General features: G+C 71.2%; 52 protein-coding genes and 1 riboswitch (2 of these 53 running past the window's edge). Of the genes, 20 read left to right on the top strand and 32 right to left on the bottom strand.

What is annotated here, in order from left to right; translation table 11 throughout:
* The 4 genes in view from ligA to DEJ47_RS27115 are tightly spaced (at most 31 nt apart) and all read right to left on the bottom strand, a layout consistent with a single transcriptional unit that may run on beyond the window.
* Positions 1 to 1608, bottom strand: partial view of an NAD-dependent DNA ligase LigA gene (gene ligA, locus DEJ47_RS27130; RefSeq protein ID WP_150172519.1) — the 5' portion only. 576 nt of this gene lie to the left of the window's left edge; the window shows 1608 of its 2184 coding nt (coding positions 1-1608); the start codon lies at positions 1606 to 1608; its stop codon lies beyond the left edge, outside the window.
* Between the two features lie 31 nt (positions 1609 to 1639).
* Positions 1640 to 2665 (bottom strand): methionine synthase, encoded by a 1026-nt coding sequence (locus DEJ47_RS27125; RefSeq protein ID WP_150172517.1) that lies wholly within the window; start codon positions 2663 to 2665, stop codon positions 1640 to 1642.
* A complete protein-coding gene (locus DEJ47_RS27120) occupies positions 2662 to 3360 on the bottom strand; it encodes an SDR family oxidoreductase (RefSeq protein WP_150172515.1) in 699 nt (232 codons plus the stop codon). The genes DEJ47_RS27125 and DEJ47_RS27120 overlap by 4 nt, the downstream gene beginning before the upstream one ends.
* Positions 3361 to 3367: 7 nt before the next feature.
* Positions 3368 to 3913: a TIGR00730 family Rossman fold protein gene (locus DEJ47_RS27115; RefSeq protein ID WP_150172513.1), complete on the bottom strand. Its 546-nt coding sequence runs from the start codon at positions 3911 to 3913 to the stop codon at positions 3368 to 3370.
* 58 nt (positions 3914 to 3971) lie between these two features.
* Here DEJ47_RS27115 and DEJ47_RS27110 point away from each other — a divergent pair, with 58 nt between their 5' ends.
* Positions 3972 to 4301, top strand: coding sequence for a DUF427 domain-containing protein (locus DEJ47_RS27110; RefSeq protein WP_150172511.1), 330 nt, complete (start codon positions 3972 to 3974; stop codon positions 4299 to 4301).
* Between the two features lie 6 nt (positions 4302 to 4307).
* Here the strand turns inward: DEJ47_RS27110 and DEJ47_RS27105 are convergent, their stop codons facing one another.
* The gene (locus DEJ47_RS27105; protein WP_150172509.1) at positions 4308 to 5306 is read right to left on the bottom strand and encodes a GlxA family transcriptional regulator; all 999 of its coding nucleotides are present in this window, start codon (positions 5304 to 5306) and stop codon (positions 4308 to 4310) included.
* A gap of 116 nt (positions 5307 to 5422) precedes the next feature.
* Between DEJ47_RS27105 and DEJ47_RS27100 the strand changes: the two genes are divergently transcribed.
* Positions 5423 to 6358 (top strand): NADP-dependent oxidoreductase, encoded by a 936-nt coding sequence (locus DEJ47_RS27100; RefSeq protein ID WP_150175894.1) that lies wholly within the window; start codon positions 5423 to 5425, stop codon positions 6356 to 6358.
* A gap of 5 nt (positions 6359 to 6363) precedes the next feature.
* On the opposite strand, the gene DEJ47_RS27095 is transcribed toward DEJ47_RS27100, so the two are convergent.
* A complete protein-coding gene (locus DEJ47_RS27095) occupies positions 6364 to 6864 on the bottom strand; it encodes an ATP-binding protein (RefSeq protein ID WP_150172507.1) in 501 nt (166 codons plus the stop codon).
* A 272-nt stretch (positions 6865 to 7136) separates the two neighbouring features.
* Here DEJ47_RS27095 and DEJ47_RS27090 point away from each other — a divergent pair, with 272 nt between their 5' ends.
* Positions 7137 to 7991 carry a helix-turn-helix domain-containing protein gene (locus tag DEJ47_RS27090; RefSeq protein ID WP_150172505.1) on the top strand — a complete coding sequence of 285 codons (855 nt, stop codon included), beginning with the start codon at positions 7137 to 7139 and terminating at the stop codon, positions 7989 to 7991.
* Positions 7992 to 8004: 13 nt separating this feature from the next.
* The gene (locus DEJ47_RS27085; RefSeq protein ID WP_150172503.1) at positions 8005 to 8190 is read left to right on the top strand and encodes a DUF397 domain-containing protein; all 186 of its coding nucleotides are present in this window, start codon (positions 8005 to 8007) and stop codon (positions 8188 to 8190) included.
* Here DEJ47_RS27085 and mnmA read toward each other — a convergent pair.
* Complete coding sequence (gene mnmA, locus DEJ47_RS27080; RefSeq protein WP_150175893.1) at positions 8187 to 9326, bottom strand: tRNA 2-thiouridine(34) synthase MnmA; 1140 nt, start codon at positions 9324 to 9326, stop codon at positions 8187 to 8189. The genes DEJ47_RS27085 and mnmA overlap by 4 nt on opposite strands.
* Positions 9327 to 9393: 67 nt before the next feature.
* On the opposite strand from mnmA, the gene DEJ47_RS27075 reads away from it, so the two are divergent.
* Positions 9394 to 10101 carry an N-acetylmuramoyl-L-alanine amidase gene (locus DEJ47_RS27075; RefSeq protein WP_150172501.1) on the top strand — a complete coding sequence of 236 codons (708 nt, stop codon included), beginning with the start codon at positions 9394 to 9396 and terminating at the stop codon, positions 10099 to 10101.
* Positions 10102 to 10129: 28 nt separating this feature from the next.
* Here the strand turns inward: DEJ47_RS27075 and DEJ47_RS27070 are convergent, their stop codons facing one another.
* From DEJ47_RS27070 to DEJ47_RS27060, 3 genes are all read right to left on the bottom strand, one after another.
* A complete protein-coding gene (locus tag DEJ47_RS27070) occupies positions 10130 to 11299 on the bottom strand; it encodes a cysteine desulfurase family protein (protein ID WP_150172499.1) in 1170 nt (389 codons plus the stop codon).
* A gap of 48 nt (positions 11300 to 11347) precedes the next feature.
* The gene (locus tag DEJ47_RS37080) at positions 11348 to 11686 is read right to left on the bottom strand and encodes a hypothetical protein (RefSeq protein WP_223828523.1); all 339 of its coding nucleotides are present in this window, start codon (positions 11684 to 11686) and stop codon (positions 11348 to 11350) included.
* 82 nt (positions 11687 to 11768) lie between these two features.
* On the bottom strand, positions 11769 to 11969 hold the full coding sequence (locus tag DEJ47_RS27060; RefSeq protein ID WP_150172497.1) for a hypothetical protein: 201 nt from the start codon (positions 11967 to 11969) through the stop codon (positions 11769 to 11771).
* A gap of 63 nt (positions 11970 to 12032) precedes the next feature.
* On the opposite strand from DEJ47_RS27060, the gene DEJ47_RS27055 reads away from it, so the two are divergent.
* Together DEJ47_RS27055 and DEJ47_RS27050 are read left to right on the top strand one after the other, a co-directional pair.
* On the top strand, positions 12033 to 12671 hold the full coding sequence (locus DEJ47_RS27055) for a TetR family transcriptional regulator (protein ID WP_150172495.1): 639 nt from the start codon (positions 12033 to 12035) through the stop codon (positions 12669 to 12671).
* A gap of 53 nt (positions 12672 to 12724) precedes the next feature.
* Positions 12725 to 13582: an alpha/beta fold hydrolase gene (locus DEJ47_RS27050; protein WP_150172493.1), complete on the top strand. Its 858-nt coding sequence runs from the start codon at positions 12725 to 12727 to the stop codon at positions 13580 to 13582.
* Here DEJ47_RS27050 and DEJ47_RS27045 read toward each other — a convergent pair whose 3' ends face one another.
* The 11 genes from DEJ47_RS27045 to DEJ47_RS26995 form a co-directional block, all read right to left on the bottom strand.
* Positions 13583 to 14470 carry a thioesterase family protein gene (locus DEJ47_RS27045; protein WP_150172491.1) on the bottom strand — a complete coding sequence of 296 codons (888 nt, stop codon included), beginning with the start codon at positions 14468 to 14470 and terminating at the stop codon, positions 13583 to 13585.
* A 66-nt stretch (positions 14471 to 14536) separates the two neighbouring features.
* Positions 14537 to 15211: a trimeric intracellular cation channel family protein gene (locus DEJ47_RS27040; protein WP_150172489.1), complete on the bottom strand. Its 675-nt coding sequence runs from the start codon at positions 15209 to 15211 to the stop codon at positions 14537 to 14539.
* Between the two features lie 9 nt (positions 15212 to 15220).
* Entirely contained in the window at positions 15221 to 16621 is a 1401-nt protein-coding gene (locus DEJ47_RS27035; RefSeq protein WP_150172487.1) for a M1 family metallopeptidase, read from the bottom strand.
* Positions 16622 to 16748: 127 nt separating this feature from the next.
* Positions 16749 to 17909 carry an ABC transporter ATP-binding protein gene (locus DEJ47_RS27030; protein ID WP_223828744.1) on the bottom strand — a complete coding sequence of 387 codons (1161 nt, stop codon included), beginning with the start codon at positions 17907 to 17909 and terminating at the stop codon, positions 16749 to 16751.
* 23 nt (positions 17910 to 17932) lie between these two features.
* Positions 17933 to 19030 carry an ABC transporter ATP-binding protein gene (locus DEJ47_RS27025; RefSeq protein ID WP_150172485.1) on the bottom strand — a complete coding sequence of 366 codons (1098 nt, stop codon included), beginning with the start codon at positions 19028 to 19030 and terminating at the stop codon, positions 17933 to 17935.
* Positions 19027 to 20028, bottom strand: coding sequence for an ABC transporter permease (locus DEJ47_RS27020; RefSeq protein ID WP_150172483.1), 1002 nt, complete (start codon positions 20026 to 20028; stop codon positions 19027 to 19029). The genes DEJ47_RS27025 and DEJ47_RS27020 overlap by 4 nt, the downstream gene beginning before the upstream one ends.
* Before the next feature lie 152 nt (positions 20029 to 20180).
* Positions 20181 to 21935, bottom strand: coding sequence for an ABC transporter substrate-binding protein (locus DEJ47_RS27015; RefSeq protein WP_150172481.1), 1755 nt, complete (start codon positions 21933 to 21935; stop codon positions 20181 to 20183).
* Positions 21936 to 22036: 101 nt separating this feature from the next.
* Positions 22037 to 23041, bottom strand: coding sequence for an ABC transporter permease (locus DEJ47_RS27010; protein WP_150172479.1), 1005 nt, complete (start codon positions 23039 to 23041; stop codon positions 22037 to 22039).
* Between the two features lie 319 nt (positions 23042 to 23360).
* The gene (locus DEJ47_RS27005) at positions 23361 to 24137 is read right to left on the bottom strand and encodes an enhanced serine sensitivity protein SseB C-terminal domain-containing protein (RefSeq protein ID WP_150175891.1); all 777 of its coding nucleotides are present in this window, start codon (positions 24135 to 24137) and stop codon (positions 23361 to 23363) included.
* Between the two features lie 272 nt (positions 24138 to 24409).
* On the bottom strand, positions 24410 to 25192 hold the full coding sequence (locus DEJ47_RS27000; protein WP_150172477.1) for an enhanced serine sensitivity protein SseB: 783 nt from the start codon (positions 25190 to 25192) through the stop codon (positions 24410 to 24412).
* Positions 25193 to 25252: 60 nt separating this feature from the next.
* Positions 25253 to 25966 (bottom strand): AAA family ATPase, encoded by a 714-nt coding sequence (locus tag DEJ47_RS26995; protein ID WP_190415842.1) that lies wholly within the window; start codon positions 25964 to 25966, stop codon positions 25253 to 25255.
* Positions 25967 to 26149: 183 nt separating this feature from the next.
* Positions 26150 to 26260: riboswitch (glycine riboswitch) on the top strand.
* Positions 26261 to 26407: 147 nt separating this feature from the next.
* Here DEJ47_RS26995 and gcvT point away from each other — a divergent pair.
* From gcvT to DEJ47_RS26965, 6 genes are all read left to right on the top strand, one after another.
* Complete coding sequence (gcvT, locus tag DEJ47_RS26990; protein WP_150172475.1) at positions 26408 to 27541, top strand: glycine cleavage system aminomethyltransferase GcvT; 1134 nt, start codon at positions 26408 to 26410, stop codon at positions 27539 to 27541.
* A gap of 58 nt (positions 27542 to 27599) precedes the next feature.
* Positions 27600 to 27977: a glycine cleavage system protein GcvH gene (gcvH, locus tag DEJ47_RS26985; RefSeq protein WP_150172473.1), complete on the top strand. Its 378-nt coding sequence runs from the start codon at positions 27600 to 27602 to the stop codon at positions 27975 to 27977.
* A 23-nt stretch (positions 27978 to 28000) separates the two neighbouring features.
* A complete protein-coding gene (gene glyA, locus DEJ47_RS26980; RefSeq protein ID WP_150172471.1) occupies positions 28001 to 29263 on the top strand; it encodes a serine hydroxymethyltransferase in 1263 nt (420 codons plus the stop codon).
* Positions 29264 to 29443: 180 nt separating this feature from the next.
* Entirely contained in the window at positions 29444 to 30814 is a 1371-nt protein-coding gene (locus tag DEJ47_RS26975) for an L-serine ammonia-lyase (RefSeq protein ID WP_150172469.1), read from the top strand.
* A gap of 14 nt (positions 30815 to 30828) precedes the next feature.
* Positions 30829 to 31449: an SUKH-4 family immunity protein gene (locus DEJ47_RS26970; protein WP_150172467.1), complete on the top strand. Its 621-nt coding sequence runs from the start codon at positions 30829 to 30831 to the stop codon at positions 31447 to 31449.
* A 140-nt stretch (positions 31450 to 31589) separates the two neighbouring features.
* Positions 31590 to 33824, top strand: a complete 2235-nt coding sequence (locus DEJ47_RS26965; RefSeq protein ID WP_150172465.1) for a tetratricopeptide repeat protein — start codon at positions 31590 to 31592, stop codon at positions 33822 to 33824.
* On the opposite strand, the gene DEJ47_RS26960 is transcribed toward DEJ47_RS26965, so the two are convergent.
* Positions 33786 to 36749, bottom strand: a complete 2964-nt coding sequence (locus tag DEJ47_RS26960; protein ID WP_150172463.1) for a helix-turn-helix transcriptional regulator — start codon at positions 36747 to 36749, stop codon at positions 33786 to 33788. The genes DEJ47_RS26965 and DEJ47_RS26960 overlap by 39 nt on opposite strands.
* A gap of 230 nt (positions 36750 to 36979) precedes the next feature.
* On the opposite strand from DEJ47_RS26960, the gene DEJ47_RS26955 reads away from it, so the two are divergent.
* Entirely contained in the window at positions 36980 to 37192 is a 213-nt protein-coding gene (locus tag DEJ47_RS26955) for an EF-hand domain-containing protein (RefSeq protein WP_150172461.1), read from the top strand.
* 520 nt (positions 37193 to 37712) lie between these two features.
* On the opposite strand, the gene bla is transcribed toward DEJ47_RS26955, so the two are convergent.
* Positions 37713 to 38645: a class A beta-lactamase gene (bla, locus tag DEJ47_RS26945; RefSeq protein WP_150172457.1), complete on the bottom strand. Its 933-nt coding sequence runs from the start codon at positions 38643 to 38645 to the stop codon at positions 37713 to 37715.
* Between the two features lie 29 nt (positions 38646 to 38674).
* Between bla and DEJ47_RS26940 the strand changes: the two genes are divergently transcribed.
* Positions 38675 to 39442 carry an NADPH-dependent F420 reductase gene (locus DEJ47_RS26940; RefSeq protein WP_263398924.1) on the top strand — a complete coding sequence of 256 codons (768 nt, stop codon included), beginning with the start codon at positions 38675 to 38677 and terminating at the stop codon, positions 39440 to 39442.
* A 21-nt stretch (positions 39443 to 39463) separates the two neighbouring features.
* Here DEJ47_RS26940 and DEJ47_RS26935 read toward each other — a convergent pair whose 3' ends face one another.
* From DEJ47_RS26935 to DEJ47_RS26905, 7 genes are all read right to left on the bottom strand, one after another.
* The gene (locus DEJ47_RS26935) at positions 39464 to 40018 is read right to left on the bottom strand and encodes a glycoside hydrolase family 25 protein (protein ID WP_150172453.1); all 555 of its coding nucleotides are present in this window, start codon (positions 40016 to 40018) and stop codon (positions 39464 to 39466) included.
* A gap of 89 nt (positions 40019 to 40107) precedes the next feature.
* On the bottom strand, positions 40108 to 41322 hold the full coding sequence (locus DEJ47_RS26930) for a YncE family protein (protein ID WP_150172451.1): 1215 nt from the start codon (positions 41320 to 41322) through the stop codon (positions 40108 to 40110).
* Positions 41322 to 42110 carry a polysaccharide deacetylase family protein gene (locus DEJ47_RS26925; RefSeq protein ID WP_150172449.1) on the bottom strand — a complete coding sequence of 263 codons (789 nt, stop codon included), beginning with the start codon at positions 42108 to 42110 and terminating at the stop codon, positions 41322 to 41324. Before DEJ47_RS26925 ends, DEJ47_RS26930 begins: the two co-directional genes overlap by 1 nt.
* A 382-nt stretch (positions 42111 to 42492) precedes the next feature.
* Positions 42493 to 42996 (bottom strand): ATP-binding protein, encoded by a 504-nt coding sequence (locus DEJ47_RS26920; RefSeq protein WP_150172447.1) that lies wholly within the window; start codon positions 42994 to 42996, stop codon positions 42493 to 42495.
* Positions 42997 to 43270: 274 nt separating this feature from the next.
* Positions 43271 to 44038 carry an enoyl-CoA hydratase/isomerase family protein gene (locus tag DEJ47_RS26915; protein WP_150172445.1) on the bottom strand — a complete coding sequence of 256 codons (768 nt, stop codon included), beginning with the start codon at positions 44036 to 44038 and terminating at the stop codon, positions 43271 to 43273.
* Positions 44039 to 44155: 117 nt separating this feature from the next.
* Positions 44156 to 45394 carry an Ig-like domain-containing protein gene (locus tag DEJ47_RS26910; RefSeq protein WP_190415583.1) on the bottom strand — a complete coding sequence of 413 codons (1239 nt, stop codon included), beginning with the start codon at positions 45392 to 45394 and terminating at the stop codon, positions 44156 to 44158.
* 211 nt (positions 45395 to 45605) lie between these two features.
* Entirely contained in the window at positions 45606 to 46808 is a 1203-nt protein-coding gene (locus DEJ47_RS26905; protein WP_223828522.1) for an Ig-like domain-containing protein, read from the bottom strand.
* A gap of 154 nt (positions 46809 to 46962) precedes the next feature.
* Between DEJ47_RS26905 and glgX the strand changes: the two genes are divergently transcribed.
* The 3 genes from glgX to DEJ47_RS26890 all read left to right on the top strand — a co-directional run bounded on the left by glgX (position 46963) and on the right by DEJ47_RS26890 (position 51811).
* Entirely contained in the window at positions 46963 to 49257 is a 2295-nt protein-coding gene (gene glgX / locus DEJ47_RS26900; protein ID WP_398338198.1) for a glycogen debranching protein GlgX, read from the top strand.
* A gap of 91 nt (positions 49258 to 49348) precedes the next feature.
* Entirely contained in the window at positions 49349 to 50302 is a 954-nt protein-coding gene (locus DEJ47_RS26895; RefSeq protein WP_150172441.1) for a LysR family transcriptional regulator, read from the top strand.
* Between the two features lie 126 nt (positions 50303 to 50428).
* A complete protein-coding gene (locus DEJ47_RS26890; RefSeq protein WP_150172439.1) occupies positions 50429 to 51811 on the top strand; it encodes a carbohydrate-binding protein in 1383 nt (460 codons plus the stop codon).
* Here the strand turns inward: DEJ47_RS26890 and DEJ47_RS37670 are convergent.
* Together DEJ47_RS37670 and DEJ47_RS26880 are read right to left on the bottom strand one after the other, a co-directional pair.
* The gene (locus tag DEJ47_RS37670) at positions 51718 to 51912 is read right to left on the bottom strand and encodes a LuxR C-terminal-related transcriptional regulator (RefSeq protein ID WP_164440713.1); all 195 of its coding nucleotides are present in this window, start codon (positions 51910 to 51912) and stop codon (positions 51718 to 51720) included. The genes DEJ47_RS26890 and DEJ47_RS37670 overlap by 94 nt on opposite strands.
* A complete protein-coding gene (locus DEJ47_RS26880; RefSeq protein WP_150172437.1) occupies positions 51866 to 53302 on the bottom strand; it encodes a glycosyltransferase family 39 protein in 1437 nt (478 codons plus the stop codon). The genes DEJ47_RS37670 and DEJ47_RS26880 overlap by 47 nt, the downstream gene beginning before the upstream one ends.
* Before the next feature lie 288 nt (positions 53303 to 53590).
* Between DEJ47_RS26880 and DEJ47_RS26875 the strand changes: the two genes are divergently transcribed.
* Together DEJ47_RS26875 and DEJ47_RS26870 are read left to right on the top strand one after the other, a co-directional pair.
* The gene (locus DEJ47_RS26875) at positions 53591 to 55504 is read left to right on the top strand and encodes an ABC transporter ATP-binding protein (protein ID WP_150172435.1); all 1914 of its coding nucleotides are present in this window, start codon (positions 53591 to 53593) and stop codon (positions 55502 to 55504) included.
* Positions 55501 to 56393 carry the beginning of an ABC transporter ATP-binding protein gene (locus DEJ47_RS26870; protein ID WP_150172433.1) on the top strand. The gene runs 997 nt beyond the window's last position, so the window shows 893 of its 1890 coding nt (coding positions 1-893); the start codon lies at positions 55501 to 55503; its stop codon lies beyond the right edge, outside the window. The genes DEJ47_RS26875 and DEJ47_RS26870 overlap by 4 nt, the downstream gene beginning before the upstream one ends.

Genomic DNA, 56393 nt, shown 5'->3' with positions numbered 1-56393 from the left:
GGTGTTCTTCTTCGCCTCGCCCTTCTGGTTGGCGAAGAAGGTGACGACCTTCTCCTCGCCGGTCTTGGGGTCGCGCTTGGGCAGGCCGGAGTCCTGGTCCAGTACGTACGACTTGATGGGCAGGAGCTCCTCGACCTTCAGGTCGAAGATGTCGCCCTCGTCGAGGATCGGCGGCTGGGCGGGCTCGAGGGGCCTGGTGAGGGCGGCCGCGGCGACGTACCCGAAGTTCTCGATGTCCAGGGACTTGCGGCCCGCGAGGTAGAAGAGACGTTCACGCAACTGGGCGGGGCACGACTGGGCGTTGGGGCAGCGGAGGTCGATGTCGCCCTCCTTCATGGGACGCAGCGCCGTGCCGCACTCGGGGCACTCGGCGGGCATGACGAACTCCCGTTCGGTGCCGTCCCGCAGGTCGACGACGGGTCCGAGGATCTCCGGGATGACGTCTCCGGCCTTGCGGATGACGACGGTGTCCCCGATGAAGACGCCCTTCTTCTTCACCACGTCCTGGTTGTGCAGGGTGGCGAACTCGACCTCGGATCCCGCGACGGTGACGGGTTCCACCTGCGCGTACGGCGTGACGCGGCCGGTGCGGCCGACGCCGACGCGGATGTTGATGAGTTTGGTGTTGACCTCCTCGGGCGCGTACTTCCAGGCGATGGCCCAGCGCGGGGCGCGCGAGGTGGAGCCGAGGCGGCCCTGGAGCGGGATCTCGTCGAGCTTGACGACGACTCCGTCGATCTCGTGCTCCACGGAGTGGCGGTTCTCCCCGAAGTACGCGATGAAGTCCCGGACGCCTTCGAGGCCCTCGACGACCTTGTTGTGCTTGGCGGTGGGCAGGCCCCACTCGTGCAGCAGCTCGTAGGCGTGGCTGAGGCAGTCGATGTCGAGGCCCTCGCGGGCGCCGATGCCGTGCACCACCATGTGGAGCGGCCGTGTCGCGGTGACGCGCGGGTCCTTCTGGCGCAGTGAACCCGCCGCCGCGTTGCGCGGGTTGGCGAAGGGCTTGTCGCCCGCCTCGACGAGGCGGGCGTTGAGCTCCTCGAACTTCTCCATGGGGAAGAAGACCTCGCCGCGGATCTCCACGAGGGCGGGGACGCGGTCGCCCGCGAGGCGCTGCGGGATGTCCGCGATCGTGCGGACGTTCGGCGTGATGTCCTCGCCGGTGCGGCCGTCGCCCCTGGTCGCGGCGCGGGTCAGCTTCCCGTCCTCGTACGTGAGGTTGACGGCGAGGCCGTCGACCTTCAGCTCGCACAGGAGGTGGAAGTCCGGGGTGCCCGCCTCCTTGGCGACGCGGTCGGCCCAGGCGGCGAGCTCCGCGTCGTCGAACGCGTTGTCCAGGGACAGCATGCGTTCGCGGTGCTCGACGGCGGTGAACTCCGTCTCGTACGAACCCGAGACCTTCTGGGTCGGCGAGTCGGGGGTCCGCAGCTCGGGGTGCTCGTCCTCCAGTGCTTCGAGGGAGCGCAGGAGCTTGTCGAACTCGGCATCGCTGACGACCGGTTGGTCCTTCACGTAATACCGGAAGCGGTGCTCCTCGATCTGCTCGGCCAGCTGGGCATGCTGATCCCGTGCCTCGGCGGGCACAGAGCCTTGCTGTTCGACAGCCACCGTTTCGTCCTCCCGTTTACGTCATACCCAATTACTCAGGGTTGTCCGCGAGCGATCTCGCCGCCCTGACGCAGTGGGCGAGCGCCGCACGCGCATACGCGGGTGATGCGCCCGCGAGCCCGCACGACGGAGTGACCACGACCGTCTCCGCGAGGGTTCCCGGATTCAGCCCCAGCCTGCGCCACAGCGTCCTGACACCCATGACGCTACCGGCAGGGTCTGACAATCGGCCGTCCACGCCCGGCACGACACCGGCGAAGAGCCGCGTACCGCCCTCGACCGCCTCACCGATCGCCTCGTCGTCACGCTCGGTGAGCAGATCGAAGTCGAAGGAGATCGCGTCGGCCCCGGCGCGGCGCAGGAGCGCGAACGGTACGTCGGGCGCGCACGAGTGCACGACCGTGGCACCTCCGCCCTCGCCCTCGCCGTGGACCGCCAGGACGTCCCGCAGCGTGCTCTCGACGAGCTGCCGGTCCACGGCGCGGTGGGTGCGGTACTCGCTGGCGGTCTTGACCTGTCCGCGCAGCACGGCGATCAGCGAGGGCTCGTCGAGCTGCAGGACCACCTGCGCGCCGGGCACCCTGCGGCGGACGTCCGCGAGGTGCGCGCGCAGGCCTTCGGCGAGGGAGCCCGCGAGGTCGCGGCAGGCGCCGGGGTCGGAGAGCGCGGCCTCGCCGTTCCTGAGCTCCAGGGCGGCGGCGAGGGTCCAGGGGCCGACGGCCTGGACCTTCAGCGGGCCCTGGTACCCCTGGGTGAACTCCTCCAGGGCGTCGAGGTCCTCGCCGAGCCACGCCCTGGCCCGGCGGGTGTCGCGCCCGGGGCGGTCGCCGACGCGCCAGCCGCTGGGCTCCACGCGCGCGTACAGGTCGACGAGGAGCCCGGCGGTGCGGCCGATCATGTCGGCGCCGGGGCCGCGGGCGGGCAGCTCGGCGAGGTACGGCATGCCCTGTCCGGGGCTCTCGAAGCTACCGGTGACGGTCTTGGCGGCCTCGCGGGCGTCCCCGCCGGGCATGGACCCGATGCCGGTGGCCGGGCCCCAGGTGAAGGCGTCGCTCATCGTCCCGGCCGCACCGTCAGGTCGTTGACCTCCGCGTCGCGCGGCAGGTCCAGGGCCATGAGGATCGTCGTGGCGACCGACTCGGGGTCGATCCAGCGGGAGGCGTCGTACTCCTTGCCCTCCTGCTGGTGGACCTTGACCTGCATGGCGCTCGCCGTGCGGCCGGGGTAGACGGAGGTGACCCGGACGCCGTTGTCGTGCTCCTCTTGGCGCAGCGAGTCGGCGAGGGCCTTCAGGCCGTGCTTGGAGGCGGCGTACGCGGACCACTCGGGTCCGGCCCTGAGGCCGGATCCGGAGTTGACGAAGACCACGTGCCCCTGGGCGAGCCGGAGTTGGGGCAGGAAGTGGCGGGTCAGCTCGGCGGGTGCGATGAGGTTGACGTTGAGCTGGTGGCGCCAGGCCTTGGGGGTGAGCTCGCCGACCGGGCCGAGGTCGACGACGCCCGCGATGTGCAGCAGGGAGTCCACGCGCGAGGGCAGCGACTGGTGCCCGAACGCCCAGGACAGCTTGTCGGGGTCGGAGAGGTCTCCGACGAGGGTGCTCGCGCCGGGAAACTCGGCGGCGAGTTCTTTGGCGCGGCCCGCGTCCCGCGCGTGCAGGACGAGGTCGTCGCCGCGGGTGTGGAGGCGGCGGGCCACGGCCGCGCCGATGCCGGAGCCGGCCCCGGTGATCACATGTGTTGCCATACCCGCCATGCTCGCATCACCGGGTGCCCGCGGATTCCTCCAGGTAGGCCAGCGCGCCGACGGGCTCTTCGGCGAAGAAGACCAGGTCGGTCAGCGGGAGCGGCAGGAAACCCTCGTCCTCCATGCGCTGGAACTGCTCCTTGAGCCCGTCGTAGAACCCCGCCGAGTTCAGCAGCACCACCGGCTTGGCGTGCTTCCCGTGCTTCTTCAGCTCCAGGATCTCGGTGGCCTCGTCGAGCGTGCCGGTGCCGCCCACCATGATCACGATCGCGTCGGCCTTCTCCAGGAGCAGCGCCTTGCGCTCGGCGAGGTCGCGCGCGATCACCATCTCGTGCGGCTCCACGACCTGCCGCGCCTTGGCGGCGAGGAAGTCCACGGAGACGCCCACCAGCCGCCCGCCCGCCGCGTGCACGCCGTCCGCCACGACCTTCATCAGACCGCTCTCGGAGCCGCCCCAGACCAGCGTGTGGCCGCCCTTGCCGAGCAGCTCGGCGAACTCGCGGGCCGGGCGGGTGTAGCGGTCGTCGAGGTCGGCGGCGGAGAGGAAGACGCAGATGTTCATGCGCCCACGGTACGTTCCGTCCCACAGGACATTCACTGGGCATCCGAGGAGGCACGACATGACCAACGGGCACCGGATCACCGTCGAGCAGGGCACGGACCACGTGCGCGTGGTGCACGACGGGCAGGTCGTGGCGGAGAGCCGCCGTCCCGTGCTGCTGCGCGAGACGGGCTACCCCGTCCGGCACTACCTGCCCCCGGAGGACGTGCGCACGGACCTGCTGACCCCGTCGGCGACCACTACGTACTGCCCGTTCAAGGGAACGGCCTCCTACTGGTCGCTGCCGGGGACGGAGGACGCGGTGTGGGCGTACCCGGAGCCGAAGGACGCCGTGGCCGGGATCAAGGACCACTTCTGCTTCTACGAGGCCGAGGTCACGGAAGCGTAGGCCAGGTCACGACGCAGCAGCAGTGAACGTCCGCCGGTAGGCGACCGGCGAGACGCCGAGCACGGCCCGCATGTGCTGGCGCAGCGAGTTGCCGGTGCCGAACCCGGACCGGTGGGCGACCACGTCCACGGGCAGGTCGCTGGATTCCAGGAGCTGCCGGGCGAGTTCGATGCGCTGGGCGGTGAGCCACCGTCCGGGCGGCATGCCGACCTCTTCCTGGAAGCGGCGGGTGAAGGTGCGCAGGCTCATGCGCGCGTGGGCGGCCAGTTCGCCGAGGGGCAGCGGCTCGTGGAGCCGTTCGAGTGCCCACGCGCGCGTGGCGGCCGTCGTGGCGAGGGTGGGCTCGGGGACGGGCCGCTCGATGTACTGGGCCTGGCCGCCGTCGCGCCAGGGCGGTACGACGCACACGCGCGCGACGTGGTTGGCGACGGCGGCGCCGTGGTCGCGCCGCACGACGTGGAGGCAGAGGTCGATGCCGGCCGCGACGCCCGCGGCGGTCAGCACGTCGCCGTCGTCCACGAAGAGCACGTCCGCGTCGACCTTGATCCTGGGGAAGGACCGCTGGAAGTCGCGGGCGACGTGCCAGTGCGTCGTCGCGGGGCGCCCGTCGAGGAGGCCGACGGCCGCGAGGACGTACGAGGCGTTGCAGAAGGACACGATGCGGGTGCCGGGCCTGATCCTGCGCAGGGCCGCGGCCACCGCTTCCGGCAGGTCCTCGCCCGCCATCCCCCGGTCGAAGCTGCGGGTCGGCGTGATGACCACGGTGTCCGCGGTGTCGAGGGCCTCGGGCCCGTGTTCGGCCGCGACCGTGAATCCGGAGTCCGTGCGCACAGGGCGTCCGTCGACCGTGCAGACGACGACGTCGTAGAGCGCCTCTCCGCGGTCGTTCCGCGCGTTGCCGAAGACGCGGGAGGGGATGCCGAGCTCGAAGGCGTAGGCGCCGTCCAGGGCGATGACGGCCACGCGGTGGGCGCCGTCGCGGTCGCCGAGGCCATTCAGGTTCATGGCCGAATCCTGTCACATGATGGCCAAACTGCCAGCACCGCGCGGGCCGCCCCCGCCGCACTCTTGGTCCCACCAGCACTTTTGCCTTTCGTACGAGAGAGACCGAGTCCATGAAGATGCGTGCCGTCAGCCCCCGCGCCTGGGGCGCCCCCGAGAACCTCGTCCCGGTGGAGGTGGACCGCCCCGAGCCCGGCCTGACCGAGATCCTGGTCCGCGTCCACGCGGCGGGCGTGAATCCCGTCGACTGGAAGACCCGCGCGGAGGGCGCCTTCGGCAGCTGGGGAGACACCCCGATCCTCGGCTACGACGTGTCGGGCGTGGTCGAGCAGGTCGGCCCCGGAGTGACCCTGTACCAGCCGGGCGACGCGGTGTTCGGCATGCCCCGCTTCCCCGAACAGACGGGCGGCTACGCGGAGTTCGTCGCGGCCCCCGCCCGCCGCTTCGCCCCCAAGCCGGCCGGCCTCTCCCACCCGGAGGCCGCCGCACTCCCCCTCGCCGCGCTCACCGCCTGGCAGGGCCTGATCGAGACGGCGGGGCTCCGCGCCGGGCAGCGGGCGCTGATCCACGCGGCCGCGGGCGGCGTGGGCCACCTCGCCGTGCAGATCGCCAAGGCGCACGGCGCGTACGTCATCGGCACGGCGCGCGCGGACAAGCACGAGTTCCTGCGCTCGCTGGGCGCGGATGAGGTCGTCGACTACACACGCGTGGACTTCACCGAGGCGGTCCGTGACGTGGACGTCGTCCTCGACGGCGTCGGCGGCGCGTATGGAGCCCGCTCCCTGGAGATCATCCGCCCCGGCGGCCACTTGGTCACGCTCCCCGACCCGGGCGGCCTCCCCGACCCGGCACGGGCCGCGGAGCTCGGCGTTCACACGGGCTGGACGATCGTCGAGCCGGACCGCGCGGGCCTCCTGGAGATAACCCGCCTGGTGGACGAGGGGAAGCTCCGCGTCGAGATCGACACGATCATCCCTCTGGAGGAGGCGGCGAAGGCCCACGCGCGCGGGGAGCGGGGCCGCACCCAGGGCAAGATCGTGCTCAGCGTCGTCTGAACGGCTCAGGCCACGAGGGCGGGCGGCGGTGCCTGGCGGAGGGCCAGTTCGAACCACATGGTCTTGCCGCCCGGCCCGTACGGCCCCTCCCCTATGGCGCATCCGCCCCAGCGGTCGGCCACGGCGTCGAGGATGACCAGCCCCCGGCCACTGCCCGCGTGCACGCTCACCGGCGGGGGCGGGGCGAGCGGCGGCAGGTCCGGGCTCATGTCCCACACGCTGACCCGCAGCACGGGGCAGAGCCAGTGCAGGCGAACGGAGGCGGGGCCCTTGGTGTGCCGCACGGAGTTGGTCGCGAGCTCGGTGGTCAACAGCTCGGCGCGGTCCGCGAGTTCGGTGAGGTGGTGAGCCGCGAGGACGGCGCGGAGGGTGAGGCGGGCGATCCCCGGACTGCGGGGGTCGCAGGGGAAGTGGAGCTCGTACGCCCAGGGGGCGGCGAAGGGGAGGGGGTCGGGCCCCGGTGGGGAGTACGGGTCGTCGGGCTGGACGTCGAGGAATGAACTCACGCGGCACCTCCATTGGTGCGGGGCGCTCCGGGGAGCGGGGACGTGAATGACGGTCACGCAGGTTCGGTCCTGGCGTGGGGGCGGTGTGCCTGCCGGTGGCGTTCCGGTGCGCTTCCGCTGGGCGCGGGGCCAAGAGGTGACCTGACTCACACCGTAGACCAATAGCGACTCACATGTGAGTCAACTTCCACGAACGAGTGCACAGTTGCTGACTCACTAGACGGCATGAGATGGCGCTGTGAAACTGTTCGCGCGCACGAGGAAGAGGACTCATGGCTGCACGAAACGCCCCGACAGGCCGTCATCGCCGGCTGGCCACAGAGCTGCGCCGAATGCGCGAACAGGCAGGACTGTCCGTCCAGGAAGCCGCTTCGCTCCTCGGCGCGGACCGGACGATGATCTCCAACATAGAAGCCGGACGCACCGGCATCAGCGATGAGCGGGTGCGACAACTGGCCTGCCACTACGGGTGCCCGGAGCCAGCACTTGTCGATGCGCTGGCGGGGCTGACAGGCCCGCGGCGGGCCGGTCAGTGGTGGGACGAGTACCGCGGGAGGCTTCCCGATGGCCACTTGGAGGTCTCGGAGGTGGAGCACTACGCGACCCGCATCCGTACGGCTCAGACGGTGCATCTACCTGGCTTGCTCCAGACAGAGGAACACGCACGCGCGATCTTCGAGTTGACGGTCCCCAAACTCTCCCGCCTGGATGTGGAGCTACGGACTGCTCACCGGCTCAGACGGCAGGCGATCCTGACCGGCGAGCACCCCACCCCGTACGTCGGAATCATCCACGAGGCTGCCCTGCGCCTACAGTTCGGCGGCCCCGACGTAGCCCGCAAGCAGTTGACTCACCTCGCCGACTCCGCCGACCACGACAACGTGACACTGCTGGTCATCCCGTTCAGTGCTGGAGCGTTCCATGGGGCCGGCCAGTCGGTCTTGTACGCGGAAGGAGCACTGCCGCAACTGGACACCGTGCAGCTGGATACAGCCCTTGGCGCACACTTCGTTGATGCCCCGATCCCGTTGGCGAACTATCGTTCCCTTCTGGATCTGATGGAACGGTCAGCGCTGCCTCCGAAGGAGTCACAGGAGCTGATCCGCTCCATCGCGCGCGAGTGCTGAAGGGGCTTGGCACATGGTCAAGAGTGATTGGCAGCGTTCTTCGTTCTGCGGCGGCGGCGGCAACAACTGCGTCGAAGTCGCCGCCACCGCCAGCGACGACATCGCCCTCCGCGAAAGCGAGAGCCCGGCCGACGTGCTCACGACGGACCGGGCCGCGCTGGGCGCCCTGATACGGAGCCTGCGGCAGGCAAGCGTCTAGACGGCCGCCGTCGCCCGTTCCGTCGTCGCGATCGTCGCCGAGCCCACCACGCGCGTGCCGTCGTACAGCACGATCGCCTGGCCGGGAGCCACGCCGCGGACCGGCTCGGTGAAGGAGACGTTCAGGGTGCCGTCGACCAGTTCCGCGCGCACCTCCGTCTCGCCGCCGTGGGCGCGGAGCTGAGCCGTGTACGTGCCGGGGCCCGACGGGGCCGCGCCGCACCAGCGGGGTTTGATGGCCGTCAGGGCCGTGACGTCCAGGGCCGCCGCCGGGCCGACCGTCACCGTGTTGTTGACCGGGGAGATGTCCAGGACGTAGCGCGGCTTGCCGTCGGGGGCGGGGGTGCCGATGCGCAGGCCCTTGCGCTGGCCGATCGTGTAGCCGTAAGCCCCCTCGTGCGTGCCGAGGACCGCCCCGGACTCGTCCACGATGTCGCCCTCCGCCTTGCCGAGGCGGTCGGCGAGGAAGCCCTGCGTGTCGCCGTCGGCGATGAAGCAGATGTCGTGGCTGTCGGGCTTCTTGGCGACGGCCAGACCACGCTCCTCGGCCTCCGCGCGGATCTCCTCCTTGGTGGTGACCGTGTCGCCGAGAGGGAACATCGCGTGGGCGAGCTGGCGGTCGTCCAGGACGCCGAGGACGTAGCTCTGGTCCTTGGCCATGTCGGAGGCGCGGTGCAGCTCGCGCGTGCCGTCCTCGCGGACGATCACCTGCGCGTAGTGGCCGGTGACGACCGCGTCGAAGCCGAGGGCGAGCGCCTTGTCGAGGAGCGCGGCGAACTTGATCTTCTCGTTGCAGCGCAGGCACGGGTTGGGGGTGCGGCCCGCCTCGTACTCCGCGATGAAGTCCTCGACGACGTCCTCGCGGAAACGCTCGGCGAGGTCCCACACGTAGAACGGGATGCCGATCACGTCGGCGGCGCGGCGGGCGTCGCGCGAGTCCTCGATGGTGCAACAGCCCCGTGCGCCCGTGCGGAACGACTGCGGGTTCGCCGAGAGCGCGAGGTGCACTCCCGTCACGTCGTGGCCGGCTTCGGCGGCGCGGGCGGCGGCGACGGCGGAGTCCACACCGCCGGACATGGCGGCCAGGACACGGAGGGGGCGCTGGGCACGCAGCGGGGTCTGCGGGGTCTCGGTCAAAGTCATAGCCCTAACAGAGTACGGGTCGGCGGGAACCGGACGCCCGTGAGTAAGCGTTGACGATCACATGGGGGAACCTCAGCAGGGCGGGCAGGACGGGCAGGGGCACCGTGGCATCAGTCGGCGCACCCTGCTGATCGGCGGCGCAGCGGCGGCCGCCGGCACCGTCGTGCTCGCGAGGGACGAGCTCGGCAGGCTGTGGTGGCGGATGCCTGGTGTGGTCAAGAAGCGGAAAGAGGGCGAGGTCGACGCTCCCGGCGTGCAGTGGATCGCCGCCTCCGATGACAACTGGCGCCGCGCGGACCGCCCCGACGACTATGAGATCGACCGCGTCGTCATCCACGTCGTCCAGGGCGGGTACCAGACGGCGCTGCGCGTCTTCAAGGACCCGGGCCACGGCGCCGCCGCGCATTACGTGGTGCGCAAGGACGGCCACATAGCCCAGATGATCCGCGAGCTGGACGTGGCGTTCCACGCGGGCAACAGGAGCTGGAACGAACGCAGCATCGGCATCGAGCACGAGGGTTTCGTCGACAAGAAGTCGTCGTTCACCGGCCCGATGTACGCGGCGTCGGCGCGGCTCACCGCCGGGATCTGCCGGCGGTACGACATTCCGGTGGACCGCGAGCACATCGTCGGCCACGTGGAGGTGCCGGGCACGGACCACACGGACCCGGGACCGCACTGGGACTGGGACCGGTATCTGCGCCTGGTCAGCGAGGAACGGGACAGACCGGCCCCCAAGCGCTCCGCGAGTCCCACCGAGAAGGCCTAGGCCCGCGTCGCCCTGGCTCAGCGTCGCCCTAGCTCAGGCCCGCCGTCCGCGCCCGGTCCACCGCCGGGCCGATCGCCGCCGCCACCGCGTCGACGTCCGCCTTCGTCGATGTATGGCCGAGCGAGAAGCGCAGGGTGCCGCGGGCCAGGTCGGGGTCGGTGCCGGTGGCGAGCAGGACGTGGCTGGGCTGGGCGATGCCCGCCGTGCACGCGGAGCCGGTCGAGCACTCGATGCCCTGCGCGTCGAGGAGCAGCAGCAGCGAGTCGCCCTCGCAGCCGGGGAACGTGAAGTGCGCGTTGGCGGGCAGCCTGCCCTCCGGGTACGGGTCGCCGCCGAGGATCGCGTCGGGGACCGCCGCGCGGACGGCGCTCACGAGGTCGTCGCGGAGCGCGCCGATCTCGGCGGCGAACTGCTCGCGGTGGGCAGCGGCGTACTCCCCCGCGACGGCGAACGCCGCGACGGCGGGCACGTCCAGCGTCCCTGAGCGCACGTGCCGCTCCTGACCGCCGCCGTGCAGCACGGGCACGGGGCTGTACTCACGGCCCAGGAGCAGCGCGCCGATGCCGTAGGGCCCGCCGATCTTGTGGCTGGAAACGGTCATGGCGGCGAGCCCGGAGGCGGCGAAGTCGACGGGGATCTGGCCGTAGGCCTGGACGGCGTCCGCGTGCAGCGGGACGCCGAACTCCTGGGCGATGTCGGCCAGTTCACGGATCGGCTGGATCGTGCCGATCTCGTTGTTGGCCCACATGACGGTGGCCAGGGCGACGTCGTCGGGGTTGCGCTCGATGGCTTCGCGCAGCGCCTCGGGGTGCACGCGGCCGTGCGTGTCGACCGGGAGGTACTCGACGGTGGCGCCCTCGTGCTCGCCGAGCCAGTGCACGGCGTCGAGGACGGCGTGGTGCTCGACGGGGCTGGCGAGGAGCCGGGTGCGGGCCGGTTCGGCGTCGCGCCGCGCCCAGTACAGCCCCTTGACGGCGAGGTTGTCCGCCTCGGTGCCGCCGGAGGTGAAGACGGTTTCGCTGGGTCGGGCGCCGAGCGACTCGGCGAGGGTCTCGCGGGCCTCCTCGACGGTGCGTCGCGCCCGCCGCCCCGCCGCGTGCAGCGAGGAGGCGTTGCCGGTGACGGCGATCTGCGCGGTCATCGCCGCGATCGCCTCCGGGAGTATCGGAGTGGTCGCTGCGTGGTCGAGGTAGGCCATGGTGCGCACGATTCTACGAGCCGTGCGGGACCCTTCGCCCCGGCGGTATCAGCCTGCGAGACCCCAGGACACGGTGTTGTCCACCGAGACGAGTGCGGCGAGCACGACGAGGTCGGCCACGCCGAGGCCGAGTCCGAGCAGCGCACGGCCCCTGCGGGCGGTGCCGCGCCACAGGGCGACGCTCGCGAGGACGATCGCGATGGGGCCGAGGACGAGGTTCAGGACGAGCAGTCCGACCAGGCCGAGGATGAAGGAGGCGACGGCCATTCCGTCGGTGTCGCGCCGTCCGGTGGGACGGGGACGGGGCTCCTCAGCGGGCGCGGGGGCCGGTTCGGCCGCGGGGGTCGGCTCGGTCCGGGGACGGGTGTGCGTTGCGGTGCTTCCCATGGTGCGACTCCTGGCAGGTGGAGGTGTCGTACAGAGAGGAGTACGGAGCGGAGTACGGAGAGATGCCGTAGGCCGGAGCGGATCAGCGGTGGCGCGCGCGGCGCTCGCGCACGGCGAAGACCGCGAGCCATACGCCGATGACGGCGGCAGCCACGAGGCTGACCGGCAGCGGGGCGTGTGCCACGGAACCCATGGCGACGCCCAGGAGCATCAGGGCGGCGACGATGAAGAGCACGGAGATCCCTCTCTCGGTCGGTGAACGCTTGTGGTTACAGTTGTTCACTGACTTAGAGAGTACTCCGTCTCCGGCTTTCAAAACTCGGAGAACAGTTGTTAACTGCATGGCATGAGTCACACTCTCGGCGTCCGGCAGGCCCAGAAGCAGAAGACCCGGCAGGCACTCCTCGACGCGGCACTCCAGCTGCTTGAGGAGCAGAGCCTCAGCAGCCTCGGCCTGCGCGAGGTCACCCGCGCCGTGGGCGTCGCCCCCACCGCCTTCTACCGGCACTTCCGCGACACCGCCGACCTCGGTGTGACCCTGGTCGAGGAGACCCTCGGCAGCCTGCACACCACGCTCACCGCGATGCTGGCGTCGGAGAAGGGCGACAGCGAGCAGCGCATCGCCGGCACCGTCGAGTTGATAGCCGCATACGTCCACGCCCACCCCGCGCACGTCCGCTTCATCGCCCGCGAGCGGCACGGGGGCGTGCGGGCGGTGCGCGACGCGATCGGCGCGCAACTCGCCCTGTTCGCCAAGGAGGTGGCGGCGCAGTTCGCCCACGAGCCGCCGACGTCACGGTGGCCGGAGGACGATCTGCTGATGCTGGCGGGCATGTACGTCGACCACATGGTCATGACCGCGTCGGCATTCCTGGACGCGGGTCCCGGCACGGCGGAGGAGGCCCGGGTGGCGGACGTCGCCCGCAGGCAGCTGCGCCTGGTGGGCCTGGGCCGCGAACACTGGACGGACGAGCAGCGGCCGTAACACTCCACGCGGAACGCTCGACGCACCCGTAAGGAGCTACTAGCCTTACGGTCATGACGGCTGAACGCGCAAGCGACACCTGGGACGCCTGGGACCTCGACCGGACCTACGCGGGCCCCACCGGCACCGTGCGCTGGGCCGCCCTCGGCCCGGCCGACGGCCCGCCCGTCGTCCTCGTCCACGGCACACCGTTCTCGTCGTACGTGTGGCGGGGCATCGCCCGCTCGCTCGCGGGCGGCGGACACCGCGTGTACGTCTGGGACCTGCCGGGGTACGGCGCCTCGGAGATGCGGGCCGGACAGGACGTGTCGCTCGCCGCACAGGGCCGGGTCCTCGCCGGACTCCTCGACCACTGGGGCCTGGAGCGGCCCGCCGTCGTGGCCCACGACTTCGGCGGCTGCGTGGCCCTGCGCGCGCACCTGCTGCACGGCGCCCGCTACGGACGCCTCGCCCTCGTCGACCCGGTGGCGCTGGCCCCCTGGGGCTCCCCGAGCTACCGGCTGCTCGGTGAGAACGCGGACGTTTTCGCACAGCTCCCGCCCGCGCTGCACCGGGCCATGATCCGCGAGTACGTCGCCTCGACGAGCCCGCGCGGACTGCACCCGGCCGTCCTCGACCGCCTCGTGGAGCCCTGGTGCACGGAGGAGGGCCAGGCGGCGTTCTACCGGCAGATCGCCCAGAACGACCAGCGGTTCACCGACGAGATCCAGGGCCGGTACGGCGAACTCGACCTGCCCGTCCTGATCTGCTGGGGCACGGAGGACCCGTGGATTCCCGTGGCGAAGGCCGAGGAGCTCGCGGACCTCGTCCCCGGCGCCGAGCTGCGTCTGATCGAGGGCGCGGGACACCTCGTACAGGAGGACGCGCCCGCGGAGCTCGCGGGCGCGCTCACGCGCTTCCTGCGGGGCTAGTCAGCTCAGCCGGGCCCGCGCCAGCTGGCGCGACTGGGCGACCAGGCGGTCCTCGCTGTCCCAGACCTCGGCGTCCTCCTCCAGGAACCCGCCCGCGAGGTTGCGGGTGGTGATGGAGACGCGCAGTGGGCCGGGCGCCGGGCGGTGGCGGACGTGGACCGTCAGCTCCACGGTCGGGACCCAGCCGGTCAGGCCCATCTCGAAGGCGGTCGGCGGCAGCGCGTCGACGGCGAGCAGCAGCGAGAGCGGGTCCGCGTCACGGCCGTCCGCGAGGCCGAACCAGGCCCGCATCTCGCCCTTGCCGGACGGCTCTCCGAGCGCCCAGCCGAGGGTGGCCGGGTCCAGCTTGAGGAAGAGGCGGTCGGCGATGGCGGAACTGCCGGGCACCGGGCGGTGATCGGGCGCGTCCTGGGCGCCGAAGCACTGGTCGAGCGGCGGGATGGCCGGTGGTTCGGCCGTGGTGCGCACGTCGTCGGGGAGCGCGTCGAGGTCGCCGTACGAGGCGAGGACGCGGATGCGCTCGACCTCGCGGCCCTCCTCGTCGAACTGGAAGAGCGAGGCCTGCCCGGTGGAGAGCGAGCGCCCCGCGCGCACCACATCGGTGCGGATCACGGCGGGGCCGGGGGCCGACGCGGTGAGGTAGTGCGCCGAGACGGTGAAGGGGTCGGCGTGCGGGAGGGCGTCCGCGAGGGCGCGGCCGATGACGGCGAGGAGATAGCCGCCGTTGACGGCGCTGATGATCGTCCAGCCCGCGGAGAGTTCGGTGTCGTAGACGCCGGGTTCGCGCCGGGTGACCGCGGTGTCGCGGTCGAACTCGCTGTCGCCGATGCGTGCGGCTGCCGCCGCCGGAGTTGGGGCTGTCGATGCCGCCGATGCTGCCGTTGCCATGCCAGCAACGTACAACAGGAAACTACTGAGCGGTAGCTTTTTCTGTCCCGGCAGGAGCCCGCATCCCTACGGCGTCTCCTCGGCCTCCGCCTCCACCGCGGTGGACCGTCGGTTCCACGCACGCGGCGCCCGCCAGTGGAAGTGCATCGCCAGCAGCCGCAGCGTGAACGCCGTGACGACCGCGATGCTGCTGGTGACGGCCGTCAGCTTCTCGTAGTGGATGCACAGGGCGACCATCGTGGCGCCCACGATGGCGGGGACGGCGTACAGGTCGCGGTCCCAGCGGACCAGCGAGGGCACCTCGTTGGCGACGATGTCCCGCAGGACACCGCCGCCCACCGCGGTCATCAGGCCCAGCGTCGCGGACGCGGTGAGGCCGAGCCCGTAGTCGTACGCCTTGGTCGTGCCCGTCACACAGAACAGGCCGAGGCCCGCCGCGTCGAAGACGTTCACGGCGAGCTGGGTGCGCTCCACCTCCGGGTGCAGGAAGAAGACCAGTGCGGCCGCGAACAGCGGGGTGATGAAGTAGCCGAGGTCGGTGAAGGCGGCCGGCGGCACCGCCCCGATGACCAGGTCGCGGAAGAGCCCTCCGCCCAGCGCGGTGACCTCGGCGAGGACGGCGATGCCGAAGACGTCGAAGTTCTTGCGCACCGCGAGCAGGGCGCCGGAGATCGCGAAGGCGAAGATCCCCACGATGTCGAGCGAATGCTGGACGGAGGGAGTGAAGAGATCCAGGAGCACGCGCCATTCTTACCTGTGGGGAAGCGCCGGCTTCCCCTTCGTGAAGAGCCATGTGGTGAAGAGCTCGTCGAGCTGCTCGCCGGAGACCTTCTCGGCGAGGCGCACGAAGTCGGCGGTGGTCGCGTTGCCGTACCGGTGCTGCCGCGCCCAGCTCCGCAGGAGCTTGAAGAAGTCCTTGTCGCCGATGCGCTCCCTGAGCACCTGGAGCGTCATCGCGCCGCGCTGGTAGACGGCGGACGCGAACATCGTGTCGCGCTGCGGGTCGCCGACGGTGATCTGCCAGAAGGCGGAGTCGGCGGGGCGCGCGTCGTAGCCCGCGCGGAAGGCGTCACGCGCCGTCTGGGTGCCCTTGTGCTCGCTCCACAGCCACTGGGAGTAGGTCGCGAAGCCCTCGTTGAGCCAGATGTGGTTCCAGGACGCGGGCGACACGGAGTCGCCGAACCACTGGTGGGCCACCTCGTGGGCGATGGTCGACTCGCTGCGGATCGCGGAGTACACCGGCTTGGTCTGGGTCTCCAGGGAGAAGCCCGCCTGTGGCATGTCGTCGACGATCGCGCCGGTCTCCTCGAAGGGGTAGGGACCGAAGATCTTCGACCAGTGGTCGGTGACCTCGGCCGTGACCCCGTACACGTCGACGTTGTTGCTGTTCTCCAGGACGGGGTCGATGGCGACGTAGATCGGGGTGCCGCCCGGCGTCGTGCCCTTCTTCACGTCGAACCTGCCGATGGTGGCCGTCGCGAGATAGGTCGCCATGGGCTTGGTCGAGCGCCAGTGCGCGACGCTCTGCCCGCCCTTGTCGTACGTCCCCACCAGACGGCCGTTGGAGACGGAGGTCAGGCCCTTGGGCGCCTTGATGCGGATGTCGAAGGCGGCCTTGTCGGAGGGGTGGTCGCTGGCGGGGAACCAGGTGGACGCGGCGTTCGGCTCGCAGGCGACGAAGACACCGTCGGTGGTCTTCATCCAGCCGTAGTCGGAGCCGAAGACGATGGGGCCGCTCAGCGGCTCGGGGACGCCGCCGTAGGTGACGGTCACCGTGAAGTTCTTGTTCTTGCGCAGGGCGTCGCGCGGCGTGATGCGGATCTCGTCACCGGCACGGGTGAAGGGGGCGCGTCTGCCGTTCACCTCGATTCTCGTGACCGTCAGCTTCTGGAGGTCGAGGTCGAAGGACGACAGGTTCTGGGTGGCGCGGGCGGTGATCGTGGTGCGGCCGTCGAGGCGGTCGGTGTCGGGGTCGTAGGCGAGGTCGAGACCGTAGTGGCGCACGTCGAAGCCGCCGTTGCCGAGCCGGGGGAAGTACGGGTCGCCGACGCCTTCGGAGCCTGGGCGGGGCGCGGGTGCGGCGGCGATCAGGCAGAAGGAGAGCGCCGCGGTCGCGAGCGCGCCCAGACGTGCCGAACGGGAGAGTGCCATGAGTCTTCCCTTCGAACGCGATTCGATGGGGTGTCCGATGTCGCGGACATGGACACGCAGACTCTGCACTCTCCCGCTAGGGCATGTACATGACCCGGTACGCGTAGTTGGTCCGGGTCAACTTGCCTTAGGCGTCGGTCGACTTCTGACCCTTCTCCTTCGAAGCCGCGGCCTTGGCAACCTCTGCGTCGGACTCCTCCGCCTTCGGCACCACCGACACCACCTCGATCGCCTCCTTGGCCTCCGAGAGGAGCTTGGTGTCCTCGGGCGCCTGGTCCTCCGCGTTCTCCGGGTGGTGGCACGCCACCTGGTGCCCGGTGGCGAGCGCGGTCAGCGGCGGCTCCTTCGTCTTGCAGATCTCCGTCGCCTTCCAGCACCGCGTGTGGAAACGGCAGCCGGTGGGCGGGTCGATCGGCGAGGGCACGTCGCCGCGGAGCAGGATGCGCTCGCTCTTGACGCCGCGCCGCCTGGGGTCGGGCACCGGCACCGCGGAGAGCAGCGCCTTGGTGTACGGGTGCATCGGCTTGGTGTAGAGGTCCTGGCGGTCCGCCAGCTCCACGATCTTGCCGAGGTACATCACCGCGATGCGGTCCGAGACGTGCCGGATGACCGACAGGTCGTGCGCGATGATCACGTACGTGAGGCCGAGCTCGTCCTGCAGGTCGTCCAGGAGGTTGACCACCTGGGCCTGGATCGAGACGTCGAGGGCCGAGACCGGCTCGTCCGCCACCACCAGCTTGGGCCGCAGGGCGAGCGCCCGCGCGATGCCGATGCGCTGCCGCTGGCCGCCGGAGAATTCGTGCGGGTAGCGGTTGTAGTGCTCGGGGTTGAGCCCGACGCGCTCCAGCATCTCCTGCACGGTCTTCTTCACGCCGCCCTCGGGCTTGACGCCCTGGAGCTTGAAGGGCGCGCCGACGATCGTGCCGATGGTGTGCCGGGGGTTCAGCGACGAATACGGGTCCTGGAAGATCATCTGCACGTCGCGGCGGAACGGACGCATGCCGCCCGTGCCCAGGTGCGTGATGTCCGTGCCCTCGAACTCGACGCGCCCGCCGGTCGGTTCGAGCAGACGCGTGATCAGCCGTCCCATCGTCGACTTGCCGCAGCCGGACTCCCCGACGACGCCGAGGGTCTCCCCGGGGCGTACGTCGAAGGTGAGCCCGTCGACCGCCTGGACGGCGGCCACCTGGCGCTGGAGCAGCCCCTTCTTGATGGGGAAGTGCTTCACCAGGCCGTCGACCTTGAGCAGCGGCTCGGGCGAGCTCTGCGTCTGCGCCGGGATCGTCATCTCCTGGCCCTTCACGTCATCGTTCACAGCTTCGGCGCAATCTCTTCGGTCCAGATCCGGGTGCGCTCCTCCTGCGACATGTGGCAGGCGGACCAGTGCCCGTCGGCCACCAGACGCAGTTCGGGACGTTCGGTGCGGGTGATCTGGTCCTTGGGGACGTCCGCGTAGGGGCAGCGCGGGTTGAAGGCGCAGCCGCTCGGCAGGTTGATCAGGCTCGGCGGGGAGCCCTTGACCGGGATGAGCCGATCGGTCTGCTCACGGTCGATGCGGGGCATCGAGCCCAGCAGGCCCCAGGTGTAGGGGTGCTGGGGTTCGTAGAAGACCTTCTCCGCGGTGCCGCGCTCGACGCACCGGCCGCCGTACATGACCAGGAGCTCATCCGCCATCTCCGCGACCACGCCCAGGTCGTGCGTGATCATGATGACGGCGGAGCCGAACTCCTTCTGCAGGTCACGGATGAGGTCGAGGATCTGTGCCTGGACGGTCACGTCGAGTGCGGTGGTCGGCTCGTCCGCGATGAGCAGCTCGGGGTTGTTCACCAGCGCCATGGCGATCATCGCGCGCTGGCGCATGCCGCCCGAGAACTCGTGCGGGTAGGAGTCGACGCGCTTGTCGGGCTGCGGGATCCCGACCCGGTCGAGCATCTCGATCGCGCGCTTGCGCGCGGTCTTCTTGTCGACGTCGTTGTGGACCCGGTACGCCTCGGTGATCTGCTTGCCGATGGTGTAGTACGGGTGCAGCGCGGACAGCGGGTCCTGGAAGATCATCGCCATCTCGCGGCCGCGCAGCTTGCGCACCTCGTCGGCGGGGGCGCTCAGCAGCTCGGTGCCGTCCAGCCAGATCTCGCCGGAGAGCTGTGCCCTGCGGGAGCCGTACTGGCCGGCGGTGTGCAGGCCGAGGATGCCGAGCGAGGTGACCGACTTGCCGGACCCGGACTCCCCCACGATGCCGAGGGTCTTGCCCTTCTCCAGCTGGAAGCTGAGCCCGTCGACGGACTTGACCAGGCCGTCGTCGGTCGGGAAGTGCACCTTGAGGTCGCGCACCTCGAGGAAGGCGGTGGGAGCGGGCGAGCCGGCGACGGGCTCGCCCACCGCTGCTCCGCTCTTGGACAGTTCGGTCATCCCAGCCTCACTCGCGGGTCGATGACGGCGTACAGAAGGTCGACGACGAGGTTGGCCACGGCGATCGCGAGCGCCGCGCACAGGGTCACGCCGAGAATGACGGGCAGGTCCTTGCTGCTGATGGCCCTGACCGCTTCGAGGCCGAGCCCCGGCAGGTTGAACGTGGACTCGGTGAGCACGGCGCCGCCCATGAGCACGCCGAGGTCGAGTCCGAAGACGGTGAGGATCGGGGTCATCGCGGAGCGCAGGGCGTGCTTGCGGATGACGGTGGCCTCGCCGAGGCCCTTGGCGCGGGCGGTGCGGATGTAGTCCTCGCCGAGCACTTCGAGCATGGTCGCTCTGGTGAGGCGGGCGTACATCGCCGCGTTGAGGAAGGCGAGGACGATCCACGGCAGGATCAGCGTCTGGAGCCAGACGTCGACCGAGTCGTCGGTGCTGAGGCTGTCCGCGATCTTCACCCAGCCGAGCTGGTGGACGAAGATGCCCATCGCGATCATGCCGGTGAAGAAGACGGGGAGCGAGACACCGCCGAGGGCGATGGTCATCGCGGAGCGGTCCCAGAAGGTGCCCCGCTTGAGGGCGGAGACGACTCCGGTGGCGACACCGGCGGCGAGCCAGAGGACACAGGCACCGGCGGCGAGCGCGCCGGTGACGGGCAGCGCGTCCTTCAGGGTCTCCCAGACGGGAGCCTCGGTGCGGAAGCTGTAGCCGAAGCAGGGCGCGGGACAGTGCGTGACGTCACTGCCGTTGACGTAGTCGCGCCCCATCGGGATGCCCTTGATGAAGTCCCAGAACTGGACGAGCAGCGGGTCGTCGAGTCCCAGTTTGGTCCGGATGCCTTCGATCTGCTCGGCTCCGGTGGCCTTGCCGGCGAAGAGGACGGCGATGTCCTGTCCCGCCCACTTGGGCAGCATGAAGAAGACGGTGAAGGTCGCGAGCAGTACGACCAGCACCATGATGATTACGGCGATCAGGCGCCGGATGAGATAAGCAAGCACTGTGCGCGGCCCGGCGGTGGCCGGGACCCCCTTGTGAGGGGTCCCGGCCACCGCCCGGGGCCATCACCTGCCCTTCGGACTGGCGGGATTCGGCGGCGGTGTAACGAACAACTACTGCTTCCCTTGCGGGAGTTGCGTGGCGACTACGGGTGTTACTTGACGACGCCGAGCGAGGCGTAGTCGTAACGGCCGTTGTAGCCGTCCGACATGTAGGCGTTGGTCAGCCGCGACCCGCGCCAGGTGATGTTCTTCTCGTAGAGGAAGGGCATCCAGTCGGCCTGGTCGAGGATCCTCTTGTCGAGTTCCTTGTAGATCTCGCCGGCCTTGGCCGGGTCGGTCTCCGCGATCGCCTTGTCGAAGAGCGCGTCGACCTTCTTGTCCTTGATCTGCGACTCGTTGTAGTTACCGGTCGGGTTCAGGAAGCGGCTGTCGAACAGCGGCTGCGCGTAGCCCTGACCGGACGGGAAGTCCGGGCCCCAGCCGCTCATCGTCATGCCGTAGCCGCGCTTCTTCACGACGGAGGGCGAGCCGGTGATGCTGGAGGTGTCGGCGCCGTCGAGGGCGTCGACCTGGACCTTGATGCCGACCTTGTCGAGGGCCTGCTGCAGCGCCTCGGCGGCGTCGACCTCACCCGGGTTGTTGCTGCGGGCGGTGAGCTTGGTGGTGAAGCCGGACGGCTTGCCGCACTGCTTCAGCTCGTCCTTGGCCTTGGCGACGTCGGGCTTGCCCTTGCGCTTCAGCACGCCGTACGGGTCGTACTTGCTGTAGCCGGGGATCGCCACCGGGAAGGTGCTGTTGGCGATGTCGCCGGCCGCGACCTTGCCGCCGCGGGTCTGCTGGATGCTCGCGAAGTCGGTCGCGTAGAACACGGCCTTGCGGCAGTGCACGTTGTCGAACGGCTTGGCATTGTGGACCAGCGCGACGTAGCGCACGAAGGACGTGTGCATGTTGTCGACGTTGTCACGGTGGTCCGTGACGGCGCTGACACGGCCGGACTGGGTCATGCCCGTGCCGTTGAGGTCGAGGTCGAAGTCCCCTTCCATCAGCTTCTTGTCGTTCTCCTCCTGGTTGGCGGAGATCGTCACGTCGATCTTGTCGGGCAGCGCGGCGCGGATCGGGTCCGAGGACTTCTTCCACTTGTCGTTGCGGACCAGAACGATCTTCTTGTTCGACTTGTACGTCTCGAACTTGTACGGGCCCGAGGAGAACGGCCGCTGCGTGTACTTGGCCTTCGTGTCCTTGGACTCCTTCACCGGCGAACCGGTGGGCATGGCCAGGAACTGCTCGAAGTCACCGTTGCGCTTGGGCAGCTTGAAGATGATCGTCTGGTCGTCGGGGGTCTCGATCGCGTCGAGGCCGCCCTTGTCCTTGTAGGGACCCTTGTACTTCGTCTTGGGGTCGAGCGTCTGACGGATGTAGCCGGGGCCACCGGTGATGGTGTCCGTCGCCCAGGTGCGCTCGATGCCGTACTTGACGTCCTTGGAGGTCAGCTTGGAGCCGTCCTCCCAGGTCAGACCGTCACGCAGCTTGTACGTGTACGTCTTGCCGTCGTCGGAGATCTTCGCCGTGGAGGTGGCGAGGTCCGGGACCAGCTTCGTGCCCGCCTTGCCCGGCTTGGTGTCGTAGGTCACCAGCTGCCGGGTGTAGAAGCGCATGAAGTCCCACGTCATGCCGTAGTAGGCGCGCTGCGGGTCGGCGGAGTCCAGGTCCTGCTTGCCGACCATCTTCAGCGTGCCTCCCTTCTTCTTGGAAGGGTTGGCGATCTTGTTCAGCGCCGCGTTGTAGCCGGCACCCTTCGAGTCGCTGTCGCCACCGTCACCGCCGCCGCACGCCGTGGTGGTCACCAGCGCCGCGACGACGAGGGCCGCACCGCTGGTGAGCCGTCGTTTCGTGGAACCTGTGGGCATTTTCTCGTAACCTCCGAGATCGCGGTCCCTGGCCAAGTGCTGCCGGAGAACCATGGTTAGAGCCACCTGACATGCGGCAGGGGCAAGCCAGTTGGGACCTTCTAGCGCGTCCCCTTCGGGTCGAGCGCGTCACGCAGCCCGTCGCCGAAGAGGTTGAAGGCCAGGACGGTGATGAAGATGGTGACGCCCGGGAAGACCATGAACATCGGGTCGTGCTCGTACGTCTTGAGCGCGTCGCGCAGCATGCCGCCCCACGAGGCCGTCGGCGGCTTGACGCCGGCGCCGAGGAAGCTGAGGGCCGCCTCCGTGAGGATGTTGGTCGGGATCATCAGCGTCGCGTAGACGGTGATGGGGGCGACCAGATTGGGCAGCAGTTCGCGGAACAGGATGTGCCGCTTGCCGCCGCCGAGGCTGCGGGCCGCCTCCACGTACTCGCGCTCACGGAGCGAGAGCGTCTGGCCGCGGACGATGCGGCCGACGTACGGCCAGCCGAAGAAGCCGATGACCATGACGAGGATCGCGACGCGCACGCTGGTGCCCTGGAGGCCGAGCAGGTCGTCGGGGAGCACGGAGACCAGCGAGATGATGAAGAGCAGCTGCGGGAAGGAGAGCAGTACGTCCATCACGCGGCTGATCAGGGCGTCGATCCAGCCGCCGAAGTAACCGGCGATGATCCCGAAGAGGGTGCCGAGCGCCACGGCCACGATGGCCGCGAGGAACGCCACGAGGAGTGAGATCCGCGCGCCGTAGACGATGCGGCTGAAGACGTCGCGGCCCTTGTTGGGCTCGACCCCGAAGAGGAAGTCGCCGCTCACGCCGCCGAGGGCGCCCTTGGGCAGGCCGGTCAGCTCGTCGAGCTCGTCCTGGTGGAATCCGTTGGGGTCGTGGCCCAGCAGGTTCACGATCAGGGGCGCGAAGATGGCGACCAGCACCAGGAGCAGCACGGTGATGCCGCCGGCCAGGGCGACCTTGTCCCGCTTCAGGCGGTTCCAGGCGATCTGCTTGAGGGACCGACCCTCGACCTTTTTCACCCCTGCATCAACTGCGGGGGCGACGTCCTCGGTCGGGTCCGCGTCCGCAGGTGTGTCATGCAATGGTGCCGTCATCGTGGCAGGGACCCCTCTCAACCGGTGGTGACCGGCCCGCACTTGCCGCTGTAGCGACGTGATCAGTCCGTCGTACACAGGGGCATCAGGCCCCTGGAGCGGGAGTCTTCATCCACGTCGCGATCTGTTACCAGACTTGACGGGGAAAGGATGCGCAACCGTGATGCTGATCGGGGTGTTCCGTTATCCGGACGCCGGTGAACGGCGGGCGAACACGGGGCAGTTGGGTCGCAAGGCGGCACAGGAGCCCATAGGGGCCCACCCGCACCACAACGGACATCCCGTCCGTCGTGGCTGCTCGATGACTGGTTCGCGCCGCTCAGTACTGCGCGGGGTAGCCGTAACCGCCCGCGGGCGCCGGGGCCGCCTGGGCTTCGCGGTCGTAGAACGGCCTGGCATTGGCTCGCAGCCACATCGCGACCGGGTCGTAGTCGTCGGACATCGCGACCGTCGAGACGGGCAGGCCCTCGGGGACCGCGGGGATGGACTGGCGCATCATCGTGCGGACCGCGTCGACCGACGGCGGCGACGTGTCGTACACGTCGAGGCCGATGGCCAGATAGGGCGCCCCGAGGGCGGGCTGCACCCAGGCGCGGCGCAGCGAGCGGACCACGGGGGTGCGGTGGGCGTTCTGCGTCAACAGGGCGTAGAACTGGGGGATTTCGATGCTGGGCTCGGTGAGCCGGAGCGGGCCCGCGGGGAGCGCGTCCAGGCCCGTGGCGATGCGGCGCAGGTCCAGCCAGGGGATGCCGACGCCGCCGCCGGGTGCGTGCGGGTTGAGCCAGATGCCGTAGTGGTCGGGGTAGAGGGTGCGGGCGATGTCGGTGCCCCGCACCACTTCGTAGCTGCGGTTCCAGCCACTGGCGGACAGCTCCTGGGCGGAGGTCACGCACGGTGCGTAGCCGAGCCCTTCCACTTCCATGTTCCCGTACTGGGCGTCGGGAGAGCCGGCCTGGCCGTGCCAGAGCAGCATCCACACCTGGTCGGCGGCGAGCGCGCGCAGCAGCGCCTCGTACGCGTCGTAACGCCCCGGCGTCACCTGGCGCAGCAACTGCTCGACCTGCTGCCCGGCCGCGGCCGTGCCCGACGCACTCACCCGTAACCGCCCCTTCGCGGCGAACTCGGTGCCCCCCACGGGAGACATTGGAAGACAACACAGGAATGCAACCAGCTTAGAGCCTGTGTCATAACCCCGGCCGGATCAGTGGGCGTCGTCTGGTGCGTGCGATCGCAAGGCGCCGGAGCGTCCTCGATGGGGGTCCCCCCGGGCCCTCAAGGCCTGGGGGAGGAGCCACTAGGACGTTTCGGCGACACGGCGAGCGTGCGTGCCGGGCGGCGACCACCCGGCCGGGGTTATGACACAGGCTCTCAAGGCGCGATCCGGTGGTAGAAGGGCCGCACCTTCGCGCGCAGCCAGTCGCCGACCGGGTCCTGTGCCACGTCGAGCAGGACCAGGTTGACCGCCCACGGGACCGGCACCTGTCCGAGCGCCCGGCCGAGTGCCTCCATCGGCAGGTCGCGCGCGTTGCCCTCCCAGGTGGACAGCTCCACGCCGACGAAGAGCGTCGGGTCGTCCGTCTCCACGGCGGCCAGGCAGCGGCGCGCGGTGAGCACGACGCCCGCCGCCTCGAACTCCCGGCCCGCGGCGGCGAGGAAGTCGACGGGGTCCTCCTGCCAGTCCGGCTCGAAGAGGCGGACCCGGCCGCCGGTGGTCGGGCCGTCCAGCTCGGTGCGGCCGACCCTGCAGAGCTCGGCGACGGCCGGCGGGGGCAGCGGGACGCCGACGGTGCCGTCGGGGTTCAGGGCGATGCCCAGCTGCGGGGGCAGGCCGCGGGCGAACTCCACGGCGGGCGCCACGGTGACGCCCATCCGGTCCGCCGCGTCGCCGAGTGCCTGGCGGAACTGCTGCTCGGAGGTGAAGACGGGAACATACGCCTGTCCTTCGATCTCCAGGGTCGGCAGGTCCAGGGTGCCGCTGTCGGGGCCGCCGCCGTTGGGCAGCGGTATCCACAGGTGGCTGCGGCCGAGCACCTCGACGATGCGGGCGCCCGCCGACGCGGGGGCGCCCAGGGAGGCCGCGAGGACCTCCTCCAGTTCGTTGCCCGGCCATCCGCCGTACGGATGGGCATGTGCCTGCGCCGGAAAGTCCATCTGTCCAACCCCTGCTCGCGACCGCTCTGCCTGCGGCTCGAACCCTAACGCCGGGCCCGCTCACCGGTCGAAGGCGATCACCCGCAGGACCTGCGCGGCCTCGCGGTCGAGCAGCACCGCGGAGCGGCAGCCGCGCGGCAGGTCCCCGCGCTCGGTGGCGGCGACGAGCCGGCCGACCGTCCTGCGGTGGCGTGCGAACGCGTACCGGGAGACGCCGCGGCCACGCTCGTGCTGGCCGCGCAGCGCCGTGTCCACGGGGACGTCGAGCATCAGGAGGTGCAGGGCCGTGCCGCGGCGGGCGGCCTCGCGGGCGAGCCAGCGGCGCACCCACGCCTGGGTGCCGCAGTCGTGGACGACGACGCTCGCCCCGGAGCGGAGGGTGCGGCGCAGCGTCGCGTAGTGCGCGAGGCGGACCAGGGGGCGGTACACCGCGTAGGGCAGCAGGCGCGGCATGCGGCGGGACCAGCGGTCGCGGGTGTCCTGTGAGTCGATGCGCGGGCCGGTGACGGCCTGGCGCATGAGGGTCGATTTTCCGCCGCCGGGCAGCCCGGAGACGACGACCAGGTCCCCGTCGGCGAACGTGAGGCGGCGCGGACTGTGGCCTGCGCGCTGACGCAGGTCGCGGACGACGGCGGCGGGGAGCCGGCCGCAGCTCTCCGCGGCCGGGGCGGGGGCCTGTTCGGGCAGCGCCTCGGACAGCACCTTGGGCAGCGTCACTCCCGTGGAAGTGGCGTAGAGACTGGTCCTGCTGCGCACCGTGATCGGCCTCCCCATAGCTGTCACGTACTGCTTCCCCACCAAGTGTAAAGAGAAGGTAATGCGACACAAGAGCATTCCGGGGTGACGGAACCCGCGGCGGGACCGTGACGGACCCACGACGGAACCAGCTGCCGGGCACGGGTCCCCCTGGACAGAGTCGCGTGCAATGATGTGCGCGCCAACTCCATACAGGCCGTTCGAATCCGCGCGGGAGAGTCTCCGGAACCGAGCTTTTGTGCTGGGTACCCGGAGCGCCGAAGGAGCAAGCCCCTCCCTTGAATCTCTCAGGCCCCGTACCGCGCGGGCGAGGCACATCTGAAAAGCGGGCCGCCCGGCGGTCCCACCCAAGGTGCAAGCCGGCGTCTCACTGGACGAGACACTCCCGGCGAACCTCTCAGGTTCCGATGACAGATGGGGAGGATCGACCTCGCCCGTCATGCCCTGGGAGTTCCCTTCATGAGCACTGCCCCCCGTCTGACCGCCCTCGACGCCGTGCACCGGTCGCTGGGCGCCACCATGACCGACTTCGCGGGCTGGGACATGCCGCTGCGGTACGCCAGCGAGCGCGACGAGCACAACGCGGTGCGCACCAAGGCGGGTCTCTTCGACCTGTCGCACATGGGTGAGATCACCGTCACCGGGCCCGCCGCCGCGGACTTCCTGAACTTCGCGCTGGTCGGCAACATCGGCTCGATCGGTGTCGGCCGCGCCCGCTACACCATGATCGTCGCCGAGGACGGCGGCATCCTGGACGACCTGATCGTCTACCGCCTCGGCGCGGCGGAGGCCCCCGAATACATGGTCGTCGCCAACGCCTCGAACGCGCAGGTCGTCCTGGACGCGCTCACCGCCCGCGCCGACACCTTCGACGTCGAGGTCCGCGACGACCGCGACGCCTACGCGCTCCTCGCCGTCCAGGGCCCCGAGTCCCCCGGGATCCTGAAGTCCCTCACGGACGCGGACCTGGACGGCCTGAAGTACTACGCGGGCCTGCCCGGCACCGTCGCGGGCGTCTCCGCCCTGATCGCCCGCACGGGCTACACGGGCGAGGACGGTTTCGAGCTGTTCGTCTCCCCCGGTGACGCGGAGAAGCTGTGGGGCGCGCTGATGGAGGCGGGCACGCCCGTCGGCATGGTCCCGGCCGGGCTCTCCTGCCGCGACACGCTGCGCCTGGAGGCGGGCATGCCGCTGTACGGGCACGAGCTGACCGCGGAGCTGACGCCGTTCGACGCGGGTCTCGGCCGGGTCGTGAAGTTCGAGAAGACCTCGCAGTCGGAGACCTTCGTGGGCCGGGCGGCGCTCACCGCCGCCGCCGAGCGCGCCGAGACCGCCCCGCCGCGCAAGCTGGTCGGCCTGATCGCCGAGGGCCGCCGGGTCCCGCGTGCGGGCTTCTCGGTGGTCGCGGACGGCAAGGTCATCGGCGAGGTCACCTCCGGCGCCCCGTCCCCGACGCTGGGCAAGCCGATCGCGATGGCGTACGTCGACGCGGAGCACGCCGCTCCCGGCACGGAGGGCGTGGGCGTGGACATCCGCGGCACCCACGAGCCGTACGAGGTCGTGGCACTGCCGTTCTACAAGCGCCAGAAGTGACCCCCCGCACATCTCACCCGTTCCGCAGCACCCACCCGCGTACAGGAGAATTCAGGTCATGAGCAACCCCCAGCAGCTTCGCTACAGCAAGGAGCACGAGTGGCTGTCGGCCACCGAGGACGGCGTGGCGACCGTCGGCATCACCGAGCACGCGGCCAACGCGCTCGGTGACGTCGTCTTCGCCCAGCTCCCCGAGGTCGGTGACACGGTGACCGCGGGCGAGTCCTGCGGCGAGCTGGAGTCGACCAAGTCGGTCAGCGACCTCTACGCCCCGGTGACCGGCGAGGTCGTCGCCGCCAACCAGGACGTCGTGGACGACCCGTCGCTGGTCAACTCCGCCCCGTTCGAGGGCGGTTGGCTGTTCAAGGTTCGTATCTCGGGCGAGCCGGACGACCTGATGTCCGCCGACGAGTACACCGCATTCACCGCCGGCTGACCCATACCGATAGGGATCGTGTGATGTCGCTTCTGAACACCCCCCTCCACGAGCTGGACCCGGACGTCGCCGCCGCCGTCGACGCCGAGGTCCACCGCCAGCAGTCGACCCTGGAAATGATCGCCTCGGAGAACTTCGCTCCGGTCGCGGTCATGGAGGCCCAGGGCTCGGTCCTGACCAACAAGTACGCCGAGGGCTACCCCGGCCGCCGCTACTACGGCGGCTGCGAGCACGTCGACGTCGCCGAGCAGATCGCGATCGACCGGGTCAAGGACCTGTTCGGCGCCGAGTACGCGAACGTGCAGCCGCACTCCGGCGCCTCCGCCAACCAGGCCGCCCTCTTCGCGATCGCCCAGCCCGGCGACACGATCCTCGGTCTCGACCTGGCGCACGGCGGGCACCTCACGCACGGCATGCGCCTGAACTTCTCCGGCAAGCAGTTCAACGTGGTCCCCTACCACGTCGACGAGGCCGGTCTGGTCGACATGGCCGAGGTCGAGCGCCTCGCCAAGGAGAACAACCCGAAGGTGATCATCGCGGGCTGGTCGGCCTACCCGCGCCACCTGGACTTCGCGGAGTTCCGCCGGATCGCCGACGAGGTCGGCGCGTACCTGTGGGTCGACATGGCGCACTTCGCCGGTCTCGTCGCCGCGGGCCTGCACCCGAACCCGGTGCCCTACGCGGACGTGGTGACCTCCACCACGCACAAGACGCTCGGCGGCCCGCGCGGCGGCATCATCCTGGCCCGCAGCAAGGAGTTCGCGAAGAAGCTGAACTCCGCGGTCTTCCCCGGCTTCCAGGGCGGCCCGCTGGAGCACGTCATCGCGGCCAAGGCCGTCTCCTTCAAGGTCGCCGCCTCCGACGACTTCAAGGAGCGCCAGCAGCGCACCCTGGACGGCGCCCGCATCCTGGCCGAGCGCCTGGTGCAGGACGACGCGAAGGCCGTCGGCGTCGACGTCCTGTCGGGCGGCACGGACGTGCACCTGGTCCTGGTGGACCTGCGCAACTCCGAGCTGGACGGCCAGCAGGCCGAGGACCGCCTCCACGAGGTCGGCATCACGGTCAACCGCAACGCCGTCCCGAACGACCCGCGCCCCCCGATGGTCACCTCGGGCCTGCGGATCGGTACGCCGGCGCTGGCCACGCGTGGCTTCGGCGAGGAGGACTTCCGCGAGGTCGCCGACATCATCGCCGAGGCCCTCAAGCCTGGCTTCGACGCGGCGTCCCTCAAGACCCGCGTGACCGCTCTGGCCGACAAGCACCCCCTGTACCCCGGCCTGAAGTAATTTCGTACCCTTTTGTTCGTACGCTGTTGTGCGTACGTACGAAACGTCGGGGCACCCCGCACACTGGAAAGTGAGCGAGGTGCCCCGCACCACGTACCGCGATCGTCGTTCCCGCACCGCCTTGTACTTCTGCATCACCCCGGCAGACAACGGCGTCTACCAACCACCCTTGGAGTTTCCGTGGCCATCTCGGTCTTCGACCTGTTCTCGATCGGCATCGGCCCGTCCAGCTCCCACACGGTCGGTCCCATGCGCGCGGCCCGCATGTTCGCGAGCCGCCTCAAGAACGAGGGCCTGATGGCCCACACGACGGCGATACGGGCGGAGCTGTACGGCTCGCTCGGCGCGACCGGCCACGGGCACGGCACCCCCAAGGCCGTCCTGCTCGGCCTGGAGGGCGAGTCGCCCCGCACGGTGAACGTGGAGAGCGCCGACGACCGCGTCGAGGAGATCAAGAGCGGCGGACGCATCAACCTCCTCGGCATGCACGAGATCGACTTCGATTTCGACGAGGACCTGATCCTGCACCGCCGCAAGGCCCTGCCGTACCACGCCAACGGCATGACGATCTTCGCGTACGACCGTGACGGCGCCCTCGTCCTGGAGAAGACGTACTACTCCGTGGGCGGCGGTTTCGTGGTGGACGAAGACGCCGTGGCCGGGGAGAACCCGATCGTGCCGGACGACACCGTCCTGCGGCACCCCTTCCGCACCGGCGACGAGCTGCTCCGCCTCACGGAGGAGACGGGCCTGTCCATCTCCGCGCTGATGCTGGAGAACGAGAAGGCCTGGCGCACCGAGGAGGAGATCCGCGCGGGTCTGCTCGACATCTGGGGCGTCATGCAGTCCTGCGTCTCGCGCGGCATGACCCGCGAGGGCATCCTGCCGGGCGGCCTCAAGGTGCGCCGCCGCGCCGCGAACTCGGCCAGGCAGCTGCGCGCCGAGGGCGAGCCGCAGGCCCGCGCCATGGAGTGGATCACGCTCTACGCGATGGCGGTGAACGAGGAGAACGCCGCGGGCGGCCGTGTGGTCACCGCGCCCACGAACGGCGCGGCGGGCATCATCCCGGCCGTCCTGCACTACTACATGAACTTCGTGCCCGGCGCCGACGAGGACGGCGTGGTCCGCTTCCTGCTCGCGGCCGGCGCGATCGGCATGCTCTTCAAGGAGAACGCCTCGATCTCCGGCGCCGAGGTCGGCTGCCAGGGCGAGGTCGGCTCCGCCTGCTCGATGGCGGCGGGCGCGCTCGCCGAGGTCATGGGCGGCTCCCCGTCCAAGGTCGAGAACGCCGCGGAGATCGGCATGGAGCACAACCTGGGCCTGACCTGCGACCCGGTCGGCGGCCTCGTTCAGATCCCGTGCATCGAGCGCAACGGCATGGCGGCGGTCAAGGCCGTCACGGCCGCGAAGATGGCGATGCGCGGCGACGGCTCCCACAAGGTGTCCCTCGACAAGGTCATCAAGACGATGAAGGAGACGGGGGCCGACATGAGCGTGAAGTACAAGGAGACCGCGCGGGGCGGGCTCGCGGTGAACATCATCGAGTGCTGAATCGAGTCCCGGCAGTGCTTTTCGACGTCAGCCGCTCCGCGGTCAGCCGCGTCTTCGGCGAGGACCGGCTCGCGACGCTGCCCGTGTCCGCGTTCCCCGCCTCCGCCGCGGACACGCCGGGTGCCCGGCTCCTCCAGACGGTGGGCGTGCCCACCGGGACCCTGCACCTGCGGGAGCCGGACGAGGACTCCAAGCTGCTGCCGCTCGTCCGGGACATCGTCGACGTCGAGGACTTCGAGGGGCTGGAGGGGGCGACGGAGGGCGCGGGCGGGTGGCCCGTCATCGGCTGGCTGCTCAGCGCGCACCTCGCCCTCGACCCCGCGTCCGGCAAGGTGTACGCCTTCGCCCCCGACGAGGAGAGCGCGCGGGGACTCCACACGGACGTCTCCTCCCTCGTGCACGTCGCTCTCCGGTTCCAGCGCCTGCTGGACGAGTTCGTCTTCGGCGACGACGGCGAGGAGGCCGGCTTCGCGCGGCTGGAGCGCGAGGTCGAGCGCGTCCGCGAGGAGACGGGCCGCGTCGACCCGCTCCCGTTCCGGGACGACGAGACCGTCTGGTGGACGGTAGGCGACGAGATCGCCGCAGGTCAGCGCTTTATGGGGGACAGTCCGGCGGGGCGCTCGCCGTACGGGTGACCTCGGTCGGCGGCCGATTTGCGTACCCGGTTGCGTAATTCTACGGATGCCGGGGCCGACCGTGTCCTGAGACTCTGCGCATCCAGGGGGAGCGTGCCGCGATCCGCCCCCGCCCCGGACCGTCCGAACTAGGAACGCACATGGGCCCGCAGGGCGCGATCAGGAACCTCCACGCCCGCGCCGGTGCCGGCGACGGGCGCCACGCACACCACGAGCTCCTCGGCGCCGTCCGCCGACTGGACGCCGAGCCGTACGGCAGGGTGCGCACCGCCCGCGCCGAGGAACTCGCCGACGAGGCAGCCGCCACCGGTGACCGCCCGCTGCTCGTGGCGGCGCTGACGCTCCTGGTCCACTCGTACAGCTTCGGCGGCGAGTGCGCACGGACGTTCGTGCCGTTCCGGCGGCTGCTGCGCATGTTCGACGAGAACCCGGCGGACTTCCGGGAGGACGACGTCCGGCGGCTGCACTGGATGTTCAAGTGGGTGGTGACGGACGCGCGGCAGCAGCCCGACGTCACGCTCACCGAGGCCGAGGTGTGGCTGGCCCGGATGCGACGCCGCTACCGCAAGGCCGGGTACTCCGAACGAGCCGTGCACGGCGCCGAGTTCAGACTGGCACGGCACCTGGGCGACGCGGCCCGCGCCACCCGTGCGTACTCCGCGTGGACGGCGGCGGCGCGGGACGACATGGCCGACTGCCTGGCCTGCGAGTACGCGACGGAGGGCCTGCGGCAGCTGGACCTGGGCGACGACCGGGCGGCCCTCGACGGATGGGAGCCGGTCCTGAACTGCACCCACAGCTGCCACCGCGAGCCGCACGAGACCCTCGCCCGGTCGCTGCTGCCCCTCGTGCGCACGGGCCGCACGGACCGGGCCCGCGATCATCATCTGCGCGGCTACGGGATGGTCCGCGCCGACGAGGCGTTCGGCCCCGTCGTCGCACTGCACGTCGAGTTCTGCGCGCTCACCGGCAACGAGCCGCGCGGCCTGCGGATCGTCGCCGAACAGAGCAGGCGCTGGGCCGACACGGGCGACCCGCTCGACCGTCTGGAGTGGCTGGGCGGCGTGGCACTGCTGTTGCGCCGCGCGGTGGAGACGGGCCACGCACAGCGGCCGGTGCCGGGGCCGCCGGGTGGCGCGTGGACGGTGGCGACGCTCCTGGACCACGCGAGGGAGGCGGCGCTCGACCTGGCGGCACGCTTCGACCGTCGCAACGGTACGACCACCGTCTCGGACGGCGTACGGTCCCGCATGGCGGCGGAACCGCTGCGGGCGGCCCTGCCCCTGACCACCGAGCCGCCCCCCGCGGCACCCCACCTCGGCACCCCCGGACCCGCTTCGTCGCTGTCCCCGCTGGATCGGGCCCGGCTGTCCCTGACTCTCGCGCGGTCCATGGCCGCGTCCGGTGACGGAACGGACCCGCGGGCGCAACGGCTCCTGACCGACGCCGCGTACCTCGCGGGGCTCCCCGGAGGAAGCCCGCAGGTCAGCGCGGCTGCCCGGCTGCGGCTCGGCGGGCTGCACTGCGCGGCGGGCCGTCACGACGAGGCCGTGGCGGTCCTGGAGTCCGTACTGCCCGGCCTCGAAGAGACCCACGATCCGGACTCCCGCGCCCAGGCGCACACGTGGCTGGCCCGAAGTTACCTCCGAACCCACCGACCGGCTCCGGCGGCGGCCCAGTTCGCGCAGGCCGCCGCCCTCGTCCGCGCCTCGCCCGAGGGACGGCACGAGGAGGCGTCCCTGACGCAGCAGGCGGCGCAGGCGCTGAGCCTGGCCGGGCAGCCGGCGGAGGCGTGCCGGGCCTACGCGCGGGCCGAGGAACTGTGGCGCGCACTCGGCGAACACGGCGCCCTGGTCCGCGCGGAGCGGGCGCGGGCGTGGGAGACCCTGGCCGCGCACGGGCCTGCCGCCGCCGACACGGCCATGACGGAGGCCCTGCACACGAACCGGCGCCACGCCGAGGAGGCGGACCAGGACCCGGAACGCACGGAGCTGTACGTCGAACTGGGCCGCACGCACACCCAGTTGGCCCGCCTGGCCATGGAACACGCCGACGGTCCACCACTGGCCGAGTGGGGCACGCCCGAGCAGTACGCGGCCAACGTACGCGCCTTCGAGACCGCGCTGGCCCACACGGAACGGGCGATCGAGGCCCTGCGCACGTGCGGCGGACCGGGCCTCGCCGACCTGCATCCCACGGAACTTCTCGCCGCTCGCCTGGAGTTCGTCCTCGGCCACCGCGAGGAGGCGGCGAGCCGGGCCCGGGTTCTGGCTGCCGCGGTACGCGAACGCCCGGACCCGGACGGCACGCTGGCGCTCCTCGCGGAGGAGTGCGACCTAATCGCCGGGCCGGGCCGCGCACCGCGTCACCAGTGACGCCAGAGCCGCGCGTGAGGTGACGCCCGTTTTGCGGTACACCCGGCCCACGTGGCTCTCGACCGTGCGCGTGCTGAGGCAGAGGCGGTCGGCGACGGCCTGGTTGGTGAGGCCCTCGGCGACCAGTGCGGCTATCTCGCGCTCACGCGGCGTCAGGGACGCGAAGGGACCGGACGGCAGGGGCGGGACGTCCGCGTGCGGGTCCGGCGGTGCGGGTGCCGTCGGGTCGGGGGCGGGGCCCGGCGAGGGTGGTGAGGGCGTGGGTGTGTCCGCGCGTTCCGGGCCCCGCCCCGGCCGCCCTCGCGCCGCCATGTCCAGGAGCAGGCGTGCGTCGCCCTCCTCGGCGAGGCGGAGGCCGCGGCGGGACATGGTGGCGGCGCGGGCCGTGTCGCCCGCGGCGGCCGCGAAGGGGGCACCGATCAGGAGACTCTGCGCCTCGCGCAGGACCGCGCCGGCGCGCGCGCATTCGTGTGCGGACTCCGTGAACGCCCGGTCCGCCGCCGCCGGTTCGCCGCGTCGCGCCGCGACGAGGCCGACGGCGCGCAGGGCCGCGCCGCGCTGCACGGGCAGGCCGAGGCGGTCCGCGAGAGCGAGCGCCTGGGACGCCCAGCGTTCCGCGTCCGCGACGTCGCCCGTGGCCAGCGCCGCGGTGACGAGCAGCTCGAAGAAGTTGGGCCGCATCGACGGCTGTACGCGCGACAGGTCACCGTCACCGCCCGCGTCCATGAGGATGTCCCGCACCCGGTACGGGTCACCCGCGCCCAGCACGGCGTACGCGAGCAGGCACCGGGACACCGTCGCCCACCAGCCCTCGACCGCCCCCACCGTCGCCGCCGCCTCCTCGGCGGCGGCCAGCACCTCCGGGTCGCCGGCCGGGCGCACCTGCATGAGGATGAGGGCGCGGATGGCCCGGCTGATGCCGAGGAGTTCGGCGCCGCCCAGCTCCCGGGCGACCGCGACGGACTCGTCGGCCCACTCCAGCGCTTCGCGCAGGCGCCCCCGGGTGAGGCGGGCGTAGGCGCCGGTGAGCAGGAGTTGTGCCAGTGCGAAGGGGCGGCCGGTGCGGCGCGCGATCTCGACGCCGCGTTCGGAGTGGCGCTGCGCGGCGGCGCAGTCGTCGAGGAACACCTCGCTCCACGCCAGGCGTACGAGTGACTCGCACTGCCCGGCGAGGTCGGCGTCGGTCGTGACGTCGGCGAGCGCGGCGGCCTCGGCGGCGTACTCGCGCGCCGCCTCGGTCTCCCCCGCGTACGCCTCCCCCAGCGCGGCGAGCGTCAGCGCCTCCGCGGCGCCGAGTTCGTCGCCGCGGAGGCGGGCGTCGGCCAGGGCCCCGGCCACCTCGTCGCGCACTTCGGGGTAGCGCGTGGCGAACAGGGCGCGGTTGCCCCACTCGACGACCAGGCCGGTGCGCTGGGCGGGGGGCGGTCCGGGGCGCCGGTCGAGTTCGCGGCGGAGCAGGGCGCCGGCCGCCGCGTACCGGCCGAGGGTGCGTTCCATGAAGGCGCACTGCACGACGGCGGCCGTCCGCAGCGCGTCGCCGCCCTCCGGCCCCTCCGGGGCGGGGCGGTGCGTCGCGATGAGCCGGTGGAGGAGGTCCCTGCTCTCCTTGACGGCGCCGGTCATGCCGAGCGCGGTGGCCTGCTTGAGCATCAACTCGCTGCGCGTGGCGTGGTGTTCGGGCGTGTCGGGCAGGACGCGGAGGACCACGCCGAGGAGCCGCGCGCTGTCGGCGGGTGCCGTGGCGGCGGCCTGCTCGGCCGCTTCCGTCAGGACCGCCGCCGCCTTGGGGTCCCAGCGGGAGAGGGACTCCTCCACGTGGTGGGCGCGGTCGGTGAGGGACGCGCCGGTCCGGGTGAGTTCGACGGCGGCCGCGCGGTGCAGTTCGAGGCGGCGCCAGGGGTCGACGGCCTCGCGCATCCAGGCGCGCAGGAGCGGGTGGCGGGGGGCGAGGCAGCGAGCCCGCCGGTCGGGCCTGAGCAGGTCGCGGTCGATCAGCTCCCGCAGCGCGGCGATGAGGTCGAAGCGGTCGGCTCCCGTCACGGCGGCGATCAGATCCGTGTTCGCGTGCTCGCCGAGCACCGCGACGGCGTCCAGGGCGGCCCGCTCCAGCGCGGACAGCGCGGCGAGTTCGTCGAGGAACGCCGCCGAGTGGTCGCCGTGGAGAAGCGCGCGGAAGTACAGCGGGCTGCCCTGGCTCGCCTCGTACATCTCCGCGGCCCGCTCCCGCGGCACCCCCGCCGCGAACCCGTCGATCAGCTCGTCCCTGCTCAGCGGCCCGAGAGCGGTCCGCAGTACGACACCGGAGTCGACCCCTCGCGTCAGGGCGGCCGACAGCGCGGGCGGCGACTGCCGCTCGCGTCGGGCGACGGCCAGCAGGAACGGGGCGCGCACGGGGTGGCGTACGAGATGGTCGACGAGCTCGACCGTCGCCTCGTCCGCCCAGTGCAGATCGTCGAGGACGACGACGAGACCGGGTCCGCCGACACCGCCGAGCGCGGCGGCGGTGACCCGGCACAGATCGAAGAGGTCCACGCCCGAGACCGCGCCCGGCACCGCACGCGGGCACGTGTCGTCACCCTCTCCCCGGACGGCGGCGGGCAGCCCGTCCAGCGAGGGGAACGCGCGGCGTGCGCGCGGGTCGAGTTCGGTGAAGGCGTCCGTGAACGGCCGCAGCGACCGCCTCCTGCCCCTCTCCGTCCCCCTGCCGCGCAGCACGGTCATGCCCCGGCCCCTGGCCTGCGCCGCGAACTCCGTCAGCAGTCTGCTCTTGCCGATCCCCGGGTCCCCGACCACGTCGACGACGCCCGCGGCCGCTCTCCCCGCCCCCATGTCGTCCAGGAGCGCTTCGAGGCGGCCGAGTTCCGCACTCCTGCCCACGAACGGCGCACGCCCCGCGGGCCCCGCCGAGCCTTTGACCGTCTCCACCACAGCCCACACCCCCTCGCGGAGGCGCACGGCCCCCTCGGTGACGTTGTACCGCACCCGACTCGCGCGCGACGTGGGCCGGGATCTCAGTTCGTGCACAAGATATGAAGAAAGGTAACAGTTTGATCACGGACGGAAGTGCTGGCCATGGGCATACTGCTTGTCATCGGGCCCCTGCGCGGCCGTTACCCTGACCCCCGTCAGTAGTGCACCAAGAAGGGGTGGATCCGGTGGCGGACATCGAGGAAGCGCGCAAGACGTTCGAGCAGTTCGACGCGGACGGCGACGGCTTCATCACGGCGGCGGAGTGGAAGAGCGCCATGGCCAGGATGGGCGACTTCTACCAGACCGAGGCGGTGGCCGAGGCCGTGATCGGCACGAAGGACACCGACGCGGACAAGCGTCTCTCCTTCGACGAGTTCTGGGCGAGCCTGAACAAGTAGCCGTCGGTCGGCCCGCGAGCCGACGCAGCGGAGGGGCCCGGCACACCACGCGTGCCGGGCCCTTCTCGTTCCATGCCGCCCCACGCCGCCGGGTCAGCGGGCGCGCACGTTCGCCGTCCGCCCCTGCGCTCCAGCCGCACGGGGTGGCCGAGACACTTGCCGACCTGGTCGCACCCGGAACTCGCCGCCAGGACCGGTTCGTTGGCACACAGGGAATTTCCCGTCGGCACGGAAGCGCCCGGACGCACGGGTGTGACAGCGACGGAGAACGTGAGGCAGGCAGGTGGGCATGACGACCCAACGGGTGAGCACAGAAGTACACCGATTTCAGTGAGAAGACCGCAGCAAGAGGCAGCGCGGCGCGCAGGCGCGACGCGCGGCCGATCAGCGCTCGGGGTGTCTCACACGGTGTACAGCGGCACGTCCTCGGCCTGGGCGGTGTGGTCCGGCGGCACGGTACGGGGCGCGGTCGGCGCCGATCCACCGGTCTTTCGACGCCGGGCCGCCCACGCCGCGCCGCCTACGCCAGCTCGGCGACGACCAACTCCGCGGCCTCCGCGATGAACGCGTCCACGGGCGGGGTGTCGCGGCCGGGCCGGTCCGTCATCACGGCCAGTACGAGGGGATCCGCGTCCGGCGGCCGGAGCACGGCGATGTCGTTGGCCCTCCCCCAGTCACCCGTGCCGGTCTTGTCCGCGACCCGCCACCCCTTCGGCACGCCCGCCCGGATACGCCGCGCCCCCACCTCCGTGGCGTTGCGCCCGAGCCACCCCGCCAGGAGCGCCCGCTTCGCGGCGGGCAGCGCGTCGCCGAGGACCAGGGCGCGGTAGTCGGCGGCGACGGCCCGGGGCGTGGTCGTGTCGCGCGGGTCCTTCGGCGGTACGTCGTTCAGCTCGGGTTCGTAGTCGTCCATGCGGCTGACCTCGTCCCCGAGCCCGCGCAGGTAGGCGGTCAGGCCCGCCGGGCCGCCGATCTGCCGCATGAGCAGGTTGCCCGCCGTGCCGTCGCTGTACCGGATCGCGGCGTCGCACAGCTCCCCGACCGTCATGCCGGTCGCGATGCGCTTCTCGGTGACGGGTGAGATGGAGTCGACGTCGGCGGCGGTGTAGGTGACGCGCTTGTCCAGGTGACGGAGCGGATGCCGGTCCAGGACGGCCGCCGCGGCGAGCGCCTTGAAGGTGGAGCAGAACGCGAAGCGGTCGTCCGCGCGGTGGGCCAGCGTGGCGCCGGTGCCGGTCGCCAGGGCGTAGACCCCGAGGCGGCCACCGTGCTTGCGCTCGATCGCGTCGAAACGGGGGGCGAGGCGGGCGGGATCCTGTGCGGGGGTCGGGGTCGGGCCCGCGGTGGACTTCCGCGGCGCGGGATCCTCGCCCCCGCCGCACCCCGCGACCGGCAGCAGCGCCGCGGCCACGAGGAGCGCACGGCGGGACGTCCCGGACGGCACCACACTCATCGGTCTCTGCTCACTTTCGCTGCGTCGGCATCCGGCGCACTCATTCTGCCCGCGTCCGGAATACCCCCGACGATCCGGAGGTTACCTCCGTTACGACCGCGGCACCCCGCCGCTTCGCCCCGGAAAGGCAATCAGTCATGAAGATCGGCATCATCGGCGCGGGCAACATCGGCGGCAACCTCACCCGCCGCCTCACCGCTCTCGGTCACGACGTCTCCGTCGCCAACTCGCGCGGCCCGCACACCCTGACCGCCCTCGCCGAGGAGACCGGCGCGAAGCCCGTCGCCGTCGGCGAGGCAGCGCGCGGCGCACAGGTCGTCGTCGTGACCGTCCCGCTCAAGGCCGTCCCCGACCTGCCCGCCGGCTTCCTCGACGGCGCGGCCGAGAACGTCGCCGTCATCGACACCGGCAACTACTACCCGCAGCAGCGCGACGGGAAGATCCAGGAGATCGAGGACGGCCTGACCGAGAGCCGCTGGACGGAGCGGCAGATCGGCCACCCCGTCATCAAGGCCTTCAACGGCACGTACGCCCAGGACATCCTCGACAAGCCCCTGCCGAAGGGCGCTCCCGGCCGGGTCGCCCTCCCCGTCTCCGGTGACGACGAGGCCGCCAAGAAGATCGTGCGCGAGCTCATCGACGAGCTGGGATTCGACACCGTGGACAACGGCGGCCAGGACGATTCCTGGCGTCAGCAGCCCGGAACCCCCGTGTACGGCAACGCCGGTGGCGTGGACGAGATCCGCAAGGCGCTGGACGCGGCGTCCCCGGAGCGTACGGCGGAGTGGCGCGCCTGACCGGCGCGCCCTCCTGGTACATCACTCGGGCGTGGCCCACTCCCGCAGCGCGTCCTCGCTCTCGAAGTCGGCCACGTTCTTGTCCAGCGGTGTCGACGTGTACTGGTGGATCTTCCACTTCGCCTGGATGCGGGGCTTGCCCGCGCGGACGTAGTCGGCGATCCACAGTCCGTCGCCCGCGTACGACGTCGTGTCGTGGTTCAACCAGAAGTCGCGGTTGCAGTACAGGAGGACGCGGTGGTCGGGCCGCAGCCGCTTCACCTCACGGATGAAGCGGTCCTTCTCGCCGTTGGTCGCGCGCGTATGGTCCCCCGTCCACTCCCAGTCCACCGCCAACAAGTCCCCGGCCTTCTCGGGCGCCTTGCTCACGAAGTACTCCGCCTGCGCCTTGATGTTGCCCGGCCAGAGGAAGTGGTAGTAGCCGACCACGCAGCCGGCGTCGCGGGCGCGCTTCGTCTGGGCGGACAGTTTCGGGTTGGTGTACGAACGGCCTTCCGTCGCCTTTATGAAGACGAAGGACAGGCCGTCCGTGTCGAAGGTCGTCTGGTGGGAGCTGACGTCGATGCCACGGATCACGGGCGCCTCCAGAGTGGGCGCTAGGCAGTACCTGAACTGCCCGTTTGGTGCCCGTTGTCGACTACCGCCAACCGTCAACCATCAACTGTTCAACGGAAGATCCCCGTGTGCCCGAGCGAGTAGCGGCCCGGCTGCGGGTACACGGCGAGGCCGTGCGGCCCGTCGCCGACCGGGATGCGGGCCAGCTGCACTCCGGTCCGGGTGTCGATGGCGTACACCTCGGAGTCGTAACGCCCGGACAGCCAGAGGGTGTTGCCGTCCGCGGAGACACCTCCCATGTCGGGACTGCCGCCGTCCGGGAGCTTCCACTTCTTGGTGAGCTTGTTCTTCGGGAAGTCGAAGACGGAGATGGTGCCCTCGCCCCGGTTGGAGATGTACATCTCCTTGGAGTCGCGGCTGACGTACAGGCCGTGGCAGCCCTTGCCCGTCCGCAGCAGTTTCGGTTCGGTGAACTTGTCGCCGTCCAGGACCCACATGCCGTGCGCCATCATGTCGGCGATGTAGAACTTCTTGCCGTCGGGCGACATCTTCACGTCCTGCGGCATGGCGCCCTTGAAGGGGATCTTCTGCTGGCCGACCACCTCCATCTTCTCCGTGTCGACCTTGAGGAGTTCGCCGGAGAACTCGCAGGACACGATGAAGTAGCGGCCGTCCATCGAGAAGTCGGCGTGGTTGACGCCGGCGCAGGTGACGGGGACGGTCTTGTCGCGGTTCATGGTCTTCGGGTCGCGGAAGACGAGTTCGCGGTCCATGGAGGCCATGACGACGGCGTGTTTGCCGTTCGGCGTGAAGTAGAGGTTGTACGGGTCGGAGACCTCGACCGTGCGGCCCGTCCTGCCGGTGACGGGGTCGATGGCGGTGAGGCTGTCACCGAGGTCGTTGTTGACCCACAGCGTCTTCATGTCCCAGGAGGGGACGACGTGCTGCGGCTGGTTGCCGACCTTGATGGTCTCGATGACCTCGAACTTCTTGGGGTCGATGACGGAGACCGTGTTGGACTCGGTGTTGGGGACGTAGACGCGCTGGAGGAACTTCTTGGCGACCGGCTGGAGCGCGTTGGGGCGGTCGGCGGCGTACGCGTCCTTGGGGTCGAGCACGGGTGGCATGCCGGGCAGACCGGGTGCCGTCTTCGGCTTGGCGGGCTTGCGGGCGCCCTCGGTGCCGAGGGCCTCGGCGTCGCCCTTGCCGGTGCCGCACCCCGCGAGGGCGGTGAGGACGGCACCGGCGGCGAGCACGGCCGCGGTGCGCCGGGTGGCCTTGAGCCGCGGGGCGTGGGGCAGCGTCTCGTTCGGGTTCAGGTGCATCAGGTCAGCAGCTCCGTGGTCGTGACCGCGCGCAGGCCGCGGCGTTCCAGTTCTTCCAGGACGGCGGGCAGGGCGGCGACCGTGTCCGCGTACCCGAAGTGCAGGCTCACGACGGATCCCTCACGGATTCCGCCGGCGACGGCGCGGGTCACGGCCGGGGCGCCCGGCGAGGTGAAGTCGAGGGAGTCGACGTCGTACGAGAGGACGTGCGGGTAGCCCGCGCGGTGGGCGAGGCGTTCGACGAGGGGCGTCGCCGTCTGCGCGCGGGAGGGACGGAACCAGGTGCCGATGGAGCCGGTGAGGCGGCGCAGGCGGTCCGCGCAGCCGGTGATCTCGGCGTGGGCGTCGGCCTCGGACATCGCGTTGATGTCGAGGTGGTGGTGGGTGTGGTTGCCGAGGTCGTGGCCGCCGTCGAGGATGCGGCGCGCGAGGCCGGGGTGGGCGTCGAGCCAGCTGCCGACGGCGAGCACGGTGATTCTGGCGTCGGCCTTCTCCGCCTGGGCGAGCAGCGCTCTCGCGGTGGCGGGGTCGCCCTGGCCGTGGAAGGTGAGGGCGACCCGGGGGCGGGTGCGGGGGCCGTGGCTGATCTGGGCGGGGAGGCCCGGGAAGCGGCGGGGTGCGGGGGCGGCGGCCGATGTGGGGCGGGCCGGGCGGGGGGTGGTGGTTGCGGGCGGGCGGTCGCGTGCGGGGGCGGCGGGGCCGGTCGCGGCGCACCCGGTGGTGAGCGCGCCCGCGGCGACCAGGCCGGCGCCCGCGCGCAGGGCTCTGCGGCGGTCGGTCTCGATCACCGGACCATTTAATGGGAAAAACGTGGGAAAGCTGCTGATTGCCCGCTTCGGCAGTGTTGCGCCGGTGCCGCGGGGCGGGGTCCGGGACCGGCGCGCAGCTCCCCGCTCCTTGCTTATCGCCTGTCACGGCCTCCGCTTAACCGCCGTTTACCAGGCAGGTGTCCCATCTCACCAAGGATTCACCTCTAAACTGTTACGGGTTGTCCGCATATGTCCACCTATGGGCTTTTGGATCCGTCGCGGCCGTCTGCCATAGTCGGAGACACGACCCCCATTGACCCGGGCTCAGGTCGTCTCGGCGGCCGTGGATCACACCCCAATATCCGCGCCGCTTCACGAAGGCCCCCTCGCGCCGACCACGGTGACCGGGGGCTTTCGCGTATCAGCGGTCGGCCGCCCGCATCTCGAACCACGTCGTCTTGCCGCGCGGCAGCAGATCCACGCCCCATCGGTCGGAGAGCTTGTCGACGAGGAACAGACCGCGGCCGCTCAGGTCCATCTCGTGGACGGGCAGCAGACAGGGCAGCCCGCGTGACGGGTCGCGGACCTCCACTCTGATCCAGCCGCGCCGCCGCTGCATGCGCAGCCCGAAGACGCGGGCGCCGGTGTGCCGCACGGCGTTCCCGACGAGTTCCGAGACGAGAAGGACGACATCCTCGGTGAGTTTCGGGGAGAGTCCCCAGTGGCGCAGGACGACGACCTGGGCGAGGCGGCGCGCGATGGCGGCGGACTCCGGGCGCGACGGCAGCGGGACCTCCGCGTCCGTGGGATTGCCGAACAACTCGAGCGCCTTCAGCGCGTGTTCGTCCTCTACCGCCGGCGACCAGCGCGCTGCGGTCGCACTGACGTGCCGCCGCGGCCGTTCGTCACCCTCCAGCCCCGCCATGCCCTCCATCATGGCCGCCCAGAGCGCTTTCCGTGGCCGTTCCGGCGGAATAAGCCCCCCGGAATCATTCATTCCGGGAGGCCGGTCTGACATATGCCAGTGGCAGTAAATGGCCGCCGCAACAGGCGTGACCTGCAATGACTCGCCGCTCACGCATGATCACTCAAAGCTTTTCGACGGGTTCATTTAAGGCTCTGTCAAGCCCTCCATAAACCGCCCCATCGAGGGACCCCGCCACTGACGCCCCTTCAACTTGGCGCGTACACGGTTCAGTTCAGACGAACTTCGCCTTGCCCGGCCCCTCCTCGACGAAACTCCGCATGCCCCGCTCGCGGTCCTCGGTGGCGAACAGCCCTGCGAACCACGTGCGTTCGATGGCGAGGCCCGTGTCGATGTCCGTCTCCAGGCCCGCGTCGACCGACTCCTTGGCGGCACGCAGGGCGATGGCCGGACCCCGCGCGAGCCGCGCGGCCCACGCGTGCGCCTGCTCGTACACCTCGGCGGCCGGCACGACGCGGTCCACCAGGCCCATCGTGAGGGCCTCGTCGGCCTTCACGTGGCGGCCGGTGAAGATGAGGTCCTTGGCCTTGGACGGGCCGACGAGCCGGGCCAGGCGCTGGGTGCCGCCCGCGCCGGGGATGAGGCCGAGCAGGATCTCGGGCTGGCCGAGCTTGGCGTTGTCCGCGGCGATGCGGAAGTCGGCGCACAGGGCGAGCTCGCATCCTCCGCCGAGCGCGTAGCCGGTGACGGCGGCGACGACGGGCTTGGGGATGCGGGCCACGGCGGTGAAGGACTCCTGCAGCGCCCCGGAGCGTACGACCATGGCCGCGTGGTCCATGGCCTGCATCTCCTTGATGTCCGCGCCCGCCGCGAACACCTTCTCGCCCCCGTAGATCACCACGGCGCGCACGTCGTCGCGCCGCGTCGCCTCTTCGGCGAGTTCCTTGAGGCGGTCCTGGGTGGCGATGTCCAGGGCGTTCATCGGGGGACGGTCGAGCCGGATCGTGCCGACGTCTTCGGCGACTTCGAGGGTTGCAGTCATGGCAGCAGGTTAACGGGGACTAACGGGACCGGGCCCGGTGCACTTGGTCACAGTGCGCCGGGCCCGGTACGGGAGAGGCGGGGTTCGCCCTCACGGGTCCGCCCTCGCCCGGGAGGCTTACGCCTTCCACTCCTCCCACGACATGTTCCAGCCGTTGAGGCCGTTGTCGGGCTGGATCTTCTTGTCCGCGGAGTTCTTCACCACGACGACGTCGCCGATGAGCGAGTTGTTGAAGAACCATCCGGCGGGCGTCTTCTTGCTGTAGCCGCCGCGCACGTCGCTCAGGCCTATGCAGCCGTGGCTGGCGTTGGTGTTGCCGAAGGCGCCGCCCGACCAGTAGTTGCCGTGCAGGAACGTGCCGGAGGTGGACAGGCGCATGGCGTGCGGGACGTCCTTGATGTCGTACTCGCCGCCGAAGCCGACGGTCTCGCCGTTCATCCGGGTCACCTGCAGCTTCTCGCTGATGACCATCTCGCCGTTGTACGTGGTGGTGCCGGGGGCGCCCGCCGTGATCGGGATCTTCTTGATCTGCTTGCCGTCGCGGACGACCTTCATCTGGTGCGTCTTGGCGTCGACGGTGGAGACCTGGCTGCGGCCGATGGTGAAGTTCAGCGTCTTGCTCTGCTTGCCGTAGACACCCGGGCGGCCCTCGACGCCGTCGAGGTTGAGCTTGACGGTGACCTTCGTGCCGGCCTTCCAGTAGTTCTCCGGGCGGAAGTCCAGGCGGTCGTTGCCGAACCAGTGGCCCTCGACCGGCACGGACGGCTCTGTCTTGATCTGGATGGCCTTCTCGACCGCTTCCGGATCGGTGATGCCCCGCGTGAAGTTGACCGAGAACGGCATTCCGACGCCGACCTTCGAGCCGTCCTCCGGGGTGAACTGGCCGATGAAGGTGTTCTGCGGGGTCAGCGTCGTGAAGGTGGTGTCCTTGGCGGACGCCCGGCCCTCGGAGTCCTTCGCCACGGCGTGGACCTTGTACTTCGTGGCGGCCGCGAGGTGGTGGGCCGGCGTCCAGCTGGTCCCGCCCGACGTGATCTTGCCGGGGACCGGGTTGCCCTTGTTGTCCTCCACCTTGACCTCGGACAGCTTGCCCTTGGTCGCGCCTATCTTCAGGGCGCCGCTGGTGGCCACCGCGTCCGCGCCGTCCTTGGGGGCTATGGTCACGACCGCCGCCGACGGCGCGTTCTTGTCCGCCTTCGCCTTGCCGTCACCGTCGCCCGAGTCCGAACCCCCGCCACACGCCGCGACGAACAGCAGCGTCGCCCCGGACACCGCGGCCGTCAGAGTTCTGGCGCCCCGCCGTCGCGCGCGCATGCGCGCGCCAACCGACGTCCCCGATATCGGTCGCCCGTTCACGATCTCGTCTCCCCTCGCACGGCCTGATCCCCCAGGCCCGCACCCCAGTGCACCTGCGCGTTTCGGACACGCGCAAGCGATAGATAACCACACGGTTCCCGGCGAACAGTCCCCGCCAATGTCACCGTTCAGTTCCAACTGCCCCAGGGGTACGGGCAGACCAAGATCACCTGGTGGTTCCGGGCCGGTCACCTGGCGATCACCCGGAGGATCAGGCGTTCTTCACCCAGTCCTTCCATTCCATGTTCCAGCCGCCGAGGCCGTTGTCAGGAGCGACTTTCTTGTCATTGCTGTTGATCACCTCGACGACGTCCCCGATGAGGCTCCGGTCGAAGAACCAGCCCGCGGGCGTCCGTGAGCTGCCGCCCTTCACATCGCGCAGGCCCACGCAGCCATGGCTGACATTGGTGTTGCCAGGGGCGTCCGGCGACCAGTAGTTGCCGTGCAGGAACGTGCCGGAGGTCGTGAGGCGCATGGCGTGCGGGACGTCGGGGATGTCGTACTCGCCGCCGAACCCGACGGTGCGGCTGTTCATGCGGGTCACCTCGAGCATCTCCGTCACCACCATCTTCCCGTTGTACGTGGTGGTCTTGGGGGCGCCCGCGGTGATCGGCACGGTGGACAGGAGCTCGCCGTCCCTGCGCACCTCCATGGTGTGCTCGGCGGCATCGACCAGGGACCGCTGATCGCGGCCGACGGTGAAGGTGAAGCTCTTGTCCTGGAGGCCGTAGACCCCGGGAGCGGCCTGGACGTCGCGCAGGCGCAGGCCGACGGTGACCTTCGTGCCGGGCTTCCAGTACTTCTCCGGGCGGAAGTCGACACGGCTCTTGCCGAACCAGTGCGGGCGGATGTCGACGGCGGGGTGCGCGGTGACGTGGATGGCGCGCTGGACGGCCTCGCGGTTCTCGATCTCCCGGTTGAACTCCAGGGAGACGATCATGCCGGTGCCGACGGTGGAGCGGTTCTCCGGCGCCACGTATCCGATGAAGCGCTCGTCGGGGACGTAGGTGCGGAAGGTGGTGTGCCGGGCGGAGCGGCGGCCGTGGCCGTCCGTGGCGACGGCGTCGACCTCGTACGTGGCGGCGAGTGCGAGCGGCCCCCGGTCGACGGGGCGCCACGTCATGCCGTCCTCGTCGATGCGGCCCGGCACGTCGAACTCCTGCGCGTCCTGCGTCCGGACGACCTTCACCGACTCCAGGCGGCCGTCGGGGACCGTCACCTCCAGGCGTTCGTCCGCCTTGACCCCCTTGCTGTCGTCGTCGGGTGACACCCGGATCGCGTCCGCCGGGGAGCGGGGCTTCCCCATCAACCCTTCGACCCCGTCGGAGGAGCAGCCCGCCAGCAGCCCCGCCCATGTCAGTACCGCGGCCAGCGCGGCCCCTGCGCGCCGTGCGCGCCTCGCATCCTGTCTCACGTGGGTCCCAACGACCGTCCCCCTGCCGGGGAAACGTGAGTGCGACGCGTGCGGTGGGCAGAACCATGGGGAGGACGACGCATGGGGAGCCGCGGCCGGGACGCCGCACGCCCTTCTTCGCGCGTCGCCCGACGGAGCCGCGGGAGGCCGACAGGTGGCGAGCGCACCCGAGCAAGGGGCAGTGCAGCAGGCGCGGGCGATGGGGCGCGGCACGACGGAGCGGCCCGCCCCGACGGTGAACGGGAACAGGAGGGCGGCGCCCCGCGCGGCGCCGACGCGGCCCGTGTGGCCGGGGACGCCGACACCGCTCGGGGCGCGCTTCCGGGTCGGGCCCGACGGGGTCGCGGGCACCAACTTCGCGCTGTGGGCCGGCGGGGCGGAGGCGGTGGAGCTGTGTCTGTTCGACGACGGGCAGGGGGAGACGCGCTGTCCGCTGACCGAGCTGACGCACGAGATATGGCACGGCTTCGTGCCGGGCGTGCGGCCGGGACAGCGGTACGGCTACCGCGTGCACGGCCGCTGGGACCCATGGACGGGCGCCCGCTGGAATCCGGCGAAGCTGCTCCTCGACCCTTACGCGCGGGCGGTGGACGGCGGCCCCGGCCTCGACTACGGCTCGCTGCCCGCCGAGGTGTACGGGCACGTGCGGGACTGGCCGCAGCAGCATGTGGCGGACACCGTCCGCGACGACCGCGATTCGGCGCCGTACGTCCCCAAGGGCGTGGTGGTGCACGACGACGCGCCGGACGACGAGTGGACCGACGACCGCAGGCCGAAGACGCCGTGGGCGGATTCGGTCATCTACGAACTGCATGTGCGCGGCTTCACGAAGCTCCATCCGGATGTGCCGGAGGCACTGCGGGGCACGTACGCGGGGTTGGCGCATCCGGCCGCGCTCGACCATCTCGTACGGCTCGGGGTGACGGCGGTCGAGCTGCTTCCGGTGCACCAGTTCGCGCACGAGGACCATCTGCTGCGGCGGGGTCTGCGCAACTACTGGGGTTACAACTCGATCGGCTACTTCGCGCCGCACGCGGCCTACGCGGCGTCCGGGACGCGCGGCGAGCAGGTCGGCGAGTTCCGGCGGATGGTGCGGGCGCTGCACGAGGCCGGGATCGAGGTGATCCTGGACGTCGTCTACAACCACACGGCGGAGGCCGGTGAGCTCGGACCGATGCTGTCCTTGAAGGGCATCGACAACCGCGGCTACTACCGGCTGCAGGCGAACGACGCGCGGCGGTACGCGGACTACACGGGCTGCGGGAACACGTTGCAGGTCGTCCAGCCGCACGTGCTGCGTCTGATCACCGACTCGCTGCGGTACTGGGTGTCGGAGATGGGCGTGGACGGGTTCCGGTTCGATCTGGCGGCGGCGCTCGCGCGCTCCTTCCACGACGTCGACATGCTGTCGCCGTTCCTCGCGGTGATCGCGCAGGATCCGGTGCTGCGGCGGGTGAAGCTGATCGCCGAGCCGTGGGACGTGGGGTCCGGCGGCTATCAGGTGGGGGCGTTCCCGCCGCTGTGGACGGAGTGGAACGACCGCTACCGGGGTGCGGTGCGGGACTTCTGGCGGGGTGCGCTGCCGGACGTACGGGATCTGGGGTACCGGTTGTCGGGGTCGAGCGATCTGTACGCGTGGGGCGGGCGCAGGCCGTACGCGTCGGTGAACTTCGTGACGGCGCACGACGGTTTCACGCTGCGGGACCTGGTGAGTTACGAGCGCAAGCACAACGAGGCCAACGGCGAGGGCAACCGGGACGGCTCCGACGACAACCGGGCGTGGAACTGCGGGGCCGAGGGCGAGAGCGACGACCCGGACATCACGGCGCTGCGCCGGCGCCAGCTGCGGAATCTCATGACGACGCTGCTGCTGTCCACCGGTGTGCCGATGCTGGTCGCGGGCGACGAGATGGGCCGCACGCAGGGCGGCTCGAACAACGCGTACTGCCAGGACAACGAGATCAGCTGGGTCGACTGGGGGCTCAAGGAGGAGCCGGGCTGGCGTGAGCTGTTCTCGCTCACGTCCCGCCTCATCGCGCTGCGGCACCGCCATCCGGTGCTGCGCAGGCGGGCGTTCTTCTCCGGGCGGGCGCACTCCGCGGACGGGCTGCGGGACCTGGCGTGGTTCACGGCGGGCGGCGCGGAGATGACGGAGGCGGACTGGTACGCGCCCCGGGCGACGCTCGGCATGTATCTGTCGGGGCGCGACATACCGGGCCGGGACGCGCGGGGCGCGCCGGTCGTCGACGAGAGTTTCCTGGCGGTGCTGCACGCGGACGGGGAGCCGGTGGAGTTCGTGCTGCCGGGGCCGCCGTGGGCCGGGGCGTACGAGGTCGTGGTGGACACGTCCCTGGAGGAGCAGGCCGTGCCGCCCGGCACGGTGCACCGGGCGGGCGGGACGGTGACGGTGCCGGGGAGGTCGGTGCTGCTGCTGCGGGTGACCACGTGACGGTGGTGCCGTCGCGGAGTCCCCGCATATGCGCGCGCTTGGTCCGGACCTGAGTCTTGCCCCTGCTCTTGGGTGACCCCAAGCTCGCCTTATGGACCTGGAGTTGCGGCACCTCAAGACGATCCGGGCGATCGCCGACGCGGGCAGCCTGACCAAGGCCGCCACCGCGCTCGGGCTCGCCCAGCCGGCCCTGAGCGCGCAGTTGAAGAGGATCGAGCGCGTCCTTGGCGGCCCGCTCTTCGAGCGGGGGCAGTACGGGGTGCGGGCCACGGCGCTCGGCGAGTTCGTGCTCGCGCGGGCCCGGGTGGTCCTGCCCGCCGTGAGCGGGCTGCGGGAGGAGGCGCAGCGGTTCGTACGGGCGTGGGAGGGCGGGGCGGGGTTCCGGCTCGGCGGCATCCACGGGCCGCTGCTCGGGGCGCTGGTGGACCGGCTCGCCGCGGCGTATCCGGGGGTGCCGGTGTCGACGCACACGTCGTGGTCGGAGCGGGAGCTCGCGTCGAGTACGGCGGCGGGACGCCTCGACTTCGCGCTGGTCGGCACGTGCGGGGCGAGTGCGCCGCCGGAGAGTGAACTCCTCGTGTGGCGCGAGGTGGCGCGCGATCCCGTCTTCGTCATGCTGCCCACCTCCCATCCGCTGGCCGACGTCCAGGAGATCGACCTGGCGCGGCTCGCGGACGAGGCGTGGACGGACGTGCCGGGCGACGGCTGTTTCGCGGACTGTTTCTCGGCGGCGTGCGCGCGGGCGGGGTTCACGCCGTCGCGCGTGTACGAGACGGATGTCGCGTCGTGCGTGCATCTGGTGCAGGTGGGGCGGGCGGTGGGGCTGTGCCGGGCGACGTTCCCGCCGACGCCGGGCCTCGTGACCAGGCCTCTCGCGGGGGCGCCGCTGTACTGGCGGCACCTGCTCGGCTGGCATCCGGCGGCTCCCGCCCATGACACGGCGGCGGCGGTCTTCGCGCAGGCCCGCGCGGCGCACGCGGAGGCGGCGGCGCGCAGCGAAAGCTATACGGCCTGGCTGTCGGCGCCCTCGCCGCCGTCTCCCTGACACGAGGCGTTCACCGGCGGTCCATAACGTCGGCGTACGGGGTCGAATGACAGCTGCTCGTGGGCTGTTGAGGCTTCTACCGTGTGGGCGATCCCCGCTCGTCCTTGCACATCGAGGAGACCTCGTATGCTCCCCACCCATCACAGACGTGTCGCCGCCGCGTGTGCCGCGGTCACCGCGGCCGGTGCGCTGGTCTTCGCCGGGCTCCCCGGCGCCGCGTCCGCGTCCCCCTCCTCCTCCGCTTCCCCTTCCTCCTCCCGGCTCTCCCCCGCCGAGAGCGCCGCCGTCGGCAAGACCTCTCCCGGAGTCTTGAAGGCCATGCAGCGCGACCTCGGCCTCACGACGGCGCAGGCCGAGGCCCGTCTGGTCAACGAGGCCGAGGCCGGCGCCGTCGCGGGAGCCCTGCGCAACGCGCTCGGCCGTGACTTCGCGGGCGCCTGGGTGCACGGCGCCACCTCCGCGAAGCTCACCGTGGCGACCACCGACGCCGCCGACGTCCCCAGGATCGAGGCGCGGGGCGCACGGGCCGCGGTCGTCGATCACTCGGTCGCGCGGCTGGACGCGGCCAAGGCCCGCCTGGACCGCGCGGCGAAGAAGACCGCGACGCGTGACGCGCCGGTCTGGTACGTCGACGTGCGCTCCAACGCGGTCGTGGTGCGGGCCGTGAAGACGTCCGCGGCGAAGTCCCTCGTCGCGGCGGCGGGCGTGGACTCCTCCCTCGTCCGCGTCGAGAGGTCCACGGAGCGGCCGCGGCCGCTGTACGACCTGGTGGGCGGTGAGGCGTACTACATGGGCGGCCGCTGCTCCATCGGCTTCTCCGTCACCAAGGGCACCCAGCAGGGCTTCGCGACGGCCGGTCACTGCGGGCGCGCGGGCACCGCGACGACCGGCTACAACCAGGTGGCCCAGGGCACGTTCCAGGCTTCCGTGTTCCCCGGGAACGACATGGCCTGGGTCGCCACGAACACGCAGTGGACCGCCACCCCGTACGTGAAGGGCCAGGGCGGCCAGCGGATCGGCGTCGGGGGCTCGACACAGTCCCCGGTGGGTGCGTCGATCTGCCGGTCGGGCTCCACTACGGGGTGGCACTGCGGCACCATCTCGCAGCACAACACGAGCGTCACCTACCCCGAAGGCACGATCAGCGGCGTGACGCGGACGACGGTCTGCGCCGAGCCGGGCGACTCGGGCGGCTCCTACATATCGGGGAGCCAGGCGCAGGGTGTCACCTCGGGCGGTTCGGGCAACTGCTCCAGCGGCGGTACGACGTACCACCAGCCGATCAACCCGCTGCTCCAGCGCTTCGCCCTGACGCTGAAGACCACCGGCGGCGGTGAGGACCCGGGTCCCGGCGAGCCGGAGCCGGGCGGCACCTGGGCGGCGGGCAAGGTGTACGCCGCGGGCGACACGGTCACCTACGGCGGTTCCACGTACCGCTGCCTCCAGGGCCACCAGGCGCAGCCGGGCTGGGAGCCGCCGAACACGCCGGCGCTCTGGCAGCGGGCGTAGCCTCCGCGGCTTGGCCGGACCGTGGCCTCGCTGATGACGAGCTCCGCGGCGATCTCACGGTTCGACGTGCCCCTGGCGACGAGCGCGAGCACTCCCCTCACGGGTGCTGAGCGGTTCGTTGCCGGGGGCACGCACGCGTGACGACCCCGTGGGCCGTGCGGCGCACCGGCTGCCGCGCTCGTAGGCCTGGACGCGGCGTCCGCGTGTCTCGGTGTCGGCGCAGCGTGTGAAGTGATCGACCAGGACCCTGCGTCTGACGGTGTCGCGCCCGCCTCCGGGGTGGTCGTCGGCGTCGGTGACGACCAGGATGCGGTGCTTGCGCAGCATCGCCTTCCGTATGTATGTGGACGGCATGTATGTGGACGGCTTCTCCGTGCCCTGGAGCGAGCCGGAGGCGGTGGGGCTCTCGGCGAGTGCCGGGTCGTCGAGGCCGGTGAAGGAGCCGTCCCCCGGCCGGGAGGTCCAGGCCACCGTTTCGGCGGGGGCGAGGACGTCGTCGACGCGGCTCTGCGGGGTGCGCAGGTCGAGCTGGAGCGGCAGCAGGGCGGCGGACGCGGCCAGGACGAGTGCGGTGAGGGGACGCCGGGAGCGTACGAGGGTGGCGAGCGCGGTGCCGATGAGCAGGGCGATGAGGGGGAGCGCCAGGAGGGGCAGGCCGGGGGAGACGGCGTCGCCTGTCGGGACCTTGGTCCGTGTGGCCGGACGGCGTTTCAGCAGGATCGCGCAGAACGCCCCCAGAGCGAGCAGAAGCGCGGGGGCCGGTGCTGTCGACCAGGTCAGCGGGCGTATCCAGGCGACCTGATGGGCCTGGGAGCGGCTGGCCAGGATGACCGGCAGCGCGCCGCCGACGACCACCGCTGCCGCCGTGAGCCAGCGGGTCAGGAGCCGGGGGGCACCGCGGTGGTGTGCGAGGAGAACGGTCGCCGCGTGGGCCGGGAGTGCGAGCAGCGAGAACCAGTTGAGCAGCGCGGCGACGAGCAAAGCGGTCACGTAGGCCGTCCAGAGGCGGGCGGTCGGTCTGCCCGGCCTGCCGTGGCCGTCCATGAGGGTCACCAGGAGCAGCGTCGCCACGGCGACGGCGGCCACCACCAGGGCGTACGAGTGCCCCTCCTGGGCGTAGTGCCGGGTGCTCGGCATGAGGGCGAAGGCGGCGCCGGCCGCGGCTCCCGCGCGGGGTCCGGCCAGGCGGCTTGCGGTCGCGGCGATCGCCGCGGTGGCACCCGCCATGGCGAGGACCGAGGGCAGGCGCAGGGTGACGAGGCTGTCCCCGAGGACGGCGAAGACGCCGTGCATGAACAGGTGGTAGGCGCCGTGGACGACGTCGATCCGGTCCAGCAGGTGCGCGAGGTCGGGCAGCGACCGGTGGGCGGCCTCCCACGTGGCCGCCTCGTCGCGCCACATGCTGTCCTCGCGCGTGATGCCCCATGAGCCGAGGAGGAGGGTGAGGGCGGCGGGTCCGAGCGTGCCGAGTGCTGATCTGGGCGTGGGCATGACGGAGCTCCGGGCGGCGTGGAGGGGTGCGGGCGACCGGGACACCGGGCTGCTGCCGGACGGTCGCGATCACGGTTCTCACGCTAGGCAGCGGCGCGATCAAGAACGTCACCTGCGGTGACGAGGTGCCGGCTCCGTCGCCGGAGTGACTTCGGGGCGGTGTCGGCCGCGGGGAGTAGCACTTCCGTACCTGGCGCTGCCTGGCCCGGGGTCTAGGTCCAGCGCAGTACCGCTTACCGTCCAAAACTCGGTGGGCTCTGTCAGTGGCGATCCGTAGGCTCGCTCCTGATGCCGAAATCAGATGCCCCTGCCAAGGATCGGTCCGCCGTACGGACGTTGCTGCGCCTCTGGCCGTATGTGCGGCCGGTCCGAACGCGCCTGATCACCGCGGCGGTTGTCGCGATCGTCGCCTCCTGCACGGGGCTCGTCTTCCCCCTCGTGCTGAAGTGGATGGTGGACGGCCCGGTGGCCGACCGGGATCCGACGGGGGTGTGGCTGGGGGCTCTGCTGCTGCTTCTGCTCGGGGTCACGGAGGCGCTGCTGTTCGGGCTGCGGCGGTGGCTCGTCGCCCGGCCGCTCGCGAGCGTGGAGGCGGCGATGCGGGCGGACCTGTTCCGTCATCTGCAGCGGCTTCCGGTGGCCTTCCACGACCGGTGGGCGTCGGGCCAGCTGCTGTCGCGCGGTACGACCGATCTGATGCTGCTGCGCTTGTTCCTCGCCTTTCCGCTGACGTTCCTGCTGGTCAACGGGGCGACCATCGTGGTGGGCGTGATCATCCTGCTGGGGCAGGACTTCGCGCTCGGGCTCGTGCTGCTCGCCCCCGTGGTGCCGATGGTCGTCGCGACGGCGTACTTCGAGGGGCGGTACGCCGCCGTGGCGCGGCAGGCGCAGGACCAGGTCGGCGATCTGACGACGGTCGTCGAGGAGAGCGTGCTCGGCATCCGCATCATCAAGGGCTTCGGCCGCCACCGCAGCCAGGCGCGGGCGTTCCGCGAGCTCTCGCACACGCTGCGCGGCACCGAGATGGTCAAGGCGCGGCTGCTCGCCGCGATCTGGGCCGTGATCGTGACGCTGCCCGAGATCGCCATCGGGGCGGCGCTGGTGCTCGGCACGGTGCGGGTCGCCGACGGCGGGCTCTCGGCCGGCACGCTGGTCGCCTTCCTGTCGACGGCGCTCGCCCTGCGGTGGCCCGTGGAGTCGATCGGGTTCCTGCTGGCGATGAGCCAGGAGTCGGCGACGGCCACGGAGCGGTACTTCGAGGTGATGGACGCGGAGCCGGAGAGCGGGGCGGAGGGGGGTGGTGTGCGGAAGGAGCTCCCCGTGGGCGCCGCCGCGCCGAAGGAGCCCGCGGAGAGTCCCGCGTACGACGGGCTCCGGTTCCACGACGTCGAGTTCAGGTATCCGGACGCCGCGGCGGATGCCCCCGCCGTCCTCTCCCACGTCGACCTGCACGTGCGCAGCGGCGAGACCATGGCGCTCGTCGGGGCGACCGGCAGCGGCAAGACCACGCTCACGGCGCTGGTGCCCCGGCTGCACGAGGTGACCGGTGGCCGCATCACCCTCGACGGCGAGGACATCACCGCGATGGACCGCGCACACCTGCGGACCCTCGTGGCCGTCGCCTTCGAGGAGCCCACCCTGTTCTCCGCCACGGTCGGCGAGAACGTCCTGATGGGCGCCGACGAGAGCGCGGGCGACACCGAGTTGGCCCGCGCCCTCGACGTGGCGCAGGCAGGCTTCGCGCACGCCCTCCCGCAGGGCACCGGCACGCAGGTCGGGGAGCAGGGCCTGAGCCTCTCCGGCGGCCAGCGCCAGCGCCTGGCCCTGGCCCGCGCGGTCGTGGGCCGCCCTCGCTTCCTGGTCCTCGACGACCCGCTGTCCGCGCTCGACGTCCACACGGAGGCACTGGTGGAGGCGGCGCTGCGGAAGGTCCTCGCGGACACGACCGCGCTCATCGTCGCTCACCGGCCGTCCACGGTGCTGCTCGCCGACCGGGTCGCGCTGTTGTCGGGCGGCCGTGTCGCCGCGGTCGGCACGCACCAGGAACTGCTGCGGGACAACGCGGAGTACGCGTGGCTGATGTCGGGCACCGGGGACACGTCGGACCCGCCGCCCGCGCCGACACCCGGCACGCCCGCCGCCCCCACCACGCCCGCCGGCCGCCCCGCCACCGGACACCCCGCCGAGGAGGCCGCCCGATGACCGTGCCCGCATCCGTACGGGAGAAGCCCTTCGATCCCGAGGGCGACGACGACGCCGGTCTGCCCGCCGCGTCACCCGCCGAGCCGGACGACCCGTTCGACAAGGACGAGCTGCCCGCTCCCCCGGGCGCCACCCGCGCCCTGCTGTGCTCTCTGCTCTCACCGCTGCGCCGGCGCGTCGTGCTCGCCGCCATGCTGCTCCTCGTACAGCAGGCCGTCGTACAGGCCGGGCCGCTGCTCGTCGCGTACGCCATCGACCGCGGCGTGCCCGCCGTGCGCGCCGACGACTACGGGCCGCTGATCGCCGTCGCCGCCGGCTACCTGTGCTGCGCGGCCGCGTCCGGTGCCCTCCAGTACGCGTTCATCATCGCCTCCGCCCGGGTCAACCAGGACGTCCTGCTCGACCTGCGCGGCCGCATCTTCCGGCACGCGCAGGCGCTCAGCGTCGACTTCCACGAGCGGTACACCTCGGGCCGGCTGATCTCCCGCTCCACCACCGACGTCGAGTCGCTGCGCGAGCTGCTCAGCGAGGGGCTGCAGGAACTCCTCACGGTCATCCTGTCCTTCGTCTACATCTCGGCGATGCTGCTCTGGCTCGACCTGGGACTCGGCGCGGTGGCGGTCGTCTCCTTCATCCCGCTGTATCTGCTCATCCGCCTCTACCAGCGGCGCGCCGGCGTCATGTTCCGCAACCGGTCGACGGCGATCGCCGCCGTCATCGTGAAGTTCGCGGAGACGATGAACGGCATCCGGCCGGTGCGGGCGTTCCGCAGGGAGCGGGCCAACGACGCGGAGTTCCGCGTGCTCAACCACCGGCACGAGCGGACCAACGGCGACGCGATGCTGGAGATGGCCCGCTACGTCGTCGGTTCGCGGCTCGTCGCCAACAC

This window comes from Streptomyces venezuelae (genome assembly GCF_008642355.1).
GTDB classification, from domain to species: Bacteria; Actinomycetota; Actinomycetes; order Streptomycetales; family Streptomycetaceae; genus Streptomyces; species Streptomyces venezuelae_B.
This window is presented reverse-complemented; position numbering and strand designations above follow the sequence as displayed.

Coding starts and splice junctions, on each gene's coding strand:
- DEJ47_RS26920 (WP_150172447.1), bottom strand. CDS start 42,996: ATGGCGGGGCTGGAGGGTGACGAACGGCCGCGGCGGCACGTCAGTGCG.
- glyA (WP_150172471.1), top strand. CDS start 28,001: ATGTCGCTTCTGAACACCCCCCTCCACGAGCTGGACCCGGACGTCGCC.
- DEJ47_RS27045 (WP_150172491.1), bottom strand. CDS start 14,470: ATGGCAACGGCAGCATCGGCGGCATCGACAGCCCCAACTCCGGCGGCG.
- DEJ47_RS27105 (WP_150172509.1), bottom strand. CDS start 5,306: ATGAACCTGAATGGCCTCGGCGACCGCGACGGCGCCCACCGCGTGGCC.
- DEJ47_RS27075 (WP_150172501.1), top strand. CDS start 9,394: ATGGGGGAACCTCAGCAGGGCGGGCAGGACGGGCAGGGGCACCGTGGC.
- DEJ47_RS27100 (WP_150175894.1), top strand. CDS start 5,423: ATGCGTGCCGTCAGCCCCCGCGCCTGGGGCGCCCCCGAGAACCTCGTC.
- DEJ47_RS26930 (WP_150172451.1), bottom strand. CDS start 41,322: ATGCACCTGAACCCGAACGAGACGCTGCCCCACGCCCCGCGGCTCAAG.
- DEJ47_RS27000 (WP_150172477.1), bottom strand. CDS start 25,192: ATGGACTTTCCGGCGCAGGCACATGCCCATCCGTACGGCGGATGGCCG.
- DEJ47_RS26890 (WP_150172439.1), top strand. CDS start 50,429: ATGCTCCCCACCCATCACAGACGTGTCGCCGCCGCGTGTGCCGCGGTC.
- gcvT (WP_150172475.1), top strand. CDS start 26,408: ATGAGCACTGCCCCCCGTCTGACCGCCCTCGACGCCGTGCACCGGTCG.
- DEJ47_RS27010 (WP_150172479.1), bottom strand. CDS start 23,041: ATGACGGCACCATTGCATGACACACCTGCGGACGCGGACCCGACCGAG.
- DEJ47_RS27025 (WP_150172485.1), bottom strand. CDS start 19,030: ATGACCGAACTGTCCAAGAGCGGAGCAGCGGTGGGCGAGCCCGTCGCC.
- DEJ47_RS26915 (WP_150172445.1), bottom strand. CDS start 44,038: ATGACTGCAACCCTCGAAGTCGCCGAAGACGTCGGCACGATCCGGCTC.
- DEJ47_RS27050 (WP_150172493.1), top strand. CDS start 12,725: ATGACGGCTGAACGCGCAAGCGACACCTGGGACGCCTGGGACCTCGAC.
- DEJ47_RS26880 (WP_150172437.1), bottom strand. CDS start 53,302: ATGCCCACGCCCAGATCAGCACTCGGCACGCTCGGACCCGCCGCCCTC.
- DEJ47_RS27110 (WP_150172511.1), top strand. CDS start 3,972: ATGACCAACGGGCACCGGATCACCGTCGAGCAGGGCACGGACCACGTG.
- DEJ47_RS27125 (WP_150172517.1), bottom strand. CDS start 2,665: ATGAGCGACGCCTTCACCTGGGGCCCGGCCACCGGCATCGGGTCCATG.
- gcvH (WP_150172473.1), top strand. CDS start 27,600: ATGAGCAACCCCCAGCAGCTTCGCTACAGCAAGGAGCACGAGTGGCTG.
- bla (WP_150172457.1), bottom strand. CDS start 38,645: ATGAGTGTGGTGCCGTCCGGGACGTCCCGCCGTGCGCTCCTCGTGGCC.
- DEJ47_RS26875 (WP_150172435.1), top strand. CDS start 53,591: ATGCCGAAATCAGATGCCCCTGCCAAGGATCGGTCCGCCGTACGGACG.
- DEJ47_RS26895 (WP_150172441.1), top strand. CDS start 49,349: ATGGACCTGGAGTTGCGGCACCTCAAGACGATCCGGGCGATCGCCGAC.
- DEJ47_RS27115 (WP_150172513.1), bottom strand. CDS start 3,913: ATGAACATCTGCGTCTTCCTCTCCGCCGCCGACCTCGACGACCGCTAC.
- DEJ47_RS27090 (WP_150172505.1), top strand. CDS start 7,137: ATGGCTGCACGAAACGCCCCGACAGGCCGTCATCGCCGGCTGGCCACA.
- DEJ47_RS26965 (WP_150172465.1), top strand. CDS start 31,590: ATGGGCCCGCAGGGCGCGATCAGGAACCTCCACGCCCGCGCCGGTGCC.
- DEJ47_RS26995 (WP_190415842.1), bottom strand. CDS start 25,966: ATGGGGAGGCCGATCACGGTGCGCAGCAGGACCAGTCTCTACGCCACT.
- DEJ47_RS27120 (WP_150172515.1), bottom strand. CDS start 3,360: ATGGCGGGTATGGCAACACATGTGATCACCGGGGCCGGCTCCGGCATC.
- DEJ47_RS27085 (WP_150172503.1), top strand. CDS start 8,005: ATGGTCAAGAGTGATTGGCAGCGTTCTTCGTTCTGCGGCGGCGGCGGC.
- DEJ47_RS27015 (WP_150172481.1), bottom strand. CDS start 21,935: ATGCCCACAGGTTCCACGAAACGACGGCTCACCAGCGGTGCGGCCCTC.
- DEJ47_RS27070 (WP_150172499.1), bottom strand. CDS start 11,299: ATGGCCTACCTCGACCACGCAGCGACCACTCCGATACTCCCGGAGGCG.
- DEJ47_RS37080 (WP_223828523.1), bottom strand. CDS start 11,686: ATGGGAAGCACCGCAACGCACACCCGTCCCCGGACCGAGCCGACCCCC.
- DEJ47_RS27030 (WP_223828744.1), bottom strand. CDS start 17,909: ATGACGATCCCGGCGCAGACGCAGAGCTCGCCCGAGCCGCTGCTCAAG.
- DEJ47_RS27035 (WP_150172487.1), bottom strand. CDS start 16,621: ATGGCACTCTCCCGTTCGGCACGTCTGGGCGCGCTCGCGACCGCGGCG.
- DEJ47_RS27055 (WP_150172495.1), top strand. CDS start 12,033: ATGAGTCACACTCTCGGCGTCCGGCAGGCCCAGAAGCAGAAGACCCGG.